At 69.4% G+C, this 57671-nt stretch carries 49 protein-coding genes and 1 pseudogene (2 of these 50 cut by a window edge); 36 read left to right on the forward strand and 14 right to left on the reverse strand.

Annotated elements, in window-relative coordinates; genetic code table 11:
• The 15 genes from CDO52_RS05425 to CDO52_RS05495 form a co-directional block, all read left to right on the forward strand.
• Positions 1 to 195, forward strand: the end of a protein-coding gene (locus CDO52_RS05425) for a Gfo/Idh/MocA family protein (RefSeq protein WP_017620220.1). 816 nt of this gene lie to the left of the window's left edge; the window shows 195 of its 1011 coding nt (coding positions 817–1011); the start codon falls outside the window, past its left edge; its stop codon occupies positions 193 to 195.
• A 70-nt stretch (positions 196 to 265) separates the two neighbouring features.
• On the forward strand, positions 266 to 1270 hold the full coding sequence (gene iolC, locus CDO52_RS05430; protein ID WP_017620219.1) for a 5-dehydro-2-deoxygluconokinase: 1005 nt from the start codon (positions 266 to 268) through the stop codon (positions 1268 to 1270).
• A complete protein-coding gene (locus CDO52_RS05435) occupies positions 1270 to 2145 on the forward strand; it encodes a Cgl0159 family (beta/alpha)8-fold protein (protein WP_017620218.1) in 876 nt (291 codons plus the stop codon). The genes iolC and CDO52_RS05435 overlap by 1 nt, the downstream gene beginning before the upstream one ends.
• Positions 2142 to 3032: a 5-deoxy-glucuronate isomerase gene (gene iolB / locus CDO52_RS05440; RefSeq protein ID WP_017620217.1), complete on the forward strand. Its 891-nt coding sequence runs from the start codon at positions 2142 to 2144 to the stop codon at positions 3030 to 3032. Before CDO52_RS05435 ends, iolB begins: the two co-directional genes overlap by 4 nt.
• A 5-nt stretch (positions 3033 to 3037) precedes the next feature.
• Positions 3038 to 4927: a 3D-(3,5/4)-trihydroxycyclohexane-1,2-dione acylhydrolase (decyclizing) gene (iolD, locus tag CDO52_RS05445; protein ID WP_017620216.1), complete on the forward strand. Its 1890-nt coding sequence runs from the start codon at positions 3038 to 3040 to the stop codon at positions 4925 to 4927.
• 9 nt (positions 4928 to 4936) lie between these two features.
• On the forward strand, positions 4937 to 6460 hold the full coding sequence (locus CDO52_RS05450; RefSeq protein WP_033301174.1) for a CoA-acylating methylmalonate-semialdehyde dehydrogenase: 1524 nt from the start codon (positions 4937 to 4939) through the stop codon (positions 6458 to 6460).
• Between the two features lie 39 nt (positions 6461 to 6499).
• The gene (locus tag CDO52_RS05455) at positions 6500 to 7420 is read left to right on the forward strand and encodes a TIM barrel protein (RefSeq protein WP_017620214.1); all 921 of its coding nucleotides are present in this window, start codon (positions 6500 to 6502) and stop codon (positions 7418 to 7420) included.
• Between the two features lie 171 nt (positions 7421 to 7591).
• Positions 7592 to 8572, forward strand: coding sequence for a substrate-binding domain-containing protein (locus tag CDO52_RS05460; RefSeq protein ID WP_017620213.1), 981 nt, complete (start codon positions 7592 to 7594; stop codon positions 8570 to 8572).
• A gap of 6 nt (positions 8573 to 8578) precedes the next feature.
• Positions 8579 to 9646, forward strand: a complete 1068-nt coding sequence (locus CDO52_RS05465) for an ABC transporter permease (protein WP_086003458.1) — start codon at positions 8579 to 8581, stop codon at positions 9644 to 9646.
• 16 nt (positions 9647 to 9662) lie between these two features.
• A complete protein-coding gene (locus CDO52_RS05470) occupies positions 9663 to 10658 on the forward strand; it encodes an ATP-binding cassette domain-containing protein (RefSeq protein WP_017620211.1) in 996 nt (331 codons plus the stop codon).
• Positions 10659 to 10708: 50 nt separating this feature from the next.
• On the forward strand, positions 10709 to 11713 hold the full coding sequence (locus tag CDO52_RS05475; RefSeq protein WP_017620210.1) for a Gfo/Idh/MocA family oxidoreductase: 1005 nt from the start codon (positions 10709 to 10711) through the stop codon (positions 11711 to 11713).
• A 22-nt stretch (positions 11714 to 11735) separates the two neighbouring features.
• Positions 11736 to 12602: a sugar phosphate isomerase/epimerase family protein gene (locus CDO52_RS05480; RefSeq protein WP_017620209.1), complete on the forward strand. Its 867-nt coding sequence runs from the start codon at positions 11736 to 11738 to the stop codon at positions 12600 to 12602.
• 217 nt (positions 12603 to 12819) lie between these two features.
• The gene (locus tag CDO52_RS05485) at positions 12820 to 13593 is read left to right on the forward strand and encodes an SDR family NAD(P)-dependent oxidoreductase (protein ID WP_026126082.1); all 774 of its coding nucleotides are present in this window, start codon (positions 12820 to 12822) and stop codon (positions 13591 to 13593) included.
• A gap of 13 nt (positions 13594 to 13606) precedes the next feature.
• Positions 13607 to 14371, forward strand: coding sequence for a crotonase/enoyl-CoA hydratase family protein (locus CDO52_RS05490; RefSeq protein WP_017620207.1), 765 nt, complete (start codon positions 13607 to 13609; stop codon positions 14369 to 14371).
• A 305-nt stretch (positions 14372 to 14676) separates the two neighbouring features.
• Positions 14677 to 16140 carry an amino acid permease gene (locus CDO52_RS05495; protein WP_017620206.1) on the forward strand — a complete coding sequence of 488 codons (1464 nt, stop codon included), beginning with the start codon at positions 14677 to 14679 and terminating at the stop codon, positions 16138 to 16140.
• Positions 16141 to 16230: 90 nt separating this feature from the next.
• Here CDO52_RS05495 and CDO52_RS05500 read toward each other — a convergent pair whose 3' ends face one another.
• The 6 genes from CDO52_RS05500 to CDO52_RS05530 form a co-directional block, all read right to left on the reverse strand.
• On the reverse strand, positions 16231 to 17817 hold the full coding sequence (locus tag CDO52_RS05500; protein ID WP_051060851.1) for an NCS1 family nucleobase:cation symporter-1: 1587 nt from the start codon (positions 17815 to 17817) through the stop codon (positions 16231 to 16233).
• A gap of 250 nt (positions 17818 to 18067) precedes the next feature.
• Positions 18068 to 19075, reverse strand: coding sequence for a TIGR03842 family LLM class F420-dependent oxidoreductase (locus CDO52_RS05505; RefSeq protein ID WP_017620204.1), 1008 nt, complete (start codon positions 19073 to 19075; stop codon positions 18068 to 18070).
• Positions 19076 to 19108: 33 nt separating this feature from the next.
• Positions 19109 to 20524 carry a dihydropyrimidinase gene (gene hydA / locus CDO52_RS05510; RefSeq protein ID WP_017620203.1) on the reverse strand — a complete coding sequence of 472 codons (1416 nt, stop codon included), beginning with the start codon at positions 20522 to 20524 and terminating at the stop codon, positions 19109 to 19111.
• Between the two features lie 100 nt (positions 20525 to 20624).
• Positions 20625 to 21467: a nitrilase-related carbon-nitrogen hydrolase gene (locus CDO52_RS05515; RefSeq protein ID WP_094932228.1), complete on the reverse strand. Its 843-nt coding sequence runs from the start codon at positions 21465 to 21467 to the stop codon at positions 20625 to 20627.
• A 343-nt stretch (positions 21468 to 21810) separates the two neighbouring features.
• Positions 21811 to 22581 (reverse strand): hypothetical protein, encoded by a 771-nt coding sequence (locus CDO52_RS27205; RefSeq protein ID WP_152471764.1) that lies wholly within the window; start codon positions 22579 to 22581, stop codon positions 21811 to 21813.
• Between the two features lie 376 nt (positions 22582 to 22957).
• Positions 22958 to 24316 (reverse strand): aspartate aminotransferase family protein, encoded by a 1359-nt coding sequence (locus CDO52_RS05530; protein ID WP_017620200.1) that lies wholly within the window; start codon positions 24314 to 24316, stop codon positions 22958 to 22960.
• 315 nt (positions 24317 to 24631) lie between these two features.
• On the opposite strand from CDO52_RS05530, the gene CDO52_RS05535 reads away from it, so the two are divergent.
• From CDO52_RS05535 to CDO52_RS05560, 6 genes are all read left to right on the forward strand, one after another.
• On the forward strand, positions 24632 to 26086 hold the full coding sequence (locus CDO52_RS05535; protein ID WP_017620199.1) for a gamma-aminobutyraldehyde dehydrogenase: 1455 nt from the start codon (positions 24632 to 24634) through the stop codon (positions 26084 to 26086).
• A 16-nt stretch (positions 26087 to 26102) separates the two neighbouring features.
• Entirely contained in the window at positions 26103 to 27254 is a 1152-nt protein-coding gene (locus CDO52_RS05540; RefSeq protein ID WP_017620198.1) for an ABC transporter ATP-binding protein, read from the forward strand.
• Positions 27255 to 27371: 117 nt separating this feature from the next.
• Positions 27372 to 28595, forward strand: a complete 1224-nt coding sequence (locus CDO52_RS05545; RefSeq protein WP_017620197.1) for an ABC transporter substrate-binding protein — start codon at positions 27372 to 27374, stop codon at positions 28593 to 28595.
• A gap of 2 nt (positions 28596 to 28597) precedes the next feature.
• Positions 28598 to 29515 carry an ABC transporter permease gene (locus CDO52_RS05550; protein ID WP_017620196.1) on the forward strand — a complete coding sequence of 306 codons (918 nt, stop codon included), beginning with the start codon at positions 28598 to 28600 and terminating at the stop codon, positions 29513 to 29515.
• Positions 29512 to 30363: an ABC transporter permease gene (locus CDO52_RS05555; RefSeq protein ID WP_017620195.1), complete on the forward strand. Its 852-nt coding sequence runs from the start codon at positions 29512 to 29514 to the stop codon at positions 30361 to 30363. Before CDO52_RS05550 ends, CDO52_RS05555 begins: the two co-directional genes overlap by 4 nt.
• A gap of 103 nt (positions 30364 to 30466) precedes the next feature.
• A complete protein-coding gene (locus CDO52_RS05560) occupies positions 30467 to 31894 on the forward strand; it encodes an NAD(P)/FAD-dependent oxidoreductase (protein WP_094932230.1) in 1428 nt (475 codons plus the stop codon).
• 113 nt (positions 31895 to 32007) lie between these two features.
• Here the strand turns inward: CDO52_RS05560 and CDO52_RS05565 are convergent, their stop codons facing one another.
• Complete coding sequence (locus tag CDO52_RS05565) at positions 32008 to 32262, reverse strand: GntR family transcriptional regulator (RefSeq protein ID WP_033301171.1); 255 nt, start codon at positions 32260 to 32262, stop codon at positions 32008 to 32010.
• A gap of 155 nt (positions 32263 to 32417) precedes the next feature.
• On the opposite strand from CDO52_RS05565, the gene CDO52_RS28040 reads away from it, so the two are divergent.
• The 6 genes from CDO52_RS28040 to CDO52_RS05595 all read left to right on the forward strand — a co-directional run bounded on the left by CDO52_RS28040 (position 32418) and on the right by CDO52_RS05595 (position 37076).
• Positions 32418 to 32558, forward strand: coding sequence for a hypothetical protein (locus tag CDO52_RS28040; RefSeq protein WP_193373693.1), 141 nt, complete (start codon positions 32418 to 32420; stop codon positions 32556 to 32558).
• Positions 32559 to 32772: 214 nt separating this feature from the next.
• Positions 32773 to 32985 (forward strand): hypothetical protein, encoded by a 213-nt coding sequence (locus CDO52_RS05575; protein ID WP_017620191.1) that lies wholly within the window; start codon positions 32773 to 32775, stop codon positions 32983 to 32985.
• 169 nt (positions 32986 to 33154) lie between these two features.
• On the forward strand, positions 33155 to 34165 hold the full coding sequence (locus tag CDO52_RS05580; RefSeq protein WP_017620190.1) for an ABC transporter ATP-binding protein: 1011 nt from the start codon (positions 33155 to 33157) through the stop codon (positions 34163 to 34165).
• A 49-nt stretch (positions 34166 to 34214) separates the two neighbouring features.
• Complete coding sequence (locus tag CDO52_RS05585; protein WP_026126080.1) at positions 34215 to 35066, forward strand: ABC transporter permease; 852 nt, start codon at positions 34215 to 34217, stop codon at positions 35064 to 35066.
• 154 nt (positions 35067 to 35220) lie between these two features.
• Positions 35221 to 36474, forward strand: a complete 1254-nt coding sequence (locus CDO52_RS05590; RefSeq protein ID WP_083919991.1) for a sensor histidine kinase — start codon at positions 35221 to 35223, stop codon at positions 36472 to 36474.
• A complete protein-coding gene (locus CDO52_RS05595; protein WP_017620187.1) occupies positions 36471 to 37076 on the forward strand; it encodes a response regulator transcription factor in 606 nt (201 codons plus the stop codon). The genes CDO52_RS05590 and CDO52_RS05595 overlap by 4 nt, the downstream gene beginning before the upstream one ends.
• Before the next feature lie 14 nt (positions 37077 to 37090).
• On the opposite strand, the gene CDO52_RS05600 is transcribed toward CDO52_RS05595, so the two are convergent.
• Complete coding sequence (locus tag CDO52_RS05600) at positions 37091 to 39262, reverse strand: SpoIIE family protein phosphatase (protein WP_094932231.1); 2172 nt, start codon at positions 39260 to 39262, stop codon at positions 37091 to 37093.
• A gap of 340 nt (positions 39263 to 39602) precedes the next feature.
• On the opposite strand from CDO52_RS05600, the gene CDO52_RS05605 reads away from it, so the two are divergent.
• From CDO52_RS05605 to CDO52_RS28045, 4 genes are all read left to right on the forward strand, one after another.
• Positions 39603 to 43904: a hybrid sensor histidine kinase/response regulator gene (locus tag CDO52_RS05605; protein ID WP_017620186.1), complete on the forward strand. Its 4302-nt coding sequence runs from the start codon at positions 39603 to 39605 to the stop codon at positions 43902 to 43904.
• Between the two features lie 2 nt (positions 43905 to 43906).
• On the forward strand, positions 43907 to 44551 hold the full coding sequence (locus CDO52_RS05610; protein WP_026126079.1) for a response regulator: 645 nt from the start codon (positions 43907 to 43909) through the stop codon (positions 44549 to 44551).
• Positions 44552 to 45072: 521 nt separating this feature from the next.
• A complete protein-coding gene (locus tag CDO52_RS05615) occupies positions 45073 to 46224 on the forward strand; it encodes an ICP22 family protein (protein WP_017620184.1) in 1152 nt (383 codons plus the stop codon).
• Positions 46225 to 46344: 120 nt separating this feature from the next.
• Positions 46345 to 47124 carry a hypothetical protein gene (locus CDO52_RS28045; RefSeq protein ID WP_017620183.1) on the forward strand — a complete coding sequence of 260 codons (780 nt, stop codon included), beginning with the start codon at positions 46345 to 46347 and terminating at the stop codon, positions 47122 to 47124.
• A gap of 129 nt (positions 47125 to 47253) precedes the next feature.
• Here the strand turns inward: CDO52_RS28045 and CDO52_RS05625 are convergent, their stop codons facing one another.
• A complete protein-coding gene (locus CDO52_RS05625) occupies positions 47254 to 48414 on the reverse strand; it encodes a GAF domain-containing protein (RefSeq protein ID WP_017620182.1) in 1161 nt (386 codons plus the stop codon).
• Between the two features lie 185 nt (positions 48415 to 48599).
• Between CDO52_RS05625 and CDO52_RS05630 the strand changes: the two genes are divergently transcribed.
• Positions 48600 to 49340, forward strand: a complete 741-nt coding sequence (locus tag CDO52_RS05630) for a GAF and ANTAR domain-containing protein (protein WP_017620181.1) — start codon at positions 48600 to 48602, stop codon at positions 49338 to 49340.
• A gap of 187 nt (positions 49341 to 49527) precedes the next feature.
• Positions 49528 to 49878, forward strand: coding sequence for an STAS domain-containing protein (locus CDO52_RS05635; protein ID WP_017620180.1), 351 nt, complete (start codon positions 49528 to 49530; stop codon positions 49876 to 49878).
• Positions 49879 to 49883: 5 nt separating this feature from the next.
• On the opposite strand, the gene CDO52_RS05640 is transcribed toward CDO52_RS05635, so the two are convergent.
• Positions 49884 to 50828: a sensor histidine kinase gene (locus CDO52_RS05640; RefSeq protein ID WP_017620179.1), complete on the reverse strand. Its 945-nt coding sequence runs from the start codon at positions 50826 to 50828 to the stop codon at positions 49884 to 49886.
• 76 nt (positions 50829 to 50904) lie between these two features.
• Complete coding sequence (locus CDO52_RS05645; RefSeq protein ID WP_017620178.1) at positions 50905 to 52149, reverse strand: glycosyltransferase; 1245 nt, start codon at positions 52147 to 52149, stop codon at positions 50905 to 50907.
• A 662-nt stretch (positions 52150 to 52811) separates the two neighbouring features.
• On the opposite strand from CDO52_RS05645, the gene CDO52_RS05650 reads away from it, so the two are divergent.
• Both CDO52_RS05650 and ectA read left to right on the forward strand, forming a co-directional pair.
• On the forward strand, positions 52812 to 53573 hold the full coding sequence (locus CDO52_RS05650; protein WP_026126078.1) for a PP2C family protein-serine/threonine phosphatase: 762 nt from the start codon (positions 52812 to 52814) through the stop codon (positions 53571 to 53573).
• 391 nt (positions 53574 to 53964) lie between these two features.
• Positions 53965 to 54573 carry a diaminobutyrate acetyltransferase gene (gene ectA / locus CDO52_RS05655; RefSeq protein WP_152471762.1) on the forward strand — a complete coding sequence of 203 codons (609 nt, stop codon included), beginning with the start codon at positions 53965 to 53967 and terminating at the stop codon, positions 54571 to 54573.
• 186 nt (positions 54574 to 54759) lie between these two features.
• Here the strand turns inward: ectA and CDO52_RS05660 are convergent, their stop codons facing one another.
• On the reverse strand, positions 54760 to 55242 hold the full coding sequence (locus CDO52_RS05660) for a hypothetical protein (RefSeq protein ID WP_017620175.1): 483 nt from the start codon (positions 55240 to 55242) through the stop codon (positions 54760 to 54762).
• Positions 55243 to 55499: 257 nt separating this feature from the next.
• On the opposite strand from CDO52_RS05660, the pseudogene CDO52_RS05665 reads away from it, so the two are divergent.
• Positions 55500 to 56395: pseudogene (locus CDO52_RS05665) on the forward strand (IS5 family transposase).
• On the opposite strand, the gene CDO52_RS05670 reads toward CDO52_RS05665, so the two are convergent.
• Complete coding sequence (locus CDO52_RS05670; protein WP_094932232.1) at positions 56392 to 57033, reverse strand: copper resistance CopC family protein; 642 nt, start codon at positions 57031 to 57033, stop codon at positions 56392 to 56394. The pseudogene CDO52_RS05665 and the gene CDO52_RS05670 sit on opposite strands and share 4 nt — an antisense overlap.
• Before the next feature lie 34 nt (positions 57034 to 57067).
• Positions 57068 to 57671, reverse strand: the 3' portion of a protein-coding gene (locus tag CDO52_RS05675) for a hypothetical protein (RefSeq protein ID WP_026126328.1). It continues 41 nt past the right edge of the window; 604 of the gene's 645 nt are visible here — the last part of the coding sequence; the start codon falls outside the window, past its right edge; its stop codon occupies positions 57068 to 57070.

Genomic DNA, 57671 nt, shown 5'->3' on the forward strand with positions numbered 1-57671 from the left:
CAGGAGTTCTGGTCCCGCTTCACTCCCGCCTACGAAGCGGAGATCGGGGCCTTCACCCGCATGGTCGCCGACGGGGGAGAGAGCCCCTGCACCGTCGCCGACGCTCTGGAGGCCGTGCTCGTGGCCGACGCCGCCGACAAGTCGATGCGTGAGGGGCGGCCGGTCCAGGTCGCCGAGGTGCGGCCCCAGCTGTAGCGCCACCGCGCCGATCCCGACACCGGCCGGACAGCACAGGAACCGGCCGCAGACTTCAACGGAGGTTCGAGTGAAACCCAGTGACCGCCGGCACTCCGATGGCCGATTCGAGGTCATCACGATGGGCCGCGTGGGCGTCGACATCTACCCGGAGCAGGTGGGTGTCGGGCTGGATCGGGTGCGGTCCTTCGGAAAGTTCATCGGGGGCAGCCCGACCAACGTCGCCGTGGCCGCCGCCCGATACGGACACAGCGCGGCCCTGATCACCCGCACCGGCGAGGACCCCTTCGGCGCCTTCGTGCACTCCGCCCTGCGCGGCTTCGGTGTGGACGACCGCTTCGTCAGCCCCGTTCCCGGCCGCCCCACCCCGGTGACCTTCTGCGAGATCTTCCCGCCCGACGACTTCCCCCTCTACTTCTACGGCCGCGACCCCAAGGCCGCCGACCTGGAGATCGACGCCGCGGAGCTCGACTACGACGCCATCCGCGCCGCCGACATCTTCTGGGTCACCGTCACCGGCCTGTGCCAGGAGCCCAGCCGCACCGCGACCCTGGAGGCGCTCAAGGCCCGCGGCAAACGCGGCATCACCATCATCGACCTGGACTACCGCCCGATGTTCTGGGAGTCGCGCGACATCGCCCGCGAGGTCGTCGCCCAGGCGCTGCCGTATGCCACCGTGGCTGCGGGCAACCTCGACGAGTGGGACACCGCCGTCGGCCGCACCGACCCGAGGTCGGCCGCCACGGCCGCCCGGGACATCGGTATCGACCTCGCCATCGTCAAGCAGGGCCCCAAGGGCGTCCTCGCGGTGGACGACTCGGGTGAGGTGTCGGTCCCCCCGGTCCCGGTCGACGTGGTCAACGGGCTGGGCGCGGGCGACGCCTTCGGCGGCGCGCTCTGCCACGGCCTCCTCTCCGGATGGGACACCGAGCACATCATGCGCTTCGCCAACACGGCCGGTGCCATCGTCGCCTCGCGGCTCTCCTGCTCCGACGCCATGCCCACACAGGAGGAGGTCGAGGCCAAGCTGGCCGCGACCGCCGCGGGGGCGACCTCGACGGGCGGGAGCAGCTGATGTCGACCGACCGACTGCGCGAGATCATCGAGACGCGCGTGCACAACCCCCAGGCGATCGCCGAGGCCGCCGCGCGGCGGGTGAAGCCCGACTCCCTGGTGGGCGAGCACGGCAAGGCGATGATCATCGCCGCCGACCACCCGGCGCGCGGGGCGCTGCGCGCCGGAGCGCGGCCCATGGCCATGGCCGACCGGGCCGACCTGCTCGACCGGCTGTGCGCGGCGCTGGCCCGGCCCGGCGTCACCGGGGTCCTGGGCACCGCCGACATCCTGGAGGACCTGCTGCTGCTCGGAGCGCTGGACGGCAAGAGCGTCTTCGGATCGATGAACCGCGGCGGCCTGGCCGGGGCGTCCTGGGAGATCGACGACCGGTTCACCGGCTACGACACCGCCGGCATCACCGCCATGGGCTTCGAGGGCGGCAAGATGCTGCTCCGCCTCGACTACAACGACGACCGCACCCCCGCCACCTTCGAGGCCTGCGCCAAGGCCGTCGACGACCTCAACACGGCGCGGCTCATGGCCATGGTCGAGCCGTTCATCTCGCACCGCACCGACGGCGTCGTCAAGAACGACCTGTCGCCGGACGCGGTGACCCGCTCGGTGGCCATCGCCTCCGGCATCGGCCGCTCCTCCGCCTACACCTGGCTGAAGGTCCCGGTGGTGGACGAGATGGAGCGCGTGCTGGCCGCCTCGACCCTGCCCGCGCTGCTGCTCGGCGGCGAGCTGGCCGCCGATCCCGAGGCCACCTACGCCCGCTGGGGCGCGGCACTGAAACTTCCCACGGTCAAGGGCCTGACCGTCGGGCGATCCCTGCTCTACCCCGCCGACGACGACGTCGTCGGCGCCGTCGACACCGCTGTGGGGCTGCTGTGAGCACTTCCGAATCCAAGCACTACCTTCCGGCCGGAAGCACCGCCTCCGGCCCGTTCCGCACCGTCGTCACGCCCGAGTCCGCGGGATGGAGCTACTCCGGGCTGCGCGTACTGGAACTGGCGCCCGGCGGCAGCCAGGAGGTCACCACCGGGGACTCCGAGACCCTGGTGCTGCCCCTCAACGGCGGCTGCACGGTGACCGTCGACGGCCGGACGTTCGAGGTCACCGGCCGCCAGGACGTGTTCTCCCGGGTCACCGACTTCGTCTACCTGCCGCGCGAGGCCACCGCGACCGTCGCCAGCACCGGCGGCGGCCGGTTCGCGCTGCCCGCGTCGCGCTGCGGGAAGCGTCTGCCGGCCCGCTACGGCGCCGCCGAGGACGTGCCGGTCGAGCTGCGCGGAGCCGGGCAGTCCAGCCGCCAGGTGAACAACTTCTGCACCCCGCAGACCTTCGAGTGCGACAAGCTCATCGCCTGCGAGGTGCTCACGCCCTCCTCGAACTGGTCCTCCTACCCGCCGCACAAGCACGACGAGGCCACCGAGACCGAGCGCGAACTGGAGGAGATCTACTACTTCGAGGTCGCCGACGGCCCGGTCGGCCCCGGCGTCGGCTACCAGCGGGTCTACGGCACCGAGCAGCGGCCGATCGACGTGTTCGCCGAGGTCCGCAGCGAGGACGTGGTGCTCATCCCGCACGGCTGGCACGGCCCGTCCATGGCCGTGCCCGGCTACGACCTCTACTACCTCAACGTCATGGCGGGGCCGGGGGACGACCGCGCCTGGCTCATCTGCGACGACCCGGCGCACGGCTGGGTCCGCCAGACCTGGGTCGACCAGGCCATCGACGCCCGCCTCCCGCTGTACACGGCCGAGGGAAAGGAGCAGTGAGCCCGGTGACCGAGACCGTCCGGCTGACGACCGCCCAGGCGCTGGTCCGCTTCCTCGCCGCGCAGTACTCCGAGCGCGACGGCGTCGAGCAGCGCCTGATCCCCGGCGTGTGGGGCATCTTCGGGCACGGCAACGTGGCGGGGCTGGGCCAGGCCCTGCTGCAGGCCGCCACCACCGGCGAGACAGCCCCCCACCACCTCCCCTACTACCTCGCCCGCAACGAGCAGGGCATGGTGCACAGCTCGGTGGGCTTCGCCAAGATGCGCGACCGGCTGCAGGCCTTCGCCTGCACCGCCTCCACCGGCCCCGGCTCCACCAACATGGTCACCGGCGCCGCGCTGGCCACCACCAACCGCATGCCGGTGCTGCTCCTGCCCAGCGACATGTTCGCCACCCGCGGCCCCGACCCGGTGCTGCAGCAGCTGGAGGACACCCGCGGCGGCGACGTCTCGGTCAACGACGCGCTGCGGCCGGTGTCGAAGTACTGGGACCGCGTCACCCGCCCTGAGCAGCTCGTCCCCGCCGCGCTGGCCGCCATGCGGGTGCTCACCGACCAGGTGGAGACGGGCGCGGTCACGCTGTGCCTGCCCCAGGACGTGCAGGCCGAGGCCTACGACTGGCCGGTGGAGTTCTTCCGCAAGCGGGTGTGGCACATCGACCGCCCGCGGCCGGACACCGCCGCGCTGGCCCGCGCGGTCGATGCGCTGCGCGGCGCGAAGAAGCCGCTGATCGTGGCGGGCGGCGGCGTCGTCTACTCCCAGGCCATGGCGGCGCTGTGCGACTTGGCCGCGGCGACCGGCATCCCGGTGGCCGACACCCACGCGGGCAAGGGCGCGGTCCCCTGGGACCACCCGTGCGCCGTCGGCGGGCTCGGCTCCACCGGCACCGCGGCCGCCAACACCCTGGCCCGCGAGGCCGACGTGGTGCTCGGCGTCGGCACCCGCTACAGCGACTTCACCACGGCGAGCCACACCGTCTTCGCCAACCCCGACGTCCGGTTCGTCAACCTCAACATCGCGCGCCTCGACGCCGCCAAGCACCAGGCGTCGATGCTCGTCGCCGACGCGCGGACCGGCCTGGAGGCGCTCCGCCGCGAGCTCGACGGATGGCAGGTGGAGCACGCCCACCGGCAGCGCGCCCGGGAGCTGGCCGCCGAGTGGGCGCGGATCACCGACGAGTGCTACCACGTCGACCACGGTCCGCTGCCCGCGCAGACGGCGGTGCTGGGCGCGCTCAACGAAACGCTCGGCCCGCGCGACGTCGTCATCAACGCCGCGGGGAGCATGCCCGGTGACCTGCAGATGCTGTGGCGCGCCAGCGACCCCAAGGCCTATCACGTCGAGTACGCCTACTCCTGCATGGGCTACGAGGTGGCCAGTGGCACCGGCGTCAAGATGGGCGACCCGAGCCGCGAGGTGGTCGTCCTGGTCGGAGACGGCTCCTACCTGATGATGGCCCAGGAGATCGTGACCATGGTCTCCGAGGGCATCAAGGTCATCATCGTCGTGGTGCAGAACCACGGGTTCGCCTCGATCGGGTCCCTGTCGGAAGACCTGGGGTCGCAGCGCTTCGGCACCAAGTACCGCTACCGCGACGAGAAGAGCGGGCTGCTCGAAGGCGATGTCCTCCCCGTCGACCTGGCCGCCAACGCCGCCAGCCTCGGCGCCGACGTCATCCGCGCCGATGGCATCAAAGAGTTCCGCGAGGCCATCGCGCGGGCCAAAGCCGCCGACACCACGACCGTCGTGCACATCGAGACCGACCTGTACGGGCCCAACCCGCCCGGTTCGGCCTGGTGGGACGTGCCGGTGAGCCAGGTGGCCGACCTCGACAGCACCCGTGACGCCGCCGTCACCTACGCCGAGCACAAGGCCCAGCAGCGCCACTACCTGTGACGTGCCCCAATGAGAAGGACGCATGCAGTGAGCACCACCAACACCATCCAGCACTGGATCAACGGGGCCGCCACCCCGGGGGCCTCCACCCGCACCGCACCGGTGTGGAACCCGGCCACCGGCGCCGAGCAGGCCGCGGTCCTGATGGCCGAGACGAGTGACGTCGACACCGCCGTCGTCGCGGCCGCGACGGCCTTCGAGACCTGGGGCGAGTCCTCGCTCACCCAGCGGACCCGCGTCATGTTCCGGCTGCGCGAGCTGCTGGTCGAGCACGAGGACGAGCTGGCCGAGATCATCGCCGCCGAGCACGGCAAGGTGATCGACGACGCCCGCGGCGAGATCGTGCGCGGCCGCGAGATCGTGGAGTACGCCTGCGGCATCATCAGCCACCTCAAGGGCGGTTACTCCGACCAGATCTCCACCGGGATCGACTCCTTCGACTTCCGCCAGCCGCTGGGCGTGGTCGCCGGGATCACCCCGTTCAACTTCCCCATCATGGTGCCGCTGTGGATGCACCCCATCGCGATCGCCTGCGGCAACACCTTCGTCCTCAAGCCCAGCGAGCGCGACCCGTCGGCGTCCAACTTCGTCGCCGAGCTGTACAAGCGGGCCGGGCTGCCCGACGGCGTGTTCAACGTCGTGCACGGCGACAAGGCCGCCGTCGACGCGGTCCTGGACCACCCCGGCATCGAGGCGGTCTCCTTCGTCGGCTCCACCCCCATCGCTAAGTACGTGCACGAGCGCGCCACCGCCTCGGGCAAGCGCGTGCAGGCGCTGGGCGGCGCCAAGAACCACGCCGTGGTTCTTCCCGACGCCGACCTGGAGTACGCCGCCAACCACCTGACCGCCGCCGCGTTCGGCTCGGCCGGGCAGCGGTGCATGGCGATCTCCGCCGCCGTGGCGGTGGGCGAGGCGGCCGACGCGCTGCTGCCGGTCCTCGCCGAGAAGGCCAAGGCCATCAAGGTCGGCCCCGGCCAGGACGTCGGCAACGACATGGGCCCGGTCATCACCGCCCAGGCCCGCGACCGCGTCACCTCGTATGTCGCCTCCGGCGTCGAGCAGGGCGCGGTGGCCGTGGTCGACGGCCGCGACCTCAAGGTCGAGGGGCACGAGGACGGCTTCTTCGTCGGTCCCACGCTGCTGGACCGGGTCACCAAGGAGATGGACGTCTACACAGACGAGGTCTTCGGCCCGCTGCTGGTGGTCGTCCGCGCAGCCGACCTGGACGAGGCGATCGAGCTGATCAACGCCAACCCGTACGGCAACGGCACCGCGATCTTCACCGGCGACGGCGAGTCCGCCCGCCGCTTCCAGCGCGGGGTCCACGTCGGGATGATCGGCGTCAACGTGCCGATCCCGGTGCCGATGTCGCACTACTCCTTCGGCGGCTGGAAGGACTCGCTGTTCGGCGACAACCACATCCACGGCCCTGAGGGCGTCCACTTCTACACCCGGGCCAAGGTCGTCACCAGCCGCTGGCCGCACGTCTCCCGGTCCGTCGAGGCCGCGTTCAACTTCCCGACCCACGGCTAGCGCCGCGGACAGCCACCCCGCCTACGAAAGGTCGACGCAATGACGGAGATGAGCGAGAAGCTGGTCCTGGGCTCCGCCCCCGACTCCTGGGGCGTGTGGTTCCCGGAGGACGAGTACCAGACTCCGTGGAACCGGTTCCTCGACGAGCTCGCCGAGTCCGGCTACGACTGGCTCGAGCTCGGCCCCTACGGCTACCTGCCCACCGACCCGAAGCAGCTCGCCGACGAGGTCGGCAAGCGGAACCTGAAGGTCTCCGGCGGCACCGTGTTCGGCTCGCTGCACCGCCCGGAGCGCTGGGACGACATGCTCTCCACCGTGCGCAAGGTCGCCGAGCTGACCGCAGCGGTCGGAGCGCACCACCTGGTGTTCATCCCAACGATGTTCCGCGACGAGAAGACCGGGGAGTTCTCCGAGCCGCCGACGCTCGACGACGGACAGTGGACCGCGCTGACCAAGGCCGCCGACGAGCTCGGCAAGATCCTGCTCAACGACTACGACGTCCGGCTCTGCCTGCACTCGCACGCCGACTCCCACATCCAGACCCAGCCCGAGATCGAGCGGTTCCTCGACGGCACCGACTCCGACCTCGTCTCCCTGTGCCTGGACACCGGGCATGTCGCCTACGGGGGCGGCGACGCCGTCGACCTGATCAGCCGCTACTCCGAGCGGGTCGGATACGTGCACATCAAGCAGATGGACCCGGAGATCATCCGGCAGGTCAACGAGGAGCGCCTCTCCTTCGGCGAGGCCGTCAAGCGCGGCGTGTGCGTCGAGCCGCCCGCGGGCGAGCCCGCACCGGCCGCCGTGGTCGACGCGCTCAAGGAGGTCGACGCCCGCCTCTTCGTGATCGTCGAGCAGGACCTCTACCCGTGCGAGCCGGATGTGCCCAAGCCCATCGCGGTGCGCACCCGCAAGTACCTCAACAGCTGCGGGCTGGGAGCCCGTTACCAGAAGGCGTGAGATATGGCGTGAACCTCGCCTGTATCACCCACCGCTGAACCCGGGCCGGATTCCCCCGCCGGCCACAAGCCCGCCGCCGGCCCGGATTCCCCGCAAGTCGTACCACCCACCGCGACCACGAAAGGTTTCCACCGATTCACCCCACACTCCTCCTCCTGAGAGGTTCCCGTCATGAACTACACCCGCAAACTCACGATCGCCCTCGCCGGTGCCGCCAGCATCGTCCTGGCCGCCTCGGCCTGCAGTTCCGAGGGCGGTAAGCAGGAGACGGCCGCCGGCGGCGCCGACACGCCGGAGCTCACCATCGCGATGATCACCCACGAGGTCCCCGGAGACTCCTTCTGGGACAAGGTGCGCGCCGGTGCCGAGGCCGCGGCGGAGAAGAGCAACGTCACCCTCGAGTACTCCTCCGACCCGGAGGCCACCAAGCAGGCCACGCTGATCCAGACCGCCATCGACAAGAAGGTCGACGGCATCGCGGTCACCCTGGCCAAGCCCGAGGCGCTCAAGGGCGCGATCAAGAAGGCCAACGAAGCCGGGATCCCCGTCGTCGGCCTCAACGCCGGGCTCGACCACTGGGAGGAGCTCGGGCTCACCGAGTACTTCGGCACCGACGAGTCCGTGGCGGGTGAGGCCTTCGGCGAGCGGCTCAACGAGGTCGGGGCCGAGAAGACGCTGTGCGTGATCCACGAGCAGGGCCACGTCGCCCTGGAGACCCGCTGCTCCTCGCTCGCGAAGACGTTCGACGGCGATTCCGAGACCCTGTACGTCGACGGGGCGAGCATGCCCGACGTGAAGTCGAGCATCACCTCCAAGCTCCAGGAGGACAAGGACGTCGACTACGTCGCCACGCTCGGCGCCCCCTACGCGATGGGCGCACTGGACGCGGTCGACAACGCGGGAAGCGACGCCAAGGTCGCGACCTTCGACACCGACAAGAACCTGATCGGCGCGATCCAGGACGGCCTCGTGGAGTGGGCCGTGGACCAGCAGCCCTACCTGCAGGGCTACCTGGCCGTCGACGGCCTGTGGCTCTACAACGTCAACGGCAACGTCTCCGGCGGCGGCAAGGCCGTGCTGACCGGTCCGAGCTTCATCGACAAGAGCAACATCGACGACATCAAGGTGTTCGCTGAGAAGGGCACCCGGTGACCCACCATGAGCCAGACACTGACCGCTAGGGAGCCCGTGTCCGAGACGTCCGAGAAGACGTTGCGGGTGGGCCAGCGCTCCCTGCTGAGTCGCTTTATGCGCCGCCCCGAAGTGGGCTCGCTCCTGGGCGCGATCGTTGTCTTCGTGCTGTTCTTCGCCCTGGCCGAGCCGTTCCGGCAGGCGTCGTCGCTGATGACGGTGCTGTACGCCAGTTCGATCATCGGCATCATGGCCGTGGGCGTCGCGCTGCTGATGATCGGCGGGGAGTTCGACCTGTCCGCCGGTGTCTCCGTCATCACCGCGTCGCTGGCCGCTGCGATCCTCAGCTTCCAGCTCAACCTCAACGTTTGGGCGGGCGCCGGCCTCGCACTGGCCCTCGCGCTGACCATCGGGTTCGTCAACGGTGTGATCCTGGTGCGCACGAAGCTGCCCAGCTTCCTGGTCACACTGTCGATGTTCCTGATGCTGCAGGGGCTCAACATCGCGGTGACCAAGCTGATCACCGGCAAGGTGTCGACCGACAGCATCCGCAATATGGACGGGTTCGCCTCCGCGCAGGTGGTGTTCTCCTCCTACGTGCCCATTCCCGGCCTGGGCGTCAGCGTCCGGATCACCGTGCTGTGGTGGATTCTGTTCGTCGCCGTGGCCACGTGGGTGCTGATGCGCACCAAGGTCGGCAACTGGATCTACGCCGTCGGCGGCAACGCCGAGAGCGCCCGCGCCGTCGGCGTGCCGGTGGCCAAGGTCAAGATCGGGCTGTTCATGACCGTCGGGTTCTTCGCCTGGTTCAGCGGGATGCACCTGCTGATGGCGTCCGGCGTGCAGCAGTCCGGTGAGGGCGTCGGCAACGAGCTGCTCTACATCATGGCCGCCGTGGTCGGCGGATGCCTGCTCACCGGTGGCTACGGAACCGTCATCGGCGCGGCCATCGGTTCGCTCATCTACGGCATGACCAAGCAGGGCATCGTCTACGCCGGCTGGGACAACAACTGGATCATGTTCTTCGTCGGAGCGATGCTGCTGCTCGCCGTCGTCGTCAACATGTGGGTCCGCACCCAGAGTTCGAAGAGGTGACCGCGGGGTGAATGCGATGACCAAGACCACCAAGCCGGAAACAGGAGTGGCCGCGCCGGCGCCCCGGCGGCACGGCGACTCCTCGGCGCCGGTCCTTCAGCTGAAGGGCGTCGGCAAGTCATTCGGCAACATCAAGGCGCTGTCCGGGATCGACCTCAAGGTCAGCTCCGGAGAGGTGACCTGCATCCTTGGCGACAACGGTGCCGGGAAGTCCACCCTGATCAAGATCATCGCCGGTCTGCACGCGCCCACCGCGGGCGAGTACATGGTCGACGGTGAGCCGGTGCACTTCTCCTCGCCGCGCGAGGCCCTGGACCGCGGGATCGCCACCGTCTACCAGGACCTGGCGATGGTGTCGCTGATGCCGGTCTGGCGGAACTTCTTCCTCGGATCGGAGCTGCGCACCGGGTTCGGCCCGGTCAAGATGCTCGAAGTCGACAAGATGCGCCGCATCGCCGACGAAGAGCTGAAGAAGATGGGCATCGACCTGCCCGACATCGACGCGCCAATCAGCAACCTCTCGGGCGGCCAGAAGCAGGTCGTGGCGATCGCCCGCGCGGTCTACTTCGGCGCCCGCGTCCTGATCCTGGACGAGCCGACGGCGGCGCTCGGCGTCAAGCAGTCGGGTGTGGTGCTGAAGTACATCAACGCGGCGCGCGAGGCGGGACTGGGCGTCATCTTCATCACCCACAACCCGCACCACGCGTTCATGGTCGGCGACCACTTCGCGGTGCTCAAGCTCGGCCAGATGGAGCTGGACGCTCCCCGCTCCGAGCTGAGCCTGGACGACCTCACGCACCACATGGCGGGTGGCGCGGAGCTCGACGCGCTGGAGCACGAGCTCACGCGCGGCGGGACACCCGAGGTCCATCCCTTGCACGACGTCTCGGCAAAGGAGCTGAAGGGCGTCGGCGCGGCGATCCAGGCGGCGGACGCGGTCTCCGAGGAGGGAGCGGAGAGCGCGTCGGCCGAAGCCTCCGGAGGCGCCGCCACGAAACCGTCGGCCGACTGACGGACTTGGACAGTCGGCTCCCGGAAACACGTAGCAGGAAGGACAGCCACATGACCGTCAACGTCGGCGTCATCGGCGCTGGCATGATCGGCGCCGACCACGTCCGCAGACTCTCCACCATCGTGAGCGGGGCCCAGGTCACCGCGGTGACCGACATCGACGCCGATCGGGCCGCGTCGGTCGCCGCGGGCGTGGGCGCACGATCGCTGGCCACCGGACAGGAGGTGATCGACGCCGCGGACGTGGACGCGGTGCTGGTCACCTCCTGGGGGCCGGCGCACGCGGAGTCGGTGCTCGGCGCCATCGCGGCGGGCAAGCCGGTGTTCTGTGAGAAGCCGCTGGCCACCACGGCCGAGGACTGCCACAAGATCATCGACGCCGAGACCGCGCACGGGCGGCGCCTGGTGCAGGTCGGGTTCATGCGCCGGTACGACGCCGGGTACCGCGCTATGAAGCAGGTCATCGACAGCGGGGAGATCGGAACCCCGCTGATGGTGCACTGCGCGCACCGCAACCCGACCGTCCCGGAGCGCTACCACTCCGAGATGGCCACGCACGACACCGCCGTGCACGAGATCGACACGGTCCGCTGGCTGCTGGGCGACGAGATCGTCTCGGCGCAGGTGCTCACCCCCCGCAGGACCAGCCACCGGTTCGAGCACCTGCAGGACCCGCAGATCATGCTGTTCGAGACCGCCGAGGGCGCCCGCGTCGACGTCGAGGTGTTCGTCAACTGCCAGTACGGCTACGACATCCAGTGCGAGGCCGTGGGGGAGACGGGCACCGTGCGGCTGCCCGACCCCGCCGCGCCGGTGGTGCGCAGCGCCGGGCGGCAGAGCGGCCCCGTGCTGCAGGACTGGAAGGACCGCTTCGCCGAGGCCTACGACGTGGAGATCCAGGAGTGGGTGGACTCGGTCGCGGCGGGCGCGGTGAGCGGCCCCAGCTCGTGGGACGGCTACGCCGCGGCGATGATCTGCGACGCCAACGTGGAGGCGCTGCACACCGGGGAGATCGTCAGCACCGGCCTGAAGGACCGTCCGGCCTTCTACGCCTGACCGACACGAGGAGTCCTACGCCGTGAAGATCGCCCTTGATCCGTACATGTTCCGCGGTCTGCCGATGGCCGAGATGGTGCGGACCGTCGCGGACATCGGCTACCGCCATATCGAGCTGTCGCCGCGTGCGGAGTTCATGCCGTTCTTCCTGCATCCGCGGGCCGACGACGACAAAGTCGCCGAGCTGCGCAAAGTGCTGCGGGAGACCGGGGTGGAGCTGTCCAGCGTGCTGCCGCTGTACAAGTGGTCCAGCCCGATCGAGGAGGAGCGCCAGGCGGCGGTCCGCTACTGGAAGCGGATGATCGAGGTCACTGTCGAGCTGGGCTGCGACCTGATGAACTCCGAGTTCAACGGGCGCCCGGAGAAGGCGGCGGAGAGCGAGGCCGCGTTCTGGAAGTCGATGGAGGAGCCGCTGCCCGTCTTCGAGCGCGAGGGGGTCTCCCTCAACCTCGAAGCGCACCCGGGTGACTTCTGCGAGGTCAACGAGCCGGCCGTGGACCTGGTGCGGGCCATCAACAAGCCCTGGGTGAACTACCTGTACTGCGCGCCGCACACCTTCCACCTGTCCGGGGACGACCCGGGCGCGGACATCCGCGGGATGATGCGGTACGCCGGGGACAAGCTCCAGCACCTGCACATCGCGGACTCCTTCAACCACAAGGGGTCCTCGGGGCTGCGCTACATCCTCAAGCCGCCGGGGACCCCGGCGCGGATCCACCAGCACCTGGACATCGGGCAGGGCGAGGTGGACTGGGACGTGTTCTTCTCGACGCTGCGCGACATGGAGTTCGACGGGGTCGCCACCGTCTGCGTGTTCGCCTGGGAGGAGCGCGCCCGGGAGTCGAGCGAGTTCATGCTGCAGCGCGTCAGCAAGGAGCTGGCGGCCTGACCGGCACATTCGTCCCGCACTCGGGAGAATTCTCCAGCCCGGACGCGTCGGAATGCCACGACCTCCCCGGCACAGGAGGTCGACGCGTCCGCGAGCACGTCACGGGGCCCGGCCGGGCCCCGTGACGTGCTCTTTTGTCGGGATTTTGGGTAGTTGAACCGAACAAAACCGAACCCGGTTCTAGTTTTCGCGGCGACAAGTCTGTAGAGTGCCGCGCATGGAGCTGAATGGAGTTGCCGCCCTGGTGTCCGGCGGCGCGAGCGGACTGGGTGAAGCCACCGTCAAGGAACTGGCCACGGCGGGTGCGACCGTCGTCATCGCCGACCTGAACGCCGAGCGCGGCGAGGCGCTGGCCAAGGAGGTCGGTGGCGTCTTCGTCACCACCGACGTGTCCGACGAGGACCAGGTCGCCGCTGCGGTCCAAGCCGCCGTCGACACGGGGAAGCCGCTGCGCGTGGCCGTCTCCTGCGCCGGGATCGGCTGGGCGACCCGCACGGTCAACCGCGACGGGCAGCCGCACGACCTCGCGAGCTACAAGAAGGTCATCGACGTCAACCTGATCGGCACGTTCAACGTGGTGCGCCTGGCGGCGGCCGCGATGGGCAAGACCGACCCGATCAACGAGGACGGCGAGCGCGGCGCGATCGTCAACACCGCCTCGCTGGCCGGGATCGAGGGGCAGATCGGACAGATCGCCTACTCGTCCTCCAAGGGCGGCATCATCGGCATGACCGTCCCGGCCGCGCGCGACCTCGCCGCGATCGGCGTCCGCGTCAACACGGTGGCGCCGGGCATCCTGGACACGCCCATCTACGGCCAGGGGCCGGAGTCCGACGCGTTCAAGGAGCGCCTGGCCGCACCGGTGCCCTTCCCCAAGCGCCTGGGGACCGCCGCGGAGTTCGGCAAGCTGGTCCGCTCGCTGGTCGAGATCAGCTACATCAACGCGGAGGTGGTCCGGATCGACGGCGGCCTGCGCATGCAGCCCAAGTAAGGGAAAGGCCATCATGAGCGACGAGGTGCTGTACACGGCCGAGGACGGCGTCGCCGTCATCACCATCAACCGGCCCAAGGCGAAGAACTCCGTCAACGCGGCGGTGGCGCGCGGCATCGCCGATGCCCTGGACGACCTCGACGCCCGCACGGACCTGGTTGTCGGCATCATCACCGGCGCGGAGGGCACGTTCTGCGCGGGGATGGACCTGAAGGCGTTCATGCAGGGCGAGGTCCCGATCGTCGAGGGCCGCGGCTTCGCCGGATTCGCCCAGCGTGGCCCGAAGAAGCCCCTGATCGCCGCGGTCGAGGGCTACGCCCTGGCCGGCGGCTTCGAGGCCGTACTCGCCTGCGACCTCGTGGTGGCCGCCGAGGACGCCACATTCGGCATCCCCGAGGTCACCCGCGGCCTGGTCGCCGGCGGCGGCGGACTGCTCCGTCTGCAGCACCGCATCCCGCGCAACATCGCCATGGAACTCGCCCTCACCGGCGACAAGGTCCCGGCCCCGCGCATGGCCGAGCTCGGCCTGGTCAACCACGTCACCCCCAACGGCGGTGCCCTGGCCGAAGCCAAGGCTCTCGCCACCAGGATCGCCGCCAACGCACCGATGGCGGTCGCGGTGACCAAGCGGGTGATCACGGAATCCACCGACTGGCCGACCGACACCATGTGGTCCCAGCAAGACGAGCTCATCAGCCCCGTCTTCACCAGCCACGACGCCATGGAAGGCGCCGCAGCCTTCGCCGAACGCCGCCCCCCGGTCTGGAAGGGCGAGTGACCGGGCGCTGAAACCCGTGTCGGCCCCCATGCAGTGGAGCAGTGGGGGCCGACGTATGTCTGCGCCCGGTGACGATCCGGGTGTGCTCCGGGAGCACCCGACGGTCCGGAACGGGGTGTGAAGGTAAAAATCTACGCCTGGGTAATGTGCGGGAAGCCAGCGTGAGGAGTATTTCCGACAAACTCAGAGGGAAATCATCGGATGACCCCGTGGCGGAGTCACAGGGTGACCTGCGTTACGCTCCCTCCTGGCGTGCCGACTGGCCCGCACTGCAACGGAGCAGAGCATATGAATGCAGGGGATCGATGAGCGAAGAGACGCTTTCGCGTGACCCCGAGCGGTCGACGGGGACCCCCGTCGACGCCGGAGACGCCGGGTACAGCAAGGCGCTGCAGGCCCGCCACATCAACATGATCGCCATCGGCGGCGCCATCGGTACGGGGCTGTTCCTCGGGGCAGGCGGGCGGCTGCATGAGGCCGGACCCGCGCTCGCGCTCGTCTACGCCGTCTGCGGGCTCTTCGCCTTCTTCGTCGTCCGGGCGCTGGGCGAACTCATCCTGCACCGCCCGTCGTCCGGCTCCTTCGTCTCCTACGCGCGCGAGTTCATGGGGGAGAAGGGCGCCTACGTCGGCGGCTGGCTCTACTTCCTCAACTGGGGGACCACCGGCATCGCCGACATCACCGCCGTGGCGATGTACACGCACTACTGGAGCATGTTCAGCGACATCCCGCAGTGGGTGATGGCGCTGGCCGCGCTGGCCGTCGTGCTCGTCGTCAACCTGATCTCGGTGAAGATCTTCGGCGAGCTGGAGTTCTGGTTCGCGATCATCAAAGTCGTCGCTCTGGTCGTGTTCATGCTGATCGGCATCGGCCTGCTGGTGAGCGGCCACCAGGTGGGCGGGTACGAGAGTGGCCCGCACCTCCTCGTCGACAACGGCGGGTTCTTCCCGACCGGGTTGCTCCCGGTCGTGCTGGTGGTCCAGGGCATCGTCTTCGCCTACGCGTCCGTCGAGCTGGTCGGCGTCACGGCGGGGGAGACCGCCGAGCCCGAGAAGATCATGCCCAAGGCGATCAACTCGATCATGTGGCGGATCGGGATCTTCTACGTCGGCTCGGTGCTGCTGCTGGCCATGCTGCTGCCCTTCGGGGTCTACGAGGAGGGCACGAGCCCGTTCGTGACGGTGATGACCGAGCTCGGCGTCCCGGCGGCGGGCGACGTGATGAACCTGGTCGTGCTGACCGCAGCGATGTCCAGCCTCAACTCGGGTCTGTACTCCACGGGCCGCATCCTGCGCTCCATGGCGATGTCCGGCTCGGCCCCCGGCTTCACCGGCGTGATGAGCCGGAACCAGGTCCCCTACGGCGGCATCCTGCTGACCTGCGCCGTCTACGCCGTCGGTGTCGGCGTCAACTATGTGGTGCCCTCGCAGGCCTTCGAGATCGTGCTGAACTTCGCGGCGATCGGCATCATCGGCACCTGGGGCATGATCCTCCTCAGCCACCTCGTCTTCTGGTTCCGCAGCGAGCAGGGCCTGGTCGAACGCCCCTCCTACCAGCTGCCCTGGTCCCCGTGGACGCAGATCATCACCCTGGTGTTCTTCGCGGCGGTCCTCGGCCTGATGTGGTTCGACGAACCCGCCGGCCGGATCACCGTCCTGTCGATCCCGGTGATCGCCCTCGCACTGGTAGGCGGCTGGTACCTGGTCCGCGGCAAGGTCAACGCCATCGCCGCGGAGCGGGAGAGGGCCGAGGCGACGGTCCAGGAGTAGGCGGCGGACAACGGCCGGGAACGGCCCGCACGGCGTCTCGACGGGGGTGGAGCGGTACCGCTCCACCCCCGTCGGCGTTGGTGGAACCAGTCAGGCCGTCGGCTCGGTCTCCTCCGCTTGGGTCGGCTCGGCGGCGGCCGCCGCCGAACGGTCCTCGGTGAAGCGGCGCTCCGGGACGAACCGGCTGAGCGCCCCGTGGATGAGCAGAGCGGCGAGGAAGCCGACCGCCCAGCTGTAGTCGGCAAGGGGTTTGAGGAAGGGAATGAGGCCCGCCTCGGGGAAGGGCCCGCTGCCGGGGGCGGAATAGGAACCGCCGATGGCGAGGACGCCGCCGACCGCGAAGGCGGTCAGGGCGCGCCAGTTCCAGCCGCCGCGGTACCAGAAGTCGGCGTCGCGCAGGTAGAGCGCGTCCAGGCGGAGGCGGGTGCGACGGAGGAACCAGTAGTCGGCGATCAGGATCCCGGCGACCGTGCCAAGCAGTCCGCCCACAGTGCCGAGCCAGGTGAAGATGTAGACGCTCGGGCTCTCGATCAGCTTCCACGGGAAGATGAGAACGCTGATGACGCAGGTGATGATCGCTCCGGTCCGGAAGCTGATCAGTCGCGGCGCCAGGTTGGACAGGTCGTAGGCCGGGCCGACGAGGTTGGCCGCGATGTTGGTGGAGATCGTCGCCATCAGCACGACGACCAGCGCGAAGATCACGCCCACCGTGCTGTCCATGCGCGCCGCCAGCTGCACCGGGTCCCAGATCGGCTCGCCGTAGACCGCCTGCGAGCCCGAAGTCACGAGCACCGACAGCAGCGCGAACGCCGTCATCGTCGTCGGCAGGCCCAGCGACTGGCCGCGCAGTTGCGCCTTCTGGCTGCCACTGAACCGGGTGAAGTCGGAGATGTTCAGCGAGAGCGTCGACCAGAACCCGATCATCCCCATCAGTGCGGGGAAGAAGACCACCCAGAACTCCGGGCCCCACCCGAGTTGTGAGGGCTGCGACAGCATCCGGCCGAGGCCGCCCGCCTGGCGCGCCATCCACACCAGCAGCGCCACCCCGCCGATCAGCATGAACGGCGCCGCCCAGTCCTGCAGTCGGCGCACCGCCTCCATGCCCCAGGAGATGACGGCGACCTGCAGCGCCCAGAAGAGCAGGAAGGACAGCCACATCGTCCACGGCTCGCCACCGATGGCCGCGGAATCGTTCCAGGACGGGCCGAGCAGCCGCCCGGTCAGGAAGAAGATGCCCTGGCCGCCGATCCATGTTTGGATGCCGAACCACCCGCACGCTGTCGCGCCGCGCAGCAGGGCGGGGAGGTTGGCGCCCCGGACGCCGAACGCGGCGCGGGCGAAGACGGGGAAGGGGATCCCGTACTTCGCGCCCGCGTGCCCGGTGAGCACCATCGGGAGGAGAACGATGATGTTGCCCAGCGCGATGGTGAGAACCGCCTGCTTCCAGTCCATTCCCAGCGCGACGAGGCCCCCGGCCAGACTCCACGACGGGATGTTGACGGCCATGCCCACCCACAGCGCGCTGAAGTCGTAGGTACTCCAGTTCCGCTGCTCCATTCGCAGGGGGCGCAGGTCGTCGTTGACGTATCCGGTGTCGGGGAGCGGCGCGTCCGGCGACAGCGACACTCGTCCATCGGGGTGCGTCACCTGGCGCGGCTGTGCTGCTGCGGTGCTCATGTCGGCCTCGTTCTCGCTCGCGTGGGGGAATGGGCACGACACTGTGCACCGGTGCTCTGGATGACTGGAGGGCTGAGTGGGGGATGGCGGAGGTCGGGAACTGTCATTTGTGGCGAAATGACTGATGAGTCCGCGTCTTCTCTATTATCCAGGGCAACCAGCGTGCGGCGGAATGGGCGGGGTCGTACGTCGGGCCGGACGCCGTGCGCCGGGGTATCGGCGCCCGGCCCGGGTCTGTGTCGGTGCCGTGTCACAGGGCGGGGATGACGTGCTTTCCGTAGGCGTCGATCGTCCCGTCGATGTCGTCGTGCATGGCGTAGACGGCGAACTGGTCCACGCCCAGCTCGCGCAGCCGCCGCAGCTTCTCGACGTGGGCTTCCGCCGGGCCGATCAGGCAGAACCGGTCTACGATCTCGTCGGGCACGAATGCGGTGTCGGGGTTTCCCGTCCGGCCGTGGTGGCGGTAGTCGTAGCCCTCTCGCTCCTTGATGTAGGCGGTGAGGGCCTCGGGCACCACGTCGGAGTGCTCGCCGTAGCGGGAGACCAGGTCGGCCACGTGGTTGCCGACCATGCCGCCGAACCAGCGGCACTGTTCCAGGGCGTGCGCCCGCTGCTCCGCTCCGCCGTCGGTGACGTACGCGGGCGCCGCCACGCAGACGGTCACGTCGTCCGGTCGCCGTCCAGCCTCCGCCGCCGCCTCGCGCACGGCCTTGACCATCCACTCGGTCAGATAGGGGTCGGCCAGCTGCAGGATGAAGCCGTCGGCCTGGTGCCCGACCAGGGCCAGCGCCTTGGGTCCGTAGGCTCCCATCCACACCGGCAGCCGACCGTCGCGCACCCACGGAAACCGCATGGGCGACCCGTCGACCTCGGCCTCGCGCCCCTCGGCCAGATCCTTGATGGCGTGCATGGCTTCGCTGAGCCGGGCGAGTGTGGCCGGTCGGCGCCCGGCCACGCGCATCGCCGAATCGCCGCGCCCGATGCCGCAGACCGTGCGGTTGCCGTACATGTCGTTGAGCGTGGCGAACGTGGAGGCCGTCACCTCCCACGTCCTGGTGTGCGGGTTGGTCACCATCGGGCCGACGACCATCCGCTCGGTTTGGTCGAGGACGCGGCTGTAGATGACGAACGGCTCCTGCCACAGCACGCAGGAGTCGAAGGTCCACCCGTGGCTGAACCCGGCCCGCTCGGCGCTGCGCATGCGTTCCACCAGCGTGCTCGCCGGCGGGTCGGTCTGGAGTACGAGACCGAAATCCACGGTTCCTCCCCGTAATTCAGCGTCGGAAAAGCGTCAGGTCAGGTAGTCGCAGGTGGAACGCGGCACGTAGCGGCCGTGGCCAGCGCTGCCGACGTAGGCGTCGTCGTCGATGACCACCCGGCCCCGCGAGAGCACCGTGCGCGGCATCCCCGTGACCCGCTTGCCCTCGTAGGCGGAGTAGTCCACGTTCATGTGGTGGGTCGACGCGGAGATGGTGTGGCGCGCGTTCGGGTCGTAGACGACGATGTCGGCGTCGGCGCCGGGGGAGATGCTCCCCTTGCGCGGATACAGTCCGAACATGCGCGCCGGGGTGGTGCAGGCGAGCTCGATCCACCGGCGGCGCGAGATGTGCCCGTCGACCACCGCCTGGTGCAGCAGGTCCATCCGGTTCTCCACCCCCGGCAGCCCGTTGGGGATCTTGGCGAAGTTCCCGCGACCGAGCTCCTTCTGCCCGGAGAAGCAGAACGGGCAGTGGTCGGTGGAGACCACCGACAGGTCGTTGGTGCGCAGCGCCCGCCACAGCGTCGCCTGGTGCTCGACCGGCCGCAGCGGGGTGGAGCACACGTACTTCGCGCCCCCGAAGTCCGGTTCGGCCAGGTTGTCGACGGACAGGAAGAGGTACTGCGGGCAGGTCTCGCCGAAGACGTTCAGACCCATGTCGCGGGCCTGGGCGAGTTCGGCCACCGCCTCGGACGCCGACACGTGCACGACGTACAGCGGCGCCCCGGCGACGCGGGCGAGCTGGATGGCGCGGTGTGTCGCCTCTGACTCCAGCAGTTCGCGGCGGACCTCGCCGTGGTAGCGCGGGTCGGTCTTGCCGGCCGCCAGAGCCTGCTCGACCAGGACGTCGATGGCGATGCCGTTCTCCGCGTGCATCATGGTCAGCGCGCCGTTGTCGGCGGCCCGCTGCATGGCGCGCAGGATCTTGCCGTCGTCGCTGTAGAACACGCCCGGGTAGGCCATGAACATCTTGAACGAGGTGACGCCCTCGTCCACGAGGACGTCCATCTCCTTGAGGGTGTCCTCGGTGACGTCGGAGACGATGGTGTGGAACGCGTAGTCGATGGCGCACGTGCCCTCGGCCTTGGCGTGCCAGGTGTCCAGCCCTTCGCGTAGGGAGGAGCCGACGGTCTGCACCGCGAAGTCCACGATCGTCGTGGTCCCGCCCCAGGCGGCGGCCCGCGTCCCGGTCTCGAAGGTGTCGCTGGACTGGGTTCCGCCGAAGGGGAACTCCATGTGGGTGTGGGCGTCGATCCCGCCCGGGATGACGTAGTGCCCGGCGGCGTCGATGACGCGCGCGTCGCCCGATGTCCACGACTCGGCGAGGGTGCTGCCGGTGGCGGCCAGCGCGGTGATGCGCTCGCCCTCGACCAGGACGTCGGCGTGCATCTCCTCGGTCGCGCTGATGACGAGTCCGCCGCGGATGACGGTTCGGCCGGTGTCGCTCATGCGGATGTGCCTCCCTGTTCGCCGTTCGCCTGGTCCGCTGCTGCGCTGCCCTGCCATGTCCTGCTGGTCCGCCCGCGGCTCGGCTCTTCCCCGGTGCCGGTCAGCTCTCGGTGAGCAGGTCGTAGGCGTCCGGCCGCCGGTCGCGGTAGAAGGCCCACTGGTGGCGCACCTGGTCGATCAGCCCGAAGTCGAGGTCGCGGACCACCAGCTCGGCCTTGGAGTCGGAGGCGACGTCGCCGACGAACTGGCCGCGCGGGTCGACGAAGTAGCTGGTGCCGTAGAAGTCGTTGTCGCCGTACTCCTCCACGCCGACACGGTTGATGGCCGCGATGAAGTACTCGTTGGCGACGGCGGCCGCCGGCTGCTCCAGCTTCCACAGGTAGGCGGAGAGCCCGCGGTGGGTGGCCGAGGGGTTGTAGACGATCTGGGCACCGGCCAGGCCGAGGGCGCGCCACCCCTCGGGGAAGTGCCGGTCGTAGCAGATGTAGACGCCGACCCGGCCGACCGCGGTGTCGAAGACCGGCCAGCCGAGGTTGCCGGGCCGGAAGTAGAACTTCTCCCAGAAGCCGCGGACCTGGGGGATGTGGTGCTTGCGGTACTTGCCGAGGTAGGAGCCGTCGGCGTCGACGACCGCGGCGGTGTTGTAGTAGAAGCCGGGCCCTTCCACCTCGAAGACGGGCAGGACCATCACCATGCCCAGCTCCTTGGCCAGATCCTGGAAGCGGACGATGGTGGGGCCGTCGGGGACGGGCTCGGCCCAGCGGTAGTGCTCCTCGTCCTGCACCTGGCAGAAGTAGGGGGCGTTGAAGACCTCCTGGAAGCCGATGACCTTGGCACCCTGGTCGGCGGCGGCGCGGGCGTAGGCCTCATGCGCGTCGTTCATGGACGCGGTGTCGCCGGTCCATTCCGTTTGTACGAGTGCGGCGCGAACGGTGTGCGACATGGCCTCTCCTTTGCGCTGTGCCGCCCTGTGGCAGGGGTTTCCGCCCAGGAAGGCAGTGGCTGCGGACGCGCATCGGACCGCGTGCGTCGAACTTAGATACGCAATGTCGTAAAGGTCAATACGCGCGATGTGTCGCCTGGAAGTCGGCCGTGTTTCCTAGATTCGGATTCACGGCGAATTGGGTGGAATGTCCGTCGCGGGGGTGGGGAGGACTGTAGGTTTCGACGATCAGTCGCGCCGTTGGCGGCGCTATTTGGTGGTCGACTACAGGTGGGGGCGAGGCGGATCGCCACCGCCTCGCCCCCACTGTTCGGCTCCTCGGATGTGACAGGAGCGTTCCGGGTCAGCGCGCATGCCGGCCGCGCCGTCGGGGCCGCTTGGTGAGCTTCATCAGCGCGGCGCCGAGCGTGGCCGACCCCATGCCGAGGAGCGCGATCCCCGCGACCGGTGCACCGGTGACCGGGAGCTTGGGCTCCTCCGGTGGCTCCGGCTTCGGCGGTGTCGGTTTCGGTGGCTCCGGCTTGGGCGGGTTCGGTTTCGGTGGCTCCGGTTTCGGAGGCTTCGGTTTCGGTGGCTTGGGCGGTGGTGGCGGCTCGTCGTCGTAGTAGCCGTCGAAGCTGCCAGGCCCCCCAGGACCGCCATGCGGGCCAGGCGGGCCAGGCCCGTCCAACGGATGTGGCGGCGGCCCTGGTACGTGGACGTCCGGGCCGCCGAACGGATCGAATGGATGCGGTACGTCGATCGGCGGAATGAACGGATGCGGAATGTGGATCGGCGGCGGGCCGCCCTTCTTCTCGCCCGCGCCGTCCTCCGCGGACGGCGTGCTGCCGGACGATTCCTCCGCCGGCTCCCTCGACGGCGCGCTGGAGGACTCACTGGAGGAGTCCTCGGGCGCCTCGCTGGACGAGTTGGCGGAGGATGTGTCGGACGACTTCCCGCTGGTGCCGGACTGGAGCTCCGAGACGTCAGGCAGGATGTCGGCCACCTTGGCGGCCTCCTCCGCCGGGTCCGTCACCGGCTCGGCCACCGGTTTCGTGGCAGGGATCCGGGCCCTTTCGTCCTCCGCCAGGGCGGTGGGCGCCCCGAGGGCGACGACGGCCGTTGTGATTCCCACCGCTGTCATTCCGATTATGGGTCTCATCAATTTACCCCCAATTTCGGTAAAGACGACGCGTGCCCGGTGACGAGACATGAACCGTCAAAAGCGTCATCTCTGCGTACATAGGAACATCAGAAATAGGTGTTCTTGATGCAGGACACGCCGGAAAGCTGACATCAGCTGTGCAGGTGGGAGGGTATGTCGGGGTGGTGCGGATTTTCTATTGAATGTCCGTTCGGTGGGATTCTGTCCCCGTGGAAACAGCGTCGAATCCGCGCCGGGAGAACGTCGGATTTCGTTGTGGTGGAGGGGATCGCGGAATGCGCGAGGGGTCCGACCCGTGGTCGGGCCGGACCCCTCGTTCTGTTCGTTCGGTTCGTTCCGTGTCGGGCTAGAGCATGCCCCAGGCCTCGGTGAGGACCCCGCGCAGGATCTGCTCGATCTCGTCGAAGTGCTCCTGGCCGCAGACGAGCGGCGGCGAGAGCTGGATGACGGGGTCGCCGCGGTCGTCGGCGCGGCAGATCAGCCCCGCGTCGAACAGTGCGGGCGACAGGAATCCCTTGAGCAGGCGGGTGGCCTCCTCGCCGGTGAAGGTCTCCTTGGTCGCCTTGTCCTTGACCAGCTCGATGCCGTAGAAGTAGCCGTCGCCGCGCACGTCCCCGACGATCGGCAGGTCGAGCAGCTTCTCCAGGGTGGCGCGGAACGCCGGGGCGTTGTGCCGGACGTGGTCCGGCAGCTTCTCCTTCTCGAAGATGTCCAGGTTGGCCAGTGCCGCCGCGGCCGCCACCGGGTGCCCGGCGAAGGTGATGCCGTGCAGGAACGCCGCCCCCTTGCGCTGGAACGGCTCCATCAGGCGCTCGCGGGCGATGACCCCGCCCAGCGGGACGTATCCCGAGGTCGCGCCCTTGGCGAAGGTGATCATGTCCGGCAGGTAGCCGAACCGCTCAGCGCCGAAGTACGCACCGACCCGCCCGAAGGCGCAGATCACCTCGTCCGACACGAGCAGCACGCCGTGCCGGTCGCAGATCTCCCGGACCCGCTCGAAGTAGCCGGGCGGCGGCGGGAAGCAGCCGCCGGAGTTCTGCACCGGCTCCAGGTAGACCGCGGCGACGGTCGCCGGGTCGTTCTGCACGATCGCCTCCTCGATCTGGTCGGCGGCCCAGCGGCCGAAGGCCTCGGGGTCGTCGCCGTGCACGGGGGCGCGGTAGATGTTGGTGTTCGGCACCTGGACCGTGCTCGGCACCAGCGGCTCGAACTGGGTCTTCAGCGCCTGCACGCCGGTGATCGACAGCGCGCCGAGCGACGTGCCGTGGTAAGCGATCCGGCGGCTGATGACCTTGTGCCGGGTGGGCTGGCCGATGGCCTTGAAGTACTGCCGCGCCAGCTTCCACGCCGACTCCACCGCCTCGGACCCGCTGGTGGTGAAGAAGACCCGGTTTAGGTCACCGGGGGCCAGGGCGGCGAGGCGCTCGGCGAGCTCGATCGCGGTGGGGTGGGCGTAGGTCCAGATGGGGAAGTAGGCGAGCCGTTTGGCCTGGTCGGCGATGGCCTCAGCGATCTCGGTGCGCCCGTGGCCCACCTGGGAGACGAACAGCCCGGCCAGGCCGTCGAGGCGGCGCCGCCCGTCCGCGCCGTAGACGTAGGCGCCCTCGCCGTGGGTGATGACCGGCACGTCGGTGTCGGCGTAGGCGGCCATCTCGGTGAAGTGCATCCACAGGTGGTCCTTGGCCGCCTGCTGCAGTTCGGGCATCGAGCGGCCGACGGTTGGCTGTGCTGTCACGTGGCTCCCCCTGGGGTGGTGTGGAGATCGCGGGGACGGGGCCGCTCGGCGGCCGGTCGTCGCGGGGGACCATCCGGTGGTCGACCCAATGAAATAGTCGCATCCGATCGTGTTCTGTCAAGTATCAGTGGTGAAACCCGATTTTTACTGCGGAATCCCTTGCGCTGGTAGGGGGTGTCTGTCAGTGTTGCGAATCACAACCGATCCGCGACCCGCCACAACCCCGCACCCCAGCACCCCTGTAACCCCCCTGGACGAGCAGCAGACCAGCAGAGGAGATGGCGCGTGTCCCAGCACCCCGAACCGCCCCGGCGACTGCGCAACTTCGTCAACGGCGCCTACGTCGACGCCGCTGACGGCCGCACCACCGACATCGTCGATCCGGCCACCGGGGAGGTCTTCGCCGAGGCGCCGCTGTCCTCGGCCGCCGACGTCGACGCGGCCTTCCGCACCGCCTCCGACGCCTTCGAGAACGGCTGGCGCGACACCACACCGGCGGAACGGCAGATCGCGCTCAACAAGTTCGCCGACGCCGTCGAGGAGCGGGCCGACGAACTCGTCGCGGCGGAGGTCCGCAACTGCGGCAAGCCGGTGCAGATGACCAAGGACGAGGAGATCTGGCAGGTCACCGACGCCCTGCGGTTCTTCGCCGGGGCCGCCCGCAACCTGGAGGGCAAGGCCGCGGGCGAGTACATGGCCGACCACACCTCCTGGATCCGCCGCGAGCCCATCGGCGTCGTCGGCCAGATCACGCCGTGGAACTACCCCATGGCGATGGCCGCATGGAAGATCGGGCCGGCGCTGGCCGCCGGGGACACGATCGTGCTCAAGCCCTCCGACACCACACCCGTCTCCACGCTCCTGCTCGCCGAGATCGCCGCCGAGTTCCTGCCGCCGGGCGTCTTCAACGTCGTCACCGGCGACCGCGACACCGGCCGCGCCCTCGTCGAGCACGCCGCGCCCCGGCTGATCTCGCTGACCGGCTCGACCCGTGCCGGGTTCGAGGTCGCGCGGAGCGGATCGGCCGACCTCAAGCGCCTCCACCTGGAACTGGGCGGCAAGGCCCCGGTCATCGTGTTCGACGACGCCGACGTCGAGAAGGCGGCCGAGGGCATCGCCGGGGCCGGGTACTTCAACGCGGGCCAGGACTGCACCGCCGCCACGCGCGTGCTCGCCGCCCCCGGCGTCCACGACGACCTCGCCGCGGCGCTCGCCGACCAGGCAGCGAAGACCACGACCGCCGGCCCCGACGTCGCCGACGCCGACTACGGCCCACTGAACAACGCGAACCAGCTCGACCGCGTCAGCGGCTTCGTCGACCGGGTGCCCGACCACGCCGAGGTGCTGGCCGGCGGGTCACGCGTCGGCGACCGCGGCTACTTCTACGCCCCCACCGTCGTCTCCGGTCTGCGCCAGGGCGATGAGATGGTCACCGACGAGGTCTTCGGCCCGGTCATCACCGTGCAGCGGTTCGACTCCGAGGACACCGCCGTGAACTGGGCCAACTCGGTACGCTACGGACTGGCCTCCAGCGTGTGGACCCGGGACCACGCCCGCGCCCTGCGCGTCTCGCGGCGGCTGGACTTCGGGTGTGTCTGGATCAACACGCACATCCCCCTCGTCGCGGAGATGCCGCACGGCGGGTTCAAGCACTCCGGCTACGGGAAGGACCTCTCCCTTTACAGCCTGGAGGACTACACCCGGATCAAGCACGTCATGAGCTACATCGGCCAGGACTGACAGGAAACCACGGACCATGGCGGCAACCTTGCACGAGACCCCCGCCCGCCCGGCGGCCGACGCGGCGGCGCGGGCAGACGCCCCCGCTATCAGCCTGGAGGGCGTCGCCAAGACGTACCGGACCGGCCACGAGACCGTCACCGCCGTGTGCGGCATCGACCTCACGATCCCCCAGGGGGAGTTCTTCTCCCTGCTGGGGCCGTCCGGCTGCGGCAAGAGCACGACGATGCGGATGATCGCCGGGTTCGAGGAGCCCACCGCCGGAACCGTGCGGCTGGCCGGGCAGGACGTCACCCACGTCCCGCCGAACCGGCGCGACGTCAACATGGTCTTCCAGAGCTACGCGCTCTTCCCGCACATGACCGTCTTCGACAACATCGCGTTCGGGCTGCGCCGCAAGAAGCTGTCCGAGCCGGAGATCCGGCAGCGCGTCGGCGAGATGGTGGAGCTGGTCGAGCTCGGCGGGCGGGAGAAGACCCGGCCCGGACGGCTCTCCGGCGGCCAGCAGCAGCGGGTGGCGCTCGCCCGCGCCCTGGTCAACCGGCCCAGCGCGCTGCTGCTCGACGAGCCGCTGGGAGCCCTCGACCTCAAGCTGCGCCAGTCCATGCAGATCGAGCTCAAGCGCATCCAGCGCGACATCGGCATCACGTTCGTCTACGTCACCCATGACCAGGGCGAGGCGCTGACCATGTCGGACCGGATCGCCGTGCTCAACCAGGGGATCATCGAACAGCTCGGCGCGCCCGCCGAGATCTACGAGCGCCCGGCGACCCGGTTCACCGCCGGGTTCATCGGCACCTCCAACCTGCTCACCGGGACGGTCGCGGAGCGGAGGGGCGAGGGCGCCCTCCTCGACTTCAGGGAGGCCGGGCGCGTCATCGCCGCCGCCGACGCGGCACCCGGCGATGAGATCGACGTGACGGTACGGCCGGAGAAGATCACGCTGGCGGCGGAGGAACCGTCGGCGGAGTGGTCGCGGCTGCGGGGGACCGTCACCGAGGTCGTCTACCTGGGGTCGACCACCCACTACACCGTCCGCGCCGACAACGGGGCACAGATCGTGGTGTTCCGACAGAACGCCTGTGACGCCAGCGCCCTGAGCGCCCGCGGCGAGAAGGTGTGGCTGGCCTGGCGCCCGGAGTCCGCCTACGTCCTGCCGCGCCCCTGACCCCGCCCCTCCCTCCGTTGATCTCGGCAGTATCGACCGAATTCTCGACGAAATTACGTCGATATCCCCGAGATCAACGGAGGTACCGCATCCCCCAGTAGTGAGAGAGCCAGCGCCGTGACCAGATTCGATCCCGCACTCGCGCGCGGACTGACCCGTGCGCGCCTCAGCCGCCGATCCATGCTCCAGATGTCCGGCCTGACCGCCGCCGGACTCGCCCTGACCGCCTGCGGTGTGCAGGGCCAGGGAGCCAAGCAGTCCCCCGACGCGTCCTTCTGGGAGGGCAAGAAGAGCAACGGGAGCCTGAGGTTCGCCAACTGGCCGCTGTACATGGACTCCGAGCGCACCCAGCTCAAGCAGTTCACCGAGCGGACCGGCATCAAGGTCACCTACGACGAGGCCGTGCAGGAGAACCACTCCTGGTTCGGCAAGATCCAGCCCAAGCTGGCCCAGGGCGAGTCCATCGGCTACGACCTGATGGTGCTGACCAACGGCATCGAGCTCACCAAGCTCATCGAGCTGGGCTTCCTCGCCCCGCTCGACCACGAGCAGCTGCCCAACTTCGACGCCAACGCCGGGGAGCTGTACAAGAACACGTCGTATGACCCCGGGAACACCTACACCGTTCCCTACACGTCGGGGGTCACCGGCATCGCCTACAACCCGGAGTACGTGGACCGGGAGATCACCTCCATCGCCGACCTGTGGGACCCGAAGTTCGAGGGCAAGGTCGGGATGATGCGCGACCCGCAGGAGATCGCCAACTTCGGGCTGCTGCTCAACGGCGTCGACCCCGCCGAGTCCACGGAGAAGGACTGGAAGAAGGCGGTGGAGAAGCTGGAGGAGCAGCGCGACAAGGGGATCGTGCGCCGGTACTACGAGCAGGACTACATCCAGCCGCTGACCAACGGGGACGTGTGGATGTCCATGGCGTGGTCCGGCGACGTCTACCAGCAGAACGCCGAGGAGGGGACGAACCTGAAGTTCGTCGTCCCGGAGGAGGGCGGGACGATCTGGACCGACTGCCTGATGATCCCGACCACCGCGGAGAACCCGGTCGACGCGCTGATGCTGATGGACTTCCTGTACGAGCCGGAGATCGCCGCCGGGCTGACGGAGTACATCACCTACATCACGCCGGTTCCCGAGGCCCAGGAGATCCTGAAGGAGAAGGCCGCCGAAGCTTCAGGGAAAGAGAAAAAGGAGCTCGACGGCCTGGTCGACAGCCCGCTGGTGTTCCCGAGCGAGAAGGACTACGCGCGGCTGCACAACTACGTGCCGCTGACCACGGACAACGAAAAGTCCTTCACGCCCCTGTTCCTCTCGGTGACGCAGTCCTAGCCATGGCCATGGAAACGACGACGACCCCCGAGGGCGGACCGAGCCCGACCCCGACGCCACCGCGACGCGTCGCGGCCGCCGCACCCTACTTCCTCGTCCTCCCGGGCTGGCTGTGGCTCGCGATCTTCTTCGTGGTGCCCATCGTCAGCATGGTCACGATGTCGCTGATGAGCGGCAACCTCGTGCGCGGGTTCAGCCTCACCTTCGAGTTCGGCAACTACGCCGACGCGGTCGCGACGTACTGGGAACAGATCCTGCGCTCGCTGTTCTACGGCGGCTGCGCCACGCTGCTGTGCATCGCGATCGGCTACCCGGTGGCCTACTGGATCGCGTTCCGCGGCGGCGCCTACAAGTCGACGTATCTGCTGCTGCTCCTGCTGCCGTTCTTCGTCTCGTTCGTGCTGCGCACGATCTCGTGGGGGTTCCTGCTCGCCGACGACGGGGTGCTGCTGGGGACGCTGAAGGACATCGGCCTGGTTCCGGACGGCACGCGCGTGCTCAACTCCGCCCCGGCGGTGGTGTTCGGCCTGGCCTACAACTTCCTGCCGTTCATGGTGCTGCCGATCTACGCGGTGCTGGAGCGGATGGACCACCGGCTGGTGGAGGCCGCCCGCGACCTGTACGCCGGGCGTGTGCAGGCGTTCGTGCGCGTGGTGCTGCCGATCTCGCTGCCGGGCGTGTTCGCCGGGGTGATCATGACGTTCATCCCGAGCAGCGCCGACTACATCAACGCCAAGGTGCTCGGCGGTACCCACAACACGATGATCGGCCAGGTCATCGAGTCGCAGTACCTGGTGAACAACGCCTACCCGATGGCCGCGTCGATCACGTTCATCCTCATGGCCGTGCTGCTCATCGGGATCTTCAGCTACGCACGGGCGCTGGGCACCGAGCAGGTCATGGAGGCACAGGCACGATGAGCAGTACGGACCTCCCCGTCTCCACCGACACACCGGATCCGTTCGCGCGGACGGGACCGGCCCCGCGGCGATCGCGTCGGGCCGTCGACTGGGGCAAGTACTTCACCTGGCTGGTGATGGCTTGGCTGTTCGCGCCGATCCTCTTCATGATCGCGTTCAGCTTCAATGATGTGCAGGGGCGGCACAACGTCACCTGGCAGGGTTTCACGCTCCGCTGGTACGAGGACGCCCTCGCCTACCCCGATCTGACGACGGCGCTGCTCAACTCACTGGCCATCGCGCTGCTGACGATGGTGATCGCCGGCGTGCTGGGCAGCCTGCTGGGCCTGGCGCTGGGCCGCTACCGGTTCCGCGGGCAGGGGACGACCAACCTGGTCATGTTCGCGGCGATCTCCGCGCCGGAGGTGGTGCTGGGGGCGGCGCTGCTGTCGCTGTTCCTCACGATGAACGTGGCCACCGGTTTTCTGACCATCCTGCTCTCGCACGTGATGTTCACGGTGTCGTTCGTGGCGATCACGGTCCGGGCGCGGGTCCTGACGCTTGACCCCAGCCTGGAGGAGGCAGCCCGCGACCTCGGCGCCACGCCGTTGACGACGTTCCGGCTGGTGACCCTGCCGATGCTGGCCCCGGCGATCATGGCCGGTGGGCTGATCGCCTTCGCGCTGTCGATCGACGACTACATCATCACGTCGTTCGTCAGCGGCAACGTCCAGACCTTCCCGCTGTGGATCTGGGGCGCCACGCGTGTCGGCATCCCGCCGCAGGTCAACGTCATGGGGACACTGATCTTCGCGATCGGTGTGGTGCTCGCGATCGTCAACATCGTCCTGGCCCGACGCCGGGCCTGACACAACGCCATCCACCGACGGGCAGGGGAGAGACCCCTGCCCTCGGAGGCCACATCTCCCCATCATCACATCACGTAATACTGGAATGAGGGAGTGATAAGCCGTGCCCAGGCCCTTCGCATCATCAGCCGCCGCGGCGGCCCTGGCCGTGTCCAGGCCCCTGGCCTTCTGGCTGGACCCGGAGATCAACGGGCACGACGTGCCCGAACCCGCACCCGCGCTCTCTGGCGACGTCACCACTGACCTCGCCGTTGTCGGTGCCGGATTCAGCGGACTCTGGGCCGCATTGATCGCCAAGGAGCGCGATCCCGGCCGCGACGTCGTGCTGATCGAGGCGCGGACCGCCGGATGGGCGGCATCCGGGCGCAATGGAGGGTTCTGCGCGTCCAGCCTGACCCACGGCTTCGGCAACGGGGCGAACCGCTGGCCGGACGAGATCGCCGACCTGGAGCGGTTGGGCCGCAAGAACCTCGACGAGATCGAGGCGGCCATCGCGCGGTACGGGATCGACTGCGAGTTCGAACGGACCGGTGAGCTGCTGGTCGCCACCGAACAGTGGCAAGCCGACGACCTCGCCGAAGAAGCCGCCAACCTGAGAGAACTCGGCTACAACACGGAACTCCTCACCGAAGAGCAAACCCGAGCCGAAGTCGACTCGCCTACGTACGTGGGCGGCATGTTCGACCCCGGAGCGGTCGCCATGCTCCACCCGGCCAAGCTCGCCTGGGGCCTGCGCGAGGCGTGCCTGCGACTGGGCGTGCGGATCTTCGAGCAGACCCCCGTCCGCAAAATCCACTCCATCGCAGGCGGCCTCCGCCTGGAAACCAAGCACGGCTCAGTGACAGCCCGGCGCGTCGCCTGGGCAACGGGCGCGTTCCCCGGCCCACTGCGCCGCATCCGCCACTTCGTGGCCCCGGTCTACGACTACGCGCTGATGACCGAGCCGCTGAGCGCTGACCAGATGGCGGCCATCGGCTGGAAGAACCGCCAGGGACTCTCCGACTCCGCCAACCAGTTCCACTACTACCGACTCAGCGCCGACAACCGCATCCTGTGGGGCGGCTACGACGTCATCTACCACTACGGCGGCAAGGTCCGCCCGGAGTACGACCAGCGCCCGGAGACCTTCGAGCGGTTGGCCGAGCACTTCTTCGAGACCTTCCCCCAACTCGAAGACCTGCGCTTCACCCACGCCTGGGGCGGAGTCATCGACACCTGCAGCCGCTTCTGCGCCTTCTTCGGCCAGGCCTACGGCGGCCGCCTGGCCTACGCCTCGGGCTACACGGGCCTCGGCGTCGGCGCCACCCGCTTCGGCGCCGAAGTTATGCTCGACTTCCTGGCCGGGGAGTCCACCGAACGCACCCGCTTGCAGATGGTGCGCTCCAAGCCCGTCCCGTTCCCACCCGAACCCCTGCGCTATACGGGAATCGAGCTGACGCGCCGGGCCATCGCGACTGCCGACCGCAACGGCGGCCGCCGCAACCTCTGGCTGACGGCGCTCGACAAACTCGGCCTGGGTTTCGATAGCTGAGGACATCAGCCGGCCGGTCCGCTGTTGAGGAGGTCGAGAGCAGAGCCACGGGTCCACCGAATGCACGCCACTTGGACCGTCCCTTCGGGGGCGGTCCTCTGCTATGTCTGCGGCTACTTGTCGGTGCCGGAACCGGTGGAATCGACGACGAAGATGCCCATGCCGGTGACTGTCTCCACCAAGCCTTCGTCTTTGAGGACCTTCACGGCCTTGCGCAGGGTGTCACGCGCGACCTCGAACTCTTGCTCCAGCTCAACCAAGCTTGGAATCCGGCGGCCGGGAGGGATCGTCCCATTCGCGATGCGACCACGCAGAACTCCTGCGATCTGGAGGTAGGGCGGAACAGGTCCTTCCCGGTCAATGCTCATGACCGGCGACCGTAGTGGACCACGAGAGAGGAGCCATAGCTACCCACGGGGGTAGACGGGGGTAGTACGCCTCCTTTAAGCTGCTGTGACAAAAAGACCCCGGCGAGTCGGCCAGGACTCCCGGGGCGTGGCCCCACTCGCAGGAGGAGTGAGACGTGTCCATCTTGCCATCGCGGCGCAGTCGCCGTATCCGCCCCTACATCTCGGTGCTGGAGCATCGTCGTACCATCGAGGAGCGCCGCTTCCGGCGGTTCGCTGAGACTGCTGCCGTGCGGGGCGCGGAGGCGGTCCGATGAGCTCCTTCGTCACTCGCGCGCGACACGGCGACGTGACGGTCGCCTACGATTCCTCTCTCCCGCCCCTGCAGCAGTTCACTGTGCGTGGGCTCGGCGGGCGGATCGTGTGTCTTCGGTCCCCGTACAACGAGGCCCACCGTGCTTTGGTCCGCGAGTGCGGGCTCTCTAAGGCCGAGGCGTCCCGGCTCCTCGACAAGGCGGTTGGAGCCGACGCATGACCTCCACCGACGACGGCCCACTGCTGCGCCTGCTCCGCGAGCACTACGGGCACCGGTGGACCATTTGGCACACCGAGAACCTGTGGATCGCCACCGCCAACGACTCCGAGGCCGACCACGCGCCCACGATCATCCAACCCGACGTCAACGAATTCCTCGATGAGCTAGACAACCCGCCCGACCGGGCAGGAAAGCCTCCGGCACGGTGATTCGGAGAGTTCGGGCGGCCGTCACCCGTGGCACAGGTGACGGCCGTCGTCTACTTCGGCGCGGCTCCACGCGATGACATCTGTCATCGTCGGGTGCTGACGAGTTCACGGCTTGACGGTGACATCGGCGTCTGCCGCGGAGAAGTGCTGATTCGCGAGACTGCCGGACATGAGCACGGCACAGCAGAGTCCAGCCCCCGCGAGCGACGCGCACCCCGGTGGTGACGGCGACCTCGGCGCCGCGATCAGCGTGCGCGACCTTCGGCAGAGTTACGGCGACTTCGAGGCGGTCAAGGGCGTCTCGTTCGACGTCGCACCCGGGGAGCTGTTCGCGCTGCTCGGGACGAATGGGGCTGGGAAGACCACCACGATCGAGACGCTGGAGGGCTTCCGGCGTCCTACGAGCGGGACGGTGCGGGTCTTCGGCACCGACCCGTACGGGCAGCCGCCCGCACTGCGTGAACGGATGAACGCGGTGCTGCAGCACAGCGGACTCTTCGGCGAGCTGACCGTGGCCGAGACCATCGATCTCTCCCGGGACCTGTGCGCCGACCCGCTGAGTCGCGATGAGGTGCTGGGGTTGACCGGTCTCACCGACAAGGCCCGGATCGCCGTCCGGCAGCTGTCGGGTGGGCAGAAGCGCCGACTCGACCTGGGGCTGGCCGTACTGCCCCAGCCCGAGGTGCTGTTCCTCGATGAGCCGACCACCGGCATGGATCCTGAGGCGCGTCGCGAGACGTGGACGCTCATCGCCGACCTCGTCGCCGACGGCGTCGCCGTCCTACTCACCACGCACTACCTCGAAGAAGCCGAGCGCCTGGCCGATCGGCTCGCCATCATGCACCGGGGTGAGGTCAAGGTCGCGGGCACACTCCGCGAGGTTGTCGTCGGCCACGGCGACCGGATCGCCTTCCGGCTGCCCGCCGATGTCCGCTTCGACGACCTGCCCCAGCTTCCCGGCGCCACTGCGGAGGTGGAGATGCGCCAGGAGGAGGCATGGGTCAGCTACACGGTCCGGGGTGAGGACACCGAGGGACGGGCCCACGGCGCGCTGGCTCCGCTGCTCGCCTGGGCGGAGGTCCACAGCATCACCCTGCACCGGCTGGAGCTGCGCAGTGCGTCGCTGGAAGACGTCTTCCTCAGCGTCGCTGACGGTGCCTCCGATCTGGTGTCCGGTTAGACGCTCCCGAACGCACTCGACTCACCCCACACCGCGAAGGACCGACGCCATGGCCGCCACCGCTCCGCACACGACCGAAACGCCCCGGCCCCTACGCACACCTGTGAGTGCGGTGCGCCAGCTCTTCCGGCTGACGCGCACCGAGCTCACCCTCTTCCACCGCTACCGGACCGCGCTCTACATGGCGTTCATGCCGCTGGTGCTGCTGCTTCCGGCCTTCTCCATGCCCGAGGCGGAGGTCGGGCCCGGCATCCTCAACACGGCCTACCTGGTGAGCGGGGTCCCTGTCCTGTCGGCGATGACCCTGGCCGTCCTGCACATGCCCAACGTGTACGCCGCGAGGCGCGAGACGATGGTCCTCAAGCGGTTCCGGGTCAGCGGTGTCCCGCCGGTCGCCTTGTTCGGCGCCACGGCGGTGGCGGTGTTCCTCGTGACCGTCGTTCTCACCGCGCTGATCGCCGCTCTGATGGCGGCCCGCTTCGACACACTGCCGAGCGATCCGCTGCTGCTCCTGCTCGCCGTCGCGCTGACCACCGCCATCGTCAGCATGCTCGGGCTCGTCTTCACCAACCTCGCCCGGAACTCCGAAAGCGCGCAGATGATCAGCATGGTCCCGTTCCTGCTGTTCTTCGCCATCAGCGGCACGTTTGTCCCGACGGACCTGATGCCCGCCCCGGTGGCCACCGGGGTCTCGTACCTCCCCATGCTCCCGGCGATCGACATCGCCCGCAGCGCCTACTTCGGCGTGGACACGTTCGGCGGACTGGATGGCGCCAGCGCCACGACCGGACTTGATCTGTGGGCCGCTGCCGCACCGTCGCTGCTGGTCCTGCTCGTCTGGCTGGGGATCTCTATCTACCTCCTGCGCTTCTTCCGCTGGGACCCGCGCCAGGCGGGCTGAGCCGGAGAGGAAGCGGCACACCACCGCCGGGAGAAGCTCGGGCGCGCCTCCCGGCGGTACGGTGAACGGCGGTCGGGAGGACGGACCGGCCGCCGCTCACCGCTGCGCCGCATGCGCGCGCAGACAGACGGTCGACGCACGGGGGAGGGGCCGAATGCCGAATGCCGCGGAGTGGAACGGGGCGCCCATGGCGGTGCCGCAGGCGGCACTGCGGCGGCTGCGCCACGCCCGCTGGGTCGTGGTCGGCAGCTACGCCTTCTTCGTGCTGTTGATCCCCTTCTTCGGTCTCACCCAGGTGGCGAACGCCGTCAACAACGAGGGCGTGTCGCTGTGGGGCGCCGTCGTCGGAACGCTCCTGTCACTGCCGCTCGCCGGGATCGTCATGTGGATGATGCTCGTCCGAATGAGGCGGCGGACGGACCCGCAGGACGTCGCGTACTGGACATCATTGACGCTGCTCGCCGCCGTGCTCGTGGCGATCGATGTGTACTACTCGAGCCTGCTCATCGCTTCCGTGTGGTGGGCCACGGTGATGATGGTGCGGCCCCGTCGGCGGACCGTCGTGGTGACAGTCGTCCTCGTCGTCGGGCCGTGGGTCAGAATCCTCGCCCTTCCGGAGCCCGACGTGGCTTTGATGGCGTTTGTCTGGGGAGTGCCCGCGGTCTGGGCGGTGATCATGCTCGTCACCAACTACGGCATCCTGTGGCTCTGGGAAGTTGCCAACGAAGCGACCGCTGCGCGCGAAGCACAGGCCCGGCTCGCCGTCACCGAGGAGCGGCTCCGGTTCTCCCGCGACATGCATGACCTGCTCGGGCACAGCCTCTCCGCGCTGTCGGTGAAGAGCGAGCTCGCGGCCAGGTTGGCCGAGCGGGCGCCCGAGCGTGCCGCGCAGGAGATGCTGGAGGTGCAGCGTCTCGCCCGCGACGCCCTGCGCGAGGTGCGCACCGCTGTCAGCGGGTACCGGGAGGTCGACCTCGACGCTGAGATCGCCAGCGTGCGGGCCGTGCTTGGCGCCGCCGGGGTTGAGTGCACCATCACCGGCGCCGACATCGACGTCCCCGCCGACCTCCGGGCGCTCACCGCCTGGCTGGTCCGCGAGGCGGGCACCAACGTGCTGCGGCACAGCACCGCCTCCCGCTGCGACATCACGCTGCGGCGCGACGATCGGGCACTGGTCGTCGAGGTGTACAACGATGGTGCGCGTGCCGCGCACGACGGCGCGGTGCGCTTCGGCAACGGCCTCACCGGTCTGTCCGAACGTGCCGGCGCGGTGCGGGGAGAGGTGTCGGCCAGCCCAAGCGGCAAGGACGGTTTCCTGCTGCGGGCGGTGCTGCCCCTACCGCGCCGGGAAACCGAGCGGCGGCCGGACCCCGCGCCGCCCGAAGAACGAGAAGGAGCGACGGGTTGATCCGCATCGTCCTGGCCGACGACGAGCACCTGATCCGCGGTGCCATCGCCGCTCTGCTGGGGTTGGAGGAGGACCTGGAGGTCGTCGCCGAGGTCGGCCGCGGGGACCAGGTGGTCGCGGCGGTCACCGAGAACGACGCCGACATCGCGGTTCTCGACATCGAGATGCCCGGCGCCACCGGCCTGGAGGTCGCCGCCGAGCTGAAGCAGACCGCCCCGCACTGCGGCGTCCTCATCCTCACCAGCTTCGGCCGCCCCGGCTACCTGCGCCGCGCTCTGGCCGCCGGAGCCCGCGGGTTCCTGGCCAAGGACGCCCCCGTCGAGCAGCTCGCCGGAGCCATCCGCAAGGTGCACGAAGGCGGCCGCTACATCGACACCGAACTCGCCGCCGCCGCGATGGCGGCGGGCGAGAGCCCGCTGACCCCGCGCGAGGTCGACGTCCTGCGCGCCGCGGCCGACGGCGCCTCGGTCGCCGCGATCGCCCGAACCCTTCACCTGGGCGAGGGAACGGTGCGCAACTACCTGTCCAACGCCATCAGCAAGACAGGGGCGGACAACCGCATGTCCGCCATCCGTACGGCGCAGGACATGGGGTGGCTCTGACCGGCTGCGCCGCTCTACAGGAAGCGCAGCACCAGCATGGCCGTGTCGTCGGTGTGGCCGCCCGGGGCGAATTCCTCCAGGTCGCGGTCGAGGCGGACGATGACGGCCTGGGCCGTCAGGCCCGAGCAGCCGGAGTAGATGCGCATCAGGCCCTCGTCGCCGAGCATCTGGGTGCCGTTGCGGCGCTCGGTGACGCCGTCCGTGACCGCCAGCAGCACATCGCCCGAGGTGACCTCGATGGTCTCGGTGTAGAAGTCGACGTCCTCGAAGGCGCCCAGCAGGGGCTGGGACGTTCCGACCGGTGTGACCTCGCCCTTCTGGTTGAGGAGCAGCGGCAGCGGGTGGCCCGCCGAGACCAGGCGGATCCGGAAGCCCTCGCCCGGTTCGCCGATCGGGGTCATCTCCCCGTAGAGCATCGTGAGGAAGCGTGTCGTGGTGTTCTCGTCCAGGATGGCGAGGTTCAGCCGGTGCATGATGTGCGCCGGGGAGAAGCCCTCGCGTGCCAGGGCGCGCAGGGTGTGCCGGGCCAGGCCGGTCACCGCCGCGGCGGCCGGGCCGGTGCCGCAGACGTCGCCGATCGCGAAGCACCACCGGCCGTCGGTGGCGAACAGGTCGTAGAAGTCGCCGCCCACCACGTTGCGCTCGTCCGCCGAACGGTAGAACACGGAGTGGTCCACGCCGGGGATGTCGGGCACCTTTTCCTTGGCGGGCAACAGGCTCCGCTGCAGCGCCTCGCTCATCGAGGTCTGACCCGCGTACAGCCGCGCGTTCTCCATCGCCGAGGACACGCGGCGCGCGAGGTCGTCGGCCACGTCCACGTCTTCGCGGGTGAAGTCCTCGTCGGGCTTCTTGCCCATGGTCAGCCGGCCCAGCGTCTGGCCGTGGGCCACCAGCGGGATGCTGATGGCCGGGGACTGCGCCAGCTCGTGCGTCAGGTCGTCCTCGATGCCCGACGCCAGCAGCATGTCCCGGCTCCACAGCGAGCGGGGCGTGTGCTGTTCGGGCGGCGGCAGCGTGGACAGCAGGGACTGGAGGACGTCGTTGTAGTTCTCGTTGCTGTGCACGACATAGGCCAGCCGCGAGGCCCCGAGGTCGTTGTTGACGTGCACCGCGCACCAGCTGCCCAGCCGGGAGGTGATCAGCTGCGCCGCCAGCGCCGCGGTCATGTGCTCGTCGAGCGTCCCCGTCAGCAGGTCGCTCGCCTCGGCGAGGAAGCTCAGCGACGCCCGCCGGGCCAGCTCCACCTCGGCCAGTCGGGCGCGCTCCACGGGCAGGGCGATGCGGTCGGCGCCGTCCTGCAGGCGGCGGGCCGCGGTCTCTCCGAAGTGCCGGATGCGCCGCGAGGCCACACCGATCAGACCGGTGATCCGGCCGTCCACGATGAGCGGGGCGGTGACCAGCGAGCGCATGCCCGCCTTGGAGAGCCGTCCCCGGTGCGCCCGGGCGATCATCAGGTCGTCGTTGATCACCGGTCCTGGGGCCGGGGCGGCCGAGGGAAAGGTCTCCTCGGTCCGGCTGCGAAACGCCCGCCAGGGGCTGTTCGTCAGCCCGACGGCGGTGCGCACCTCCCACTCGGTCTCGTCGGTGGTGGCCAGCGCGATGTAGGCGGCGTCCCCGCCCAGCGCGGTGCGCGCGTAGTCGACGGTCCGGTCCAGCAGGTCGGGAAGGGACAGCCGCGCCGTCAGCGCGGCGTCCAACGGGGCCCACGGGCCGGGGCGCTCGGGGCGCCGCCGGTTGGGCCGTACCGGAAGCGGCGGGGCGAGGTCGGTGTTCGACTCGGCCGCCACTTCGTCCTGCAGCCGGACCCAGACCGCCTTGTCGTCCTTGCTGTAGCTGACGCCCCACGAGCAGGCGAGTGCGGAGGCCAGGGCCAGCCCCAGCCCGCCGTGGCGCTGGCCATCGGTCGACGGGGTGACGTCTACCGCCAGCGGTCCCGCCTGCGGAACCGCGCGCTCGGGCACTCTGTCGGCGACGACGACCTCGATCGAGTCCGGAAGCCGCCGTACGGTCACCTCCAGCATGCTCTGGGCATGGATCACCGCGTTGGTGACGAGTTCGCTGACGAGCAGCACGACGTCGTCGCACGACCGTTTGACGCCCCAGTCCTTCAGCGTCTCGCGGACGAAGAGGCGGGCGTCGCCTGCGGTCTCGGGGGCCGGGGAGAACTCCCGGCGGGCGACCTTCATCGCATCATGTGGCATTGTGAAGCCGTACGGTTTCTTTCAGCGTCGAACAGGGCGGATGAGTCCCTTGGCGGCATCGGCATGTTTGACCCCTACCCCCAATCTCGACTTCCGCTGAGTCTGCGGTGTCGGAACGACGACTTTCGTGGGCACAGTAGGAACAACGCAGTCATGATGTCAGAACGTCCATGTAATGAGCAGCCCGGCCGACCTTTTGCAGGTGGCACGATCCGTCCGGCGTCGGAGGATACGGGTGGCGCGAGCAGCGGAGCCGCCGCCTCCCTCCGGCTCCCCCGCCGGGCGGCTGGGGTCGGCGTAGGTAGTTGCTGAAGGAGGGGGATCCATGCCCCAGCAGGCCGGGGCGGTGGCCTCGGAAGCACAGATGGATGAGCTTCTCGCGGCGCTGTACAGCATGCGCGACGGCGACTTCAGCGTGCGGCTGAGTTTCGGTGAGGGCGCCAAGTCCGGCGAGCTCGCGTCCGTGTTCAACCAAGTACTGGACCACTGCGAGCAGCTGAGCAGCGAGCTGCAGCGGCTCGGCACGGTGGTCAACACCGAGGGCCGGCTCACCGAACGGATCTCGGTCAGTCCCGCCCGCGGCGCCTGGGGCAAGAGCATCCGCGCCCTCAACCAGGTGCTCGACGAGGTCAGCGGGCCGGTGACCGACGTCGCGCGGATCCTCGACTCTGTCGCCGACGGTGACCTGTCGCAGCGGGTCGAGCTGGGCACGCGCCATGGCGAGCTCCACGGCGACCTGCTGCGTCTGGCCACCTCGGTGAACCGCATGGCCGACCAGATGCAGGGCTTCACCAACGAGGTCACCCGCGTGGCCCGGGAAGTCGGCACCGAGGGCAAGCTGGGCGGCAGCGCCAAGGTCGAGGGCGTCTCCGGCGCCTGGCGCGACGTCACCGAGTCGGTCAACCAGATGGCCTCGCGGCTGACGGCGCAAGTGCGTGACATCTCTCAGGTGACCTACTCTGTCGCCCAGGGCGACCTGAGCCGCAAGGTGAAGGTCGACGTCCAGGGCGAGATGCTCCAGCTCAAGGACACCGTCAACACGATGGTGGACCAGCTGTCCATGTTCGGTGACGAGGTCACCCGGGTGGCGCGCGAGGTCGGCACCGAGGGCAAGCTGGGTGGTCGCGCCAATGTCAAGGGCGTGTCGGGGATCTGGAAGGACCTCACCGACAACGTCAACTCCATGGCCGACAACCTCACCAACCAGGTGCGCGACATCTCCCAGGTGACCACGGCCGTGGCACGCGGCGACCTGAGCCGCAAGGTGACCGTCGACGTGCAGGGCGAGATGCTCTCCCTGAAGAACACCGTGAACACCATGGTCGACCAGCTCGACTCGTTCGCCGACGAGGTCACCCGCGTCGCCCGCGAGGTCGGCACGGAAGGCAAGCTGGGTGGTCGTGCCAATGTCAAGGGCGTGTCGGGGATCTGGAAGGACCTCACCGACAACGTCAACTCGATGGCGAACAGCCTGACCTACCAGGTCCGCAACATCTCCCAGGTCACCCGCGCGGTCGCCAGCGGTGACCTGACCAAGAAGATCACCGTTGACGCCCAAGGCGAGATCCTGGAGCTGAAGGACACCGTCAACACGATGGTCGACCAGCTCTCCGCGTTCGCCGATGAGGTGACGCGTGTGGCGCGCGAAGTGGGGACCGAGGGCAAGCTCGGCGGTCAGGCCCACGTGCGCGACGTGTCAGGGGTGTGGAAGGACCTGACCGACAACGTCAACTCCATGGCCAACAACCTGACCCACCAGGTGCGGCACATCTCCATCGTCACGCGCGCCGTGGCCGCCGGTGACCTCACCAAGAAGGTCACGGTCAACGCCAAGGGGGAGATCCTCGAACTCAAGGACACCATAAACGTGATGGTGGACCAGCTGTCCGCCTTCGCCGACGAGGTCACCCGCGTGGCCCGCGAGGTGGGTAACGAGGGGAAGCTGGGCGGACGCGCCGACGTCAAGGGTGTCTCGGGCATCTGGAAGGACCTGACGGACAACGTCAACTCGATGTCGCACAACCTCACCACGCAGGTGCGCAACATCGCGCAGGTGACGTCCTCGGTGGCCGCGGGTGACCTGAGCAAGAAGATCACCGTCGATGCCCAGGGCGAGATCCTGGAGCTGAAGGACACCGTGAACACCATGGTGGACCAGCTCTCGGCGTTCGCGACCGAGGTCACCCGTGTGGCCCACGAGGTCGGCAGTGAGGGCCAGCTGGGCGGCCAGGCCAAGGTCGACGGCGTTTCGGGCACCTGGGAGCAGCTCACCGACAGCGTGAACGAGCTGGCCCGCAACCTCACCACCCAGGTGCGCGCGATCGGCGACGTCGCCAGCGCCGTCACCCGCGGGGACCTGACCCAGAACATCCAGGTCAACGCGCGCGGCGAGATGCTGAACCTGAAGGACAACATCAACCTGATGGTCAGCAACCTGCGCGAGACGACCGCAGCGCAGCGCGACGAGGACTGGCTGAAGAGCAACCTCGCCCGCATCTCCGGAAAGATCCAGGGCCACCGCGACCTCAACGAGCTCGCCCGGCTGATCATGACCGAGGTGACCCCGCTGGTCGACGCCCAGCACGGCGCCTGCTTCCTCCCGGAGGAGAAGGACGACGAGGAGACCTTCCGGCTGTACGCCGGGTTCGGCTTCCAGCCGGAGGAGCCGCGCCGGCGCATCCGCCCCGGCGTGGGCCTGGCCGGGGAGGTCCTGGCCCAGCAGCGGGAGATGGTCATCCACAACGTCCCCGGCGACTATGTGCGGATCGAGTCCGGGCTGGGCGAGGCCCCGCCGCTGACCCTGGCGATCTTCCCCATACTGTTCGAGGGCCGGGCGCTCGGCGTCATCGAACTCGGCTCGTACGGCGAGTTCCGCGAGGTGCACCTCGACTTCCTCCGCCAGCTCGTGTCGCACATCGGGACCACGATCAACACGATCCTGGCCAACTCCAAGACCGAGTACCTGCTGCTGCAGTCCCGCCAGCTGACGACCGCGCTGCAGGAGCGCTCCAACGAGCTGCAGCGCCAGCAGGAGGAGCTGCGCCGCAAGAACGCTGAGCTGCACAGCAAGGCGGGGCAGCTGGCCAGCCAGAACCGCGCCATCGAACTGCAGAACCGGCAGATCGAACGGGCCCGGCGCTCGCTGGAGGACCGCGCGCACCAGCTGCAGGTGTCCTCCAAGTACAAGTCCGAGTTCCTCGCCAACATGTCGCACGAGCTGCGCACGCCGCTGAACAGCCTGCTCATACTCGCGCGGCTGCTGGCCGACAACACCGAGCAGAACCTCACCTCCAAGCAGGTGGAGTTCGCCCAGACGATCCACAAGGCGGGCAACGACCTGCTCCAGCTCATCGACGAGATCCTGGACCTCGCCAAGGTCGAGGCCGGACGGGCTGAGGTGCAGCCCGCCAACGTGTCGATCACCCAGCTGGTCGACTACGTCGAGGCGTCGTTCCGCCCGATGACCAGCGAGCGCGGGCTCGCCTTCGCCGTCGAGGTCTCACCGGACATCCCGAACTTCCTGTGGACCGACGAGCAGCGGCTGCAGCAGATCCTGCGCAACCTGCTGTCCAACGCCGTGAAGTTCACCGGGGCGGGGGAGGTGCGGCTGCTCATCGAGCCGGCCTGGGCGCTCGACGACGCCGACCTCGACATGTTCGGGGAGAACGAGGAGGTCATCGCCTTCTCCGTGGCCGACACCGGGATCGGCATCCCCGATGACAAGCTCCAGGTCATCTTCGAGGCCTTCCACCAGGGCGACGGCACGACCAGCCGCCGCTTCGGCGGCACCGGGCTGGGGCTGTCGATCAGCCGGAACTTCGCCCGCCTGCTCGGCGGCGAGATCCGCGTGAGCAGTGTCGTCGGCGAGGGCAGCACGTTCACCCTGCTGCTTCCGGTGCGGCTGCCGGAGGGCACGTCCGAGCGGCTGGAGGACCCTCTGGGCGCCACCGCCGGGCTGACCTCGGACGGCACCCCGGACATCGAGCCGCTCACCGAGATCGACATCGCCGAGACCCCGACCGAAATCGAACTCACGCAGGAGGCCGGGATCGACGAGGACGCGGAACCGCCGGCCGTCCCGGTCCTCCGCCAGATCGAGCCCGATCCGGAGCGCGGTGAGGTGGGCGAGAGCCAGGAGGTGCGCAGCGACCCCGACCGCGAGGCGGTGCTGTCCGGGCGCAAGGTGCTCATCGTCGACGACGACGTGCGCAACGTGTTCGCCCTGACCAGCGCGTTGGAGGCGAGCGGCCTGGAGGTCATCTACGCCGACAACGGCCACACCGGGATCGAGAAGCTGGAGGCCAACGAGAACGTCGCGCTGGTGCTGATGGACATCATGATGCCGGAGCTGGACGGCGATGCCACGACCCGGGCCATCCGCGCCATGCCGCAGTTCGCGGAACTGCCGATCATCTCCCTCACCGCCAAGGCGATGCAGGGCGACCGGGAGCGGAGCCTGGAGGCAGGGGCGTCCGACTACGTGACGAAGCCCGTGGACCTCGACCACCTGCTCGACGTGATACGCAAGTGGCTGGAGCCGGAGTCCGAGGCAGACGGTGCAGATGGCACCGAGGCGGACGGTACTGAGGCGGAGAGTGCCGACACCGAGAATGAGCAGGAGCAGTGACCGTGCCGCGTAAGGCCAACATCCTCCTTGTGGACGACCGCGACGAGAACCTGACGGCACTCGAGGCGATCCTCACGTCCCTCGATCAGAACCTGGTACGCGCGAGTTCGGGGGAGGACGCGCTCAAGGCGCTCCTGGAGGAGGACTTCGCGGTCATCCTGCTCGACGTCGTGATGCCCGGGATGGACGGCTTCGAGACCGCCGCCCACATCAAGCAGCGGGAGCGGACCAAGGACGTCCCGATCATCTTCCTGACCGGCGCCGGAATCGACCGCCACCAGGTGTTCCGCGGGTACGCCTCGCGCGCCATCGACTACCTCACCAAGCCGTTCGACCCGTGGGTGCTGCGGTCCAAGGTCGAGGTGTTCGTGGAGCTCCACCAGGTCAAGCAGCAGCTGCGGGAACAGTCGCGGATGTTGCGCAAGGAGCTGGCCGAGGAGACCGGCGGGCCGGTGTCGGGTGTCGCAGGGCGCCTGTCGCGGCGCGTCGCCGAGGTCAACACCAACCTGGAGCTGCTGCGCGATCTGGTGGTGACCGAGGAGCGCGACGACGACAGCCGAACCATCGAGGCGGTCCGCGACCTCGACCGCTCCGTGGCGCAGCTGACGACGCTGGTGGAGGCGCTGCACGGCCCGGGCCCGGAGTAAGGGGCAAGGAAGACGAAGAAGCGGGGCGGGACACCTGTGCGGGGTGTCCCGCCCCGCGTTGTGTCGCGCGACGGTCGCGATCGGTCCGTTGGGGAGGGCGGGGCCGGATGCGGTCGCGCGGCCGTTCGTATGTAAACCACCCCGGTTCCGATCCACCGGGGATCACTCTGGGTCGCTGGATTCGAGTGTTGTCGCAGTTCGCGAATCTCCAATCGTCGCGTTGCGTGACGGCGGCCATGAAAAATGTGATGTCTACCGCAATCGCAACGTCCTGATAACTGATCACATTCTTCTTGGTTTGTGGTGATTTCTGGGTCTAGAGTTCTGCTTGTTCGGCAGGTTCACGACCGCCGAACAGCGCCAGGTGCGAAACCTCGCTCGGGTTTCCCTGATGCCGTTCGCAGCCCCGCTCCGCTCGAACCGCCTGGCAGACCACTCGGGAGTACGCCCGCCATACCGCGCAGGCGCCACCGACCCCGTTCTTCAACCCCCACATTTGGAGCTTTACCGTGTCGCGAACGATGACCCGCACGGCCGCCGGCTTCGCCGTCGCCACCTTCGTCGGCCTGGGCAGCGTCTTCAGCGCGCCCCTCGCCCTGGCCGACGCCCCCGCGGAGAAGCCCGAGGTGAACGCCGAGGGCACCGGCGCCGAGTCCGGCGAGCAGCAGGACGCCGGCAAGGACACCTCCGCCGAGGGCGGCAAGGAGACCACGACCCCCGATGGCGACAGCGGCGCGGGCGCGCCCAGCGACGCCGACAAGGCCGAGGACACCGGCGCGGGGGACAAGGGCAAGGACGAGGGGGACAAGGACGAGACCCCCGCTGAGGAGCAGGCACCCGAGAACGTCGATCCCGAGCCCCTGACGCTCGACACCGACATCGAGGAGGAGCTCGACTTCGACGGCGACTACATCGCCCAGAAGACCTACGCCTACACCTGCACGGCGGGCTCCCAGACCGACAGCGCCAAGATCCTCTGGACCCTCGCGCACTCGGGCGACGGCAAGACCGGCGAGCCGTACGTCTGGGCAGCGGGCGTCGACAACTTCCCCTACTACTACGCCGACGAGCCGGTCACGAATGGGACGTTCTCCGGTGCGCTCAACCTGAGTGGTGCCGCAGCTCCGCAGAAGTCGCTGACCGCGACAGCGACGGCTCAGGGGCCGGTCGACGAGCACGGTAACTTCCCGGCCGACAAGTGGAACTACGACAAGACGACGGGCACCTTCACCCCGCTGAAGCCGGGCAAGCTGACCTTCACACCCGGCACTGTCACCATCAAGATCGAGCAGGCGTCCGGTACTGTCACCACGACCTGCACCCCGTCCGAGCCCGCCACCCTGGCCAGTGTCGACATCACCGGCAAGGACATGAGCGACAAGGACAACGGGAACGGCAACGGTTCCGGTTCCGACAAGGACAACAACGGCGAGACGGGTTCCGGCGGCGAGAAGGGCGACGGCTCCGGTTCCGGCTCCGACGGTGACAAGAACACGGAGGCCGACACCAGCAAGCCCGCCGCCGACAAGGCCGGTGCCGGCCTTCCGGTGACCGGTGCCGCGCTGGGCGGCCTCGTGGCCGCCGGTGCCGCCGCGCTCGGCGGTGGCGGTGCCGCGATGTACTTCTCGCGGAAGAAGAAGGCCGCCGCGGCGGACGCGACCGACGCCTCCTGATAACCGGGAGCGACGGCCTCTCCCCTCGGCCGTCGTGACCGCGGCGGGCGCCCGTAACGACGGGCGCCCGCCTGACGCGCTCCTCTGCCGTGAACAGGCCCCGCGTAGTACAAGGGAGAGATGAGCTTCCCCCGAGACGCCTCGCCGCGGCAGCGGCTGATCAGTCCCTCCGGCATCGGGCTGGTCCTGATCTGCCTCTTCCTCCCCTTCATCGGCGTCTCCTGCGACACCGGCCTGGGCACCCTCGACGTCCAGGCTTCGGGGTGGGACCTCGCCGTCGGCGGTGAACCCTCGGTCTCCGGAGGCGGTGGGCTGGGACGGGACGTCCCGCGCGGCTTCGACCCCACTGGCGGCGGGGCCAGCGTGGGGGAGGAGCCCGGCGACGTCGGCGTCCACCCCCTGATGCTGGGCGGGATCCTCGCCCTGCTGACCGGTGCCGTGCTGGGGATCGTTCTGCCGTCGCGCCTCGGCCGCGCCCTGGGCGGACTGTCCACCAGTGCCCTGGCGCTCCTACTCTTCGCCATCAACGAGGTGCTGGTGTACAGCGCCTTGGAAGAGCGCATGGCCTCGGAGGCCCTCTGGCTCTCCGGCAGCTCCGAGGTGGGAACCCGCTTCGGGTTCTGGGTGACGATCGCGCTGCTGATCGCGGTCGGCGCCTACAACGCCGTCGAGCTGCGCGTGGCCGCGCAGCAGTCGCCCCTACCGTACGGCGGACCGCCCCACGGATCCGTGCCGCCGCCCCCAGCACCGCCGCAGCCTCCGCCGCACCCACCGCCCCCGCCCTACGGTGCGCCGCCGCCCTGGCAGCCGGGACCACCGCCGGGCGCGCAGCCTCCGGGGATGCACCCGCCGCCCTCGTCCACCGGACGAGACGACCCCTACGGCCCGCCCTACGGCTGACCGGCGCCCGCCTCCCCACCTTCCCCCGTTGATCTCGGGGATATTGGGGTTTCACAGCCGATTTTTACCCCAATATCTCCGAGATCAACGGGGGAAGGGGCGACACAGAGAGACAGTTGAGCGGTGCGGTCAGTCAGTGGCCCGCGGCGGCAGCGCCAGCCCGATGTGCTCGCCGATCTCCTCGATCAGCCCGAGGTCGGCGAGCCGGAACGAGCCCCGGTTGCTCCGCCGGATCAGTGTCAGCGCGCCGCGCACGCCGCGGCTCCCCTTCAACGGGACGCACATCAGCGACCCGGCGCCCAGCGCGCTGAGCATCGGCGCGCCCTCCTCGCTGTACCCCAGCGTGCTCTCGTCCTCGATGAACTGGTGCAGGACGGACTGCCCGCCGGTCAACACGTCGCGCGGGACCTCCGACCCCAGCGGGTCCAGCGACTCCACGAGTTCGCGCTGGTCATCGTCGCCCGGCCCGGCGACCACCGCGCGGCGCGCCTGGCGGGCGTCGGCCGGAAGGTCGCACACGTCGATGATCACCCAGTCGGCGTAGGAGTCGGCGAGCAGCGCCGCCGCGTCGTCCAGCGCGAGCGGGCTTCCCGCGCCGCCCGGTCCCGCGCTGCCCAGTAGCAGCCGGGTCATCCGCGTGAGCACGTCGAGCCGCCGCGCCGCCAACACCACGACCTGGTCCTCGACCTCTGACTCCAGCGGCGCCGGCCCCTCGTCCTCGGCGGCCAGCGGCGGCGACATGACGACCAGCACGATCGGGTGGGCCTCGGTGGGCACCTCCACCCGGCTCAGAGTCAGGTGCACATCCTCGGACCAGCCCCGCTGTGCCAGCCGGGACTCGAACGAGGCCGGTTCACCGCCCCGCACCACGGCCGCCAGCCACGACCGCATCGCGGCGCGTCGCCGCAGGTCCACGAAGTTGGAGAAGGGCTTGCCGGTCAGGTACCCGCTCAGCCCGCCCAGCCGTTCGGCGCCGATGGCGTTGATGCGGCGGATGTAGCCCTCGTGGTCGAGCAGCACCACCGGGACGCTCAGCTCGTTGAAGACCGCCCGCAGCACCGAGCGCTCGTCCTCGCTCCCCGTGCGGCGCGGTGCGGCGGACTCGGCGTCGGCGGTGAGCCGTGTCCCGCAGTCGACCAGCAGCTGCTCGGCGTATCCGAGTTCGGCCAGCGCGGCCTCGGCCGTCCCAGCGGCGTCGTCCGGGTACATCGCGTGCGCGGCGCGCAGCGCCGCGATGCGCTCGCGCAGTTCTGAGATCTCACGCTCGAGCTCGGCCAGATTCTCCGGCACGCGAGGGCCTCCTGGCTTCTCGGATCCGGGGCCCTTCCGCGACGCGCGTGAACGTCGTGCCCCGTTGTTGACGCTAACGCATGCACAGCGAAGTCCGGTTCCTGGTTACCGTGGAAGTCAGCCGGGACGGCCGCCGTCCGAACTGATCGTGAGGGGTCGTGTTGACGGGGGGATGGGACGTGCCGATGTGGATCGAACGCCTCGCGCGGGATATCGGCGATCTCGGGCAGCGCTCCCCGGAGCGGGCGCTGGACCAGATGAGCATGGCCGCCGCGCGCGGGGTCCCGGGATGCTCCGCGGCCCTCGTCGTCATCTGGCGGGAGGTCGCTCCCGGGGACGAACCCACGGCGGGCGGTGGGCAGCACGTCGTCGTCGACTACGGGGCCTCCCACTCCGACCTGGCGACCGCCTTCGAGTACCAGTACACGACGGACGAGGGCCCGACGGTCGCGGCGGTTCGCGAGATGCGCGCGGTGACCGTGGGGGATGTGCTGCGCGAGGACCGCTGGCCCGGCTACACGAGCATGGCCGTGCAGTGCGGGGACCGTTCCTCGGTGACGTTCCCCAGCGAGCTGGAGGGCGAGGTCGTCACGTTCGGCGTGCACTCCGGGCGCGCCGGGGTGTTCGACGACGCGGTGGTCACCCCGCTGGTGGCGCTGCTCGCCGAGCACGCGGCCATGGCACTGCACTCGGCGGGCCGCTACTCCGACGTCGAGCGCGAGGCGGCGCACATGCGGCGGGCGATGTCGGCGCGCGCCGTGATCGACCAGGCCAAGGGGATCATCATGCACGCCCGCGGGTGCGACGCCGCGGAGGCCTTCGCCGAGCTGCGCAAGGTGGCCCAGCGCAACCGGCTGAAGGTGGTCGAGGTGGCGCGGAGCCTGGTCGCCGAACACGCGGAAACCAACGCGAAGGCGCTGGGCTGATGGGCGTTGTCGCGGATCGGCACAACGCGCAGTATCGGTGTGATGACGGCCTCGCGCCGAATCTGTCTCGGCTTGGGCATTGGCGCTAAGGTGGCCGCGTGGAGTTCAGGAGCGGTGCGAGGGCACGTAGGCGGTCGGAACCGCCGACGCCCGCGGCGATCCCCGGTTACCGGCGAGGAGCGTGAGCGTGGCGTCCGATGTCTCGATCCGGACCGAAGGCGATGTCGTGGTGGTGACACCGGCAGGGGAGCTGGATGCCATCAGCTCGCCCCTACTCGCCGAAGCTCTGGACGGAATCCTGGGCGCGGCCGAGCCGTGCCGGGGGATCGTGATCGACTTCTCCAAGGTGAGCTTCTGCGACTCGCGCTGTATCGGCGTCCTCGTCTCCTCCTACCGGCAGGCCCGTGACCTGGGCATCGGCCTGGCGGTCTCCGCGCCGCAGCGCGCCGTGCACCGGCTGTTCGTGATCGCCGGGATCGACCAGGTCATCACGATCGAAGAGGACACCGCGCACGCGATGGAGGCGGTGCTGGCCTAGCCGCGCTAGAGCCGGAAGTACATCCGGACCAGGGAGCCGCGCGAGCCGCCGCTGATCTCCATGAAGTCGCAGACCTGGCGGGTGATCCACAGGCCGTAGCCGCGCGGGCTGAGCGGGTCGGCGGGGTGATAGCCGCTGAGCGGGTCGGTCAGGTCCCCGCACTCGTCGAAGACCTCGCAGATCATCCGCCCGGCCGCGTGCCACATCGTGACCGTGCCCTTGCCCGCGCCGTGCTCCAGGACGTTGGCGCTCAGCTCGTTCACCGCCACGACGAGGTCGCCGATGCGAGGCCCGGGCAGGCCGGTCTCGGCGGCGAGGTCGCGGACCTCCTCGCGCAGTGACGGCAGATCGGAGTGGATGTCGAGTCTTCGCGTCTCACCCGCTGGGGGCGGCAGAGCGTGCGCGGCGTCGGGCACCAGGGGCGTCGATCGGTAGTCGGGGTTGGCGCGGCTTCCGCCGCAGGTGAGCAGGACCGGGTGCGTGCTGCGCGCCGACTCCAGCACGTCGGCGGGGGTGGTGCGGCTGTCGTGCAGACACAGCAGCCGCATGCGCACGTCGGACAGCGCCGTCATCAGCGCGGAGTCCAGCCGGTGCCACTCACGGAGCTCCATGGGATCGTGCGGCGGCAGGACCGGTTCGCCGACGACCGTGACCCGGCGCGGTTCGGCGCGCGCCAGGCGGTGCAGGGCTGCCACGGTGCGCCCGGGGGCGTCGTAGAGCGCCGTTCGGTCCGCGAAGCGCACAGTGGCGCTCTCAGCGGCGTCCAGCGTGCACCGGATGTCGTCGCGCAGCCGCTCGCTCACGGCGACGACGACGTGCTCGCTCGCGTCGAGGGCGGTCCGGAGCACCGGGAGGACCGCCTCACGGAGGTCCCGGGCCGAATCGAAGAATACGCCGTGGTGCTCGAATCCTCCGGTTCCCGCGGTCGCGGACTCCGCGCGCGACGTCATGACATCACCCCGGGGATCCCTCCCGGCCCGTGCCCACTGCTGTCCGATGTTCGTGGTGCTGCTCCCCGTCCGCGGACTAGTGTGCATCATCGCCGACCGCGGCGAGCAGCTCGTCCTCCTGCGGGCGCGCCCGCGTGTACACGCGCTCGGTCTCCGCAGCCACGCGCTGCCAGGTGAACCGCGACTCCGCGCGGTCGGCCCCGGCGATGCCGTAGGCGCTGCGCATGGTCGCCTCCGAGAGCAGCCCGCGCAACGCCGCGCCCAGGGCCTCGGGCCGGGCCGAGCGCAGCAGGATCCCGGTCGTGCCGTCGAGCACGGCGCCGGTGGCGCTGCCGACGGCGGTGGCGACCACGGGCAGCCCGCACGCCATGGCCTCCAGCAGGCCGCCGCCGTAGGGGTCGTAGGGCGCGGCCGAGACGTAGATGTCGGCCGAACGCAGCAGCCGCGGCATCTCCTTGCGGTCGACGGGCCCGGTCAGCGTGACGCGGTCGTCGACCCCCGCCTCCTTGGCGAGCAGCTCCAGGCGGCGGGCGTCGTCGTCGAGCGCGAGCTCTATCGGCGCCGGCCCGGCCACGATGACCAGCTCGGCCTCGGGGATGCGGACCATCGCCTCGATCAGCGCGTCGGCTCCGCCGCCGGCCAGCCCGGTCACCGAGATGATGCGGGGGCGCTCCTCGCGGCGGCCTTTCCACGGCTCGGTGGCCACGCCACCCTCGACGGTGAAGTGGTCGGTGTCCACGCCGTAGGGGACGACGCTCACGCGGGTGCGCGGCAGGCCCATGCGGGCGAGTTCGAAGCGCTGGTCGGCGGAGTTGACGACGACGGCGTCGGCGCGCCCGGCGATCGCGGCCTCCAGGCGGACCCGCTCCTGGCGCTCGGGCAGCCCGGCGCGCTGCTCGCTGGCGTTGAGCGAGTGGAAGGTCTGCACGATCGGCGTCTCCTCGCTGACCCCCTCGGCGGTGCGCGCGGCCGACAGCGCGGCCAGGCCGCTGGTCCAGCCGAACGCGTGGATGACGTCCGGGGTGTCCTCGTCCAGGCGGGTGGCGAGGGCGGAGGCGAAGGCGCCGGTGTGTTCGGAGATCTCGTGTTCGCCCAGGGTGTAGTGCGGGCCGGCCGTCAGGTATTCGACGTTGACGCCGCGCCCCATGCGGGAGCGGCCGGGCAGGTCTTCGGCGTCCTTGCGCGAGTAGACGGTGACGCGGTGTCCGAGCTTGGCCAGATGGCGGGAGACCGAGGCGATGTGCACGCTTTCACCGCAGGTCGGTTCCCCTTTGTGGGCGGGTAGGGGGCTGGTGTGCTCGGCGACCAAGGCGATCTTCACGTGTTGCTCCTCATTGCGAGACGGCGACCCGGCGCATGGGAAAACCGCCCGCGGGCGCGGCCGTTCCGACGCTGCGGGTACGGGGGCCGGTGGGCATGCGAACGGCAGCCCGGGCGGGCGGAGAGGAAGTGTCGGGAGGACAGGAGGGAATTGGGCAGACGCAAAAGGACCACACCTTGACCGTTCGGAAGAAAGCACAGAACGCGCTCATCACGGCGCGGGCGGGAGAGCCGCGCGGGAGCGTGCGAAGGAGAGGTGTGTCTGCGTCTTAGACACCCATCACTGCGTCATTCTGCCAGACCGCGCGACGGGCGCCAAACTCCGCTGTAACGTGCGGTTGTGTGAGGAAGTGATCGCGGAGCGTGCCAAAGTGTGCGGTGGTGGGGGTGTGGCGGGCACGCGTCGGCATGGGGAAGGAAACGGGTAAGGAACAGGCCCGGATGCTCGCCGGGACGGGTCCGGAACCATACGTTGGACGATAAGGATCCGTTGAGGAACTGCGTATCAAGGCGTTTTCCGCCATGATGTACGCGGATTTTGACCACGGTCAACGGTCCCCCGATACGGTTACATGATCAACGCGCCTCGGATACCGTCCTCAAGACGAGGCGCCGCTTGGGACTGTGCGGCAGTAACTGCCGATGAAACAGGAGGTTGGGCGTATGGGTGTCGTTGGTGGGGAAGTCGCGGTCACAGCCCTCACGCACCGGGGTGCTGTACGCCCGGCCAACGAAGACGCCGTTGTGGTGGGGGCGCTCACCGTTGCCAGTGCGAATATGACGCTGCCCGCGCGGTGCGTACTGCCGCTCGGCGAACCGGTGATCGCCGCTGTCGCCGATGGCCTGGGGGGGCACGCCGCGGGGGAGATCGCCTCGGAGCACGCCGTGCACCGGATGGCCGAGATGGGTCCCCGTCTGGCTGGACCGGACGACCTGGACATTCTGCTGAAGAACATCGACGAGGAGATTCAGGAGCACGCCACCCAGCACACGGAGTTCTCCGGCATGGGGACCACGGTCGCCGGGGTGCTGCTGAACACCGATGGGAACTTCTGGTTCAACGTCGGCGACTCGCGCACCTATCGACTGGAGGGCACCCGGCTGCGCCAGATATCCCAGGACGACTCGCCTCCGCTGCCTCCGTCCGAGGACGGCAAACCCGTCTCCACGAACTTCATCACCCAGTCGCTGGGTGGCAGCGGTGCGTCGGCCATGACGCCCCACGTGGGCCGCGACGGCGACGCCGGCCCGGGCGCCTGGCTGATGTGCAGTGACGGCCTCTCCGACCTGGTCGCCCACGACGACATGGAACGCATCATCGCCGAGGCGGGCAGCGACGAAGCGGCCGTGCACGGCCTGTGGCAGGCGGCGATGGAGGCCTCCGGCCGCGACAACATCAGCATCCTGCTCGCGCGTCGGCTCTAGCCGCGCCCGCGCTGGACGCGGAGTCCCCGGCGGTGGGAGGTTCCGCGCGTCGGTCGCCGGTCGCCTTTCCGGCGGGGAACGGTGCTGATGTGATTCACCGCACCGCTGTTCGCTCCGCGCGCGTGGTTCCGGCCGGTCGCGGAATCCGGTGAGGTGTGCGGCCGCGGCCGCCTGGCCGGGGCACGGGCGTCCGGCCGTGGACGGCTGAACTCCCTGGTGAGGCTGGTGAGCCGAACAGATGGTCGGCTCCGTCGGGGTGGGTCGGGCGAGGCGGAGCCACGGCCGCCGTCGAGAGATCAGGGGCTGGTCGTACCCCCGGGAATGTCGCCGAAACACCAGGAGGAGCGCTCCTCAGGGCTGTGACCTGCGCCCTTTGCTAGGGTCAGGCGGTATGTCCCGTGATAATTCCTCCCAAAAGGATGACATCCAGCTCGCCCCGCCGGTCATGGCCGATGGCCGACTGCTGTGGGCGCTGGCCCGCGACAACGGGCTCGATGAGAACTCTCCCTATGCCTACGTGATGTGGTGCCGGGACTTCGCCGCGACCTCCGTCGTCGCCCGGGATGCTGAGGGTACGCCGCGGGGGTTCGTCATCGGTCATGTGCGACCGGACGCCCCCGACACCTACTTCCTCTGGCAGGTCGCGGTCGATTCGGCCTGCCGCGGGCGTCGCCTGGCCCGCCGGATGCTCGACTACATCGGCGACCGGATCGCCGAGCGCGGCCTGACCCACCTGGAAGCCACCGTGACGCCGGACAACGCCGCCTCGCGCGCGCTGTTCGGCTCCTTCGCCCGCGATCGCGGGGCGGAGCCGGTGTGGACGCCGCTCTTCGAGCGGGAGCACTTCCCGCAGGACGGCGGGCACACGCACGAGCCCGAAGACCTCGTCCGGATCGGCCCGCTGGGACAGCTGGCCGCTGCGGAGGCGCTGTGGGACTCGGCGGAACTCGCGGCCGAGGCCGATCGCCTGCGCCAGTCGGCGGTCAGCGGCCGGAACTGACCCGCACGTGCGAAGGGGCGGTGCCCCCCGGTGGAGAAGATCGGGGGGCACCGCCCCTTGTTGTTCGCGGCGAATCCGGGCCGGGCGCGCCACCTCTCCGTTGATCTCGGGGATATCGACGTAATTTCGTCGAGAATTCGGTCGATATTGCCGAGATCAACGGGGGTAGCCGGGGCCCAGGTGCGGTCAGCCGCAGGCGACGCCGCTCTTGCGGAGCTTGCCGTTGTAGTCGTTCCCCGGCCCCGTGTGGTCGCCGATCGAGGCGTCGATGTACAGGCACAGGTTCTTCCCGTACACCCTGACCGGACCCGCGTAGTACTTGAACCGGCCCTGGTCCTCGTCGTAGTTGTTCTTCCAGCGGTCCTCGGCCCAGCGGGAGTTGAACATCTGGATGAACATCGGGGTCTCCTTGCCGTAGCGGAAGGCGCTGGGCCGCTTCGCGAGGACCGCGCAGTTCCACCCGCTGCCCGCGTCGTAGTACACCTTCACGTCGCTGATGTAGTAGGTGCTGCCGTCGAGCATGTCCTTCATCGGGACCGGGTAGCTGCGCACCAGGTTGCCGCTGCAGCCGTACCCTCCGGCGTGCGCGGGCGCGGAGACGACCGCCTGCAGCGCGAGGGCGCTGACCAGGACGGCGACGACCGAGACCGCCTTCTTCACCATGTTCACTTCGATAGCTCCTTGTGGGGGTAAGGAGTGGTCATTCCGGGGGTGTGAACATAGCGAAGAACTCGGTTAAAAGGGGCATTTGCCGCCCAATTTCGGCCCTGACCGAAATGAATACCCCGATGTGCGAGGGCCGTGACCCGGGGCACGCGTTGCGGGCCTCGGGCCACGGCCGCTCCGTTGTGTGCGACCAGGGTCGGCTGGTGCCGGGACCGCTCTAGGGCCTGTTTTTTGAATCGGCGGGTGGAGTGGGGCTCGCGCTGGCAATCTTGGTGAGCGTGTCCGGCCGTCATGAACTCACCGATGCCGAGTGGGCCCTGCTCGCCCCGCTCATGCCCGACAACCCGCCCAAAGGCGGCCAATGGGCCGACCACCGCCGCGTCATCAACGCCGTGCTGTTCCGAACCCGCACCGGGATCCCCTGGCGTGACCTGCCCGAACGCTACGGCCCCTGGGAGACCGCGGCCGGGCGCCACCGCCGCTGGTGCCTGGACGGCACCTGGCAAAGGATCGCCGACCGGCTGCGCATCGACGCCGCCACCGGAGAAGACCTGGTGGTCGGCATCGACTCCACCAGCGTGCGCGCCCACTCCCACGCCGCCGGAGCCGCGAAAAAGGGGAAGCGGTACGGGACGAAGCGGACGGCTCGGAAGCACTGGGACGTTCCCGGGGCGGGCTGACCACCAAGATCCACCTGATCGCCGACCAGCGCAGGCGGCCGCTGGTGACCGCGACCAGCCCCGGCCAGCGCGGTGACGCGCCCATGTTCGAGCCGCTGATGGTCGCCCTGCACCTGCCCCGCTCGGTCGGGCGCCCCCGGACCAGGCCCGACCGGCTGCTCGCGGACAAGGCCTACTCCTCAGCGGCGATCCGCTCCCACCTGAGCAGGCGCGGTATCAAGGCGACCATTGCCCAGCCCGCCGACCAGCGGGCCAATCGCAGGCGCAGGGGATCGGCGGGCGGTCGGCCCCCGGCTTTCGACCGGGGTGCCTACCGCGGCCGCAACACTGTAGAACGGGCGATCAACCTGCTCAAGCAGAACCGGGCCGTGGCCACCAGGTACGACAAGCGCGCCGCGATCTACGACGGGACCGTCCAGCTCGCCTCGATACGGATCTGGCTACGCGACCTCACCCGTTCGAAAAACACTGCCTAGCTGTCCGCGCCGTCCTGGCCGCCCTGACGGCCGCGCATGCGGATGATCAGGATGACGATCAGCGCGATGATCGCGATTCCGCCGATGACCGCGCCCACGGGGCCCAGCGACTGCATCGGGTCGCTGGACGCGGCAGGCTCGCCTTCGTCGGTGGAAGTGCCGTCCTGGGTGTCGGAGCCCGCCGTGTCGTCCGGGCTGGGCGCGGCGGTGTCCGCGTCCTCGGCCGCCGCCTCGTTGTCGGCGACGGCCTCCTCGGAGACGCTGAACGTGAGCTTCTCCTCCAGCGGGTGGCCGTCGGCGGAGACGATCCGGTAGGCGATCGTGTACTCGCCCGCGGCGTCGAGGGGCCGGAGGTCGGTCGCGGCCGTGGGGCCGTCGAGCCGGACGTCGCCCTCCTCGTAGGTGTCGCCGTCCGGGCCCGTGACGACGATGGCGTTGCCGCCGTCGTTCACGTCGGCGTTGAAGGTGAGCGTGACCTCCTCGGGGGCCTTGTCGAGCTTCGCGCCGTCCTTCGGTGAGGAGTCGATGAGCGCGTTGTGCGCCAGGGCCGCTGGAGCCAGGCCGATGCCCAGCAGTAGGGAGGCCGTGAGCGAGGCGAGCGTGACGGCGCTGCGTCGCGCCGTGAACGTGTGAGGCATGGGGTGAGGTGACCTTTCCGGCCGTTGGTATCCGTCAGATGGTGTGGGGACGCGCGTGGAGCGCGTCGATCCTGAGTTGGAGACGCTCAGCCGGTGACGGCGGCCCCCGGGTGCGCTCGCGGCGCAGCATGCGCGGGCTCGGTCGTGCGGGGGTCGGGTCGGGTGCGCCGGTGCGCGGATCGGCGATCGGGAGGACCGCGGGCGGTAGCAGGGGCGGCAGGGCGGCGGTCAGCAGCCGCAGGAGAGTCCACAGGCACCGCTCACCGTGCGCGAGGAGGGCGGCCGCCAGGAGCGCCGCCCACAGGTGCCCGGCCAGCATGCCGGGGGAGAAGCCCACGACACCGAGGGCGTGGGTGAGCGGGGCCGATCCGTGGCCCGGCGCTGGGTGGGCGCTGTGCTCCCCCGCGGCGGTGGGAGAGGCCGCACTCAGGCCCTGGAAGACGAGGTGCAGGCCGACCTGGGCCGCGGCGAGGACGGTGAAGATCTCGCAGAACCCGCGCTGGCACCGGGTGAACCGGACCAGCAGCACGGCCATGAGGGCGGTGGCCGCGGCGAAGGCGCCGGGGGCGATGGGCGAACCGGCCCAGACCGCGTGCCCACCCCAGGCCAGGCCGGTGCACGCCACGGCGAGCACCGCC

The sequence above is a fragment of the Nocardiopsis gilva YIM 90087 genome (assembly GCF_002263495.1).
GTDB classification, from domain to species: domain Bacteria; phylum Actinomycetota; class Actinomycetes; order Streptosporangiales; family Streptosporangiaceae; genus Nocardiopsis_C; species Nocardiopsis_C gilva.

Bases quoted from the DNA above. Each gene is read 5' to 3' on its own strand.
- CDO52_RS05565 (WP_033301171.1), bottom strand. From the start codon at position 32,262: ATGAGCATTGACCGGGAAGGACCTGTTCCGCCCTACCTCCAGATCGCA.
- CDO52_RS05530 (WP_017620200.1), bottom strand. From the start codon at position 24,316: ATGCCCGAACTGCAGCAGGCGGCCAAGGACCACCTGTGGATGCACTTC.
- CDO52_RS05575 (WP_017620191.1), top strand. From the start codon at position 32,773: ATGACCTCCACCGACGACGGCCCACTGCTGCGCCTGCTCCGCGAGCAC.
- CDO52_RS05580 (WP_017620190.1), top strand. From the start codon at position 33,155: ATGAGCACGGCACAGCAGAGTCCAGCCCCCGCGAGCGACGCGCACCCC.
- CDO52_RS05475 (WP_017620210.1), top strand. From the start codon at position 10,709: ATGACCGTCAACGTCGGCGTCATCGGCGCTGGCATGATCGGCGCCGAC.
- CDO52_RS05500 (WP_051060851.1), bottom strand. From the start codon at position 17,817: ATGAGCACCGCAGCAGCACAGCCGCGCCAGGTGACGCACCCCGATGGA.
- CDO52_RS05495 (WP_017620206.1), top strand. From the start codon at position 14,677: ATGAGCGAAGAGACGCTTTCGCGTGACCCCGAGCGGTCGACGGGGACC.
- CDO52_RS05485 (WP_026126082.1), top strand. From the start codon at position 12,820: ATGGAGCTGAATGGAGTTGCCGCCCTGGTGTCCGGCGGCGCGAGCGGA.
- CDO52_RS05555 (WP_017620195.1), top strand. From the start codon at position 29,512: ATGAGCAGTACGGACCTCCCCGTCTCCACCGACACACCGGATCCGTTC.
- CDO52_RS05600 (WP_094932231.1), bottom strand. From the start codon at position 39,262: ATGAAGGTCGCCCGCCGGGAGTTCTCCCCGGCCCCCGAGACCGCAGGC.
- CDO52_RS28045 (WP_017620183.1), top strand. From the start codon at position 46,345: ATGAGCTTCCCCCGAGACGCCTCGCCGCGGCAGCGGCTGATCAGTCCC.
- CDO52_RS05630 (WP_017620181.1), top strand. From the start codon at position 48,600: ATGTGGATCGAACGCCTCGCGCGGGATATCGGCGATCTCGGGCAGCGC.
- CDO52_RS05615 (WP_017620184.1), top strand. From the start codon at position 45,073: ATGACCCGCACGGCCGCCGGCTTCGCCGTCGCCACCTTCGTCGGCCTG.
- CDO52_RS05460 (WP_017620213.1), top strand. From the start codon at position 7,592: ATGAACTACACCCGCAAACTCACGATCGCCCTCGCCGGTGCCGCCAGC.
- CDO52_RS05540 (WP_017620198.1), top strand. From the start codon at position 26,103: ATGGCGGCAACCTTGCACGAGACCCCCGCCCGCCCGGCGGCCGACGCG.
- CDO52_RS05470 (WP_017620211.1), top strand. From the start codon at position 9,663: ATGACCAAGACCACCAAGCCGGAAACAGGAGTGGCCGCGCCGGCGCCC.
- CDO52_RS05465 (WP_086003458.1), top strand. From the start codon at position 8,579: ATGAGCCAGACACTGACCGCTAGGGAGCCCGTGTCCGAGACGTCCGAG.
- CDO52_RS05490 (WP_017620207.1), top strand. From the start codon at position 13,607: ATGAGCGACGAGGTGCTGTACACGGCCGAGGACGGCGTCGCCGTCATC.
- CDO52_RS05590 (WP_083919991.1), top strand. From the start codon at position 35,221: ATGCCGAATGCCGCGGAGTGGAACGGGGCGCCCATGGCGGTGCCGCAG.
- hydA (WP_017620203.1), bottom strand. From the start codon at position 20,524: ATGAGCGACACCGGCCGAACCGTCATCCGCGGCGGACTCGTCATCAGC.
- CDO52_RS05450 (WP_033301174.1), top strand. From the start codon at position 4,937: ATGAGAAGGACGCATGCAGTGAGCACCACCAACACCATCCAGCACTGG.
- CDO52_RS05605 (WP_017620186.1), top strand. From the start codon at position 39,603: ATGCCCCAGCAGGCCGGGGCGGTGGCCTCGGAAGCACAGATGGATGAG.
- CDO52_RS05670 (WP_094932232.1), bottom strand. From the start codon at position 57,033: ATGCCTCACACGTTCACGGCGCGACGCAGCGCCGTCACGCTCGCCTCG.
- CDO52_RS05650 (WP_026126078.1), top strand. From the start codon at position 52,812: ATGGGTGTCGTTGGTGGGGAAGTCGCGGTCACAGCCCTCACGCACCGG.
- CDO52_RS05585 (WP_026126080.1), top strand. From the start codon at position 34,215: ATGGCCGCCACCGCTCCGCACACGACCGAAACGCCCCGGCCCCTACGC.
- CDO52_RS05515 (WP_094932228.1), bottom strand. From the start codon at position 21,467: ATGTCGCACACCGTTCGCGCCGCACTCGTACAAACGGAATGGACCGGC.
- CDO52_RS05455 (WP_017620214.1), top strand. From the start codon at position 6,500: ATGACGGAGATGAGCGAGAAGCTGGTCCTGGGCTCCGCCCCCGACTCC.
- CDO52_RS05640 (WP_017620179.1), bottom strand. From the start codon at position 50,828: ATGACGTCGCGCGCGGAGTCCGCGACCGCGGGAACCGGAGGATTCGAG.
- ectA (WP_152471762.1), top strand. From the start codon at position 53,965: ATGTCCCGTGATAATTCCTCCCAAAAGGATGACATCCAGCTCGCCCCG.
- CDO52_RS05435 (WP_017620218.1), top strand. From the start codon at position 1,270: ATGTCGACCGACCGACTGCGCGAGATCATCGAGACGCGCGTGCACAAC.
- CDO52_RS05550 (WP_017620196.1), top strand. From the start codon at position 28,598: ATGGCCATGGAAACGACGACGACCCCCGAGGGCGGACCGAGCCCGACC.